At 38.4% G+C, this 57,443-nt stretch carries 61 protein-coding genes, 1 tRNA gene and 1 pseudogene (2 of these 63 cut by a window edge); 10 read left to right on the top strand and 53 right to left on the bottom strand.

Features of this window, described 5'->3' with window-relative positions; all coding sequences use genetic code 11:
- The 15 genes and pseudogenes from MKX39_RS21990 to MKX39_RS21920 form a co-directional block, all read right to left on the bottom strand.
- Positions 1–144, bottom strand: partial view of a hypothetical protein gene (locus MKX39_RS21990; protein WP_340771992.1) — the 5' portion only. It extends 114 nt beyond the left edge of the window; only the first 144 of its 258 coding nucleotides appear in the window; the start codon lies at positions 142–144; the stop codon falls past the left edge of the window.
- Between the two features lie 15 nt (positions 145–159).
- Entirely contained in the window at positions 160–441 is a 282-nt protein-coding gene (locus MKX39_RS21985) for a hypothetical protein (protein WP_340771990.1), read from the bottom strand.
- A 216-nt stretch (positions 442–657) separates the two neighbouring features.
- Positions 658–1,224, bottom strand: a complete 567-nt coding sequence (locus MKX39_RS21980; RefSeq protein ID WP_340771987.1) for an HD domain-containing protein — start codon at positions 1,222–1,224, stop codon at positions 658–660.
- Between the two features lie 44 nt (positions 1,225–1,268).
- Positions 1,269–1,568, bottom strand: a complete 300-nt coding sequence (locus MKX39_RS21975) for a hypothetical protein (protein ID WP_340765524.1) — start codon at positions 1,566–1,568, stop codon at positions 1,269–1,271.
- A gap of 219 nt (positions 1,569–1,787) precedes the next feature.
- Positions 1,788–2,111: a DUF7447 family protein gene (locus tag MKX39_RS21970; RefSeq protein ID WP_340765522.1), complete on the bottom strand. Its 324-nt coding sequence runs from the start codon at positions 2,109–2,111 to the stop codon at positions 1,788–1,790.
- A 121-nt stretch (positions 2,112–2,232) separates the two neighbouring features.
- Positions 2,233–2,577, bottom strand: a complete 345-nt coding sequence (locus MKX39_RS21965) for a hypothetical protein (RefSeq protein ID WP_340765520.1) — start codon at positions 2,575–2,577, stop codon at positions 2,233–2,235.
- A 31-nt stretch (positions 2,578–2,608) separates the two neighbouring features.
- Entirely contained in the window at positions 2,609–3,040 is a 432-nt protein-coding gene (locus MKX39_RS21960; protein ID WP_340765518.1) for a hypothetical protein, read from the bottom strand.
- 25 nt (positions 3,041–3,065) lie between these two features.
- Positions 3,066–3,425 carry a hypothetical protein gene (locus MKX39_RS21955; protein ID WP_340765517.1) on the bottom strand — a complete coding sequence of 120 codons (360 nt, stop codon included), beginning with the start codon at positions 3,423–3,425 and terminating at the stop codon, positions 3,066–3,068.
- Between the two features lie 50 nt (positions 3,426–3,475).
- A complete protein-coding gene (locus MKX39_RS21950; RefSeq protein WP_340765514.1) occupies positions 3,476–4,030 on the bottom strand; it encodes a guanylate kinase in 555 nt (184 codons plus the stop codon).
- A gap of 24 nt (positions 4,031–4,054) precedes the next feature.
- Positions 4,055–4,186, bottom strand: a complete 132-nt coding sequence (locus MKX39_RS21945; RefSeq protein ID WP_340765513.1) for a hypothetical protein — start codon at positions 4,184–4,186, stop codon at positions 4,055–4,057.
- Between the two features lie 104 nt (positions 4,187–4,290).
- On the bottom strand, positions 4,291–4,644 hold the full coding sequence (locus tag MKX39_RS21940; RefSeq protein ID WP_340765511.1) for a hypothetical protein: 354 nt from the start codon (positions 4,642–4,644) through the stop codon (positions 4,291–4,293).
- Positions 4,645–4,689: 45 nt separating this feature from the next.
- The gene (locus tag MKX39_RS21935) at positions 4,690–4,989 is read right to left on the bottom strand and encodes a hypothetical protein (protein ID WP_340765510.1); all 300 of its coding nucleotides are present in this window, start codon (positions 4,987–4,989) and stop codon (positions 4,690–4,692) included.
- Positions 4,990–5,204: 215 nt separating this feature from the next.
- Positions 5,205–5,369: pseudogene (locus MKX39_RS21930) on the bottom strand (DNA-directed RNA polymerase subunit alpha C-terminal domain-containing protein); the annotation flags it as partial.
- 74 nt (positions 5,370–5,443) lie between these two features.
- The gene (locus MKX39_RS21925; protein ID WP_340765509.1) at positions 5,444–5,746 is read right to left on the bottom strand and encodes a hypothetical protein; all 303 of its coding nucleotides are present in this window, start codon (positions 5,744–5,746) and stop codon (positions 5,444–5,446) included.
- Between the two features lie 178 nt (positions 5,747–5,924).
- Positions 5,925–6,007, bottom strand: a tRNA-Leu gene (locus MKX39_RS21920).
- Between the two features lie 1,086 nt (positions 6,008–7,093).
- Between MKX39_RS21920 and MKX39_RS21915 the strand changes: the two genes are divergently transcribed.
- The 3 genes from MKX39_RS21915 (at position 7,094) to MKX39_RS21905 (ending at position 10,566) form a co-directional block, all read left to right on the top strand.
- A complete protein-coding gene (locus MKX39_RS21915; protein WP_340765508.1) occupies positions 7,094–7,315 on the top strand; it encodes a hypothetical protein in 222 nt (73 codons plus the stop codon).
- Between the two features lie 76 nt (positions 7,316–7,391).
- Positions 7,392–7,598: a hypothetical protein gene (locus MKX39_RS21910; protein WP_340765506.1), complete on the top strand. Its 207-nt coding sequence runs from the start codon at positions 7,392–7,394 to the stop codon at positions 7,596–7,598.
- Between the two features lie 226 nt (positions 7,599–7,824).
- Positions 7,825–10,566, top strand: a complete 2,742-nt coding sequence (locus tag MKX39_RS21905; protein ID WP_340765503.1) for a hypothetical protein — start codon at positions 7,825–7,827, stop codon at positions 10,564–10,566.
- Between the two features lie 71 nt (positions 10,567–10,637).
- On the opposite strand, the gene MKX39_RS21900 is transcribed toward MKX39_RS21905, so the two are convergent.
- From MKX39_RS21900 to MKX39_RS21865, 8 genes are all read right to left on the bottom strand, one after another.
- Positions 10,638–11,018 carry a hypothetical protein gene (locus MKX39_RS21900; RefSeq protein ID WP_340771984.1) on the bottom strand — a complete coding sequence of 127 codons (381 nt, stop codon included), beginning with the start codon at positions 11,016–11,018 and terminating at the stop codon, positions 10,638–10,640.
- Positions 11,018–11,365: a hypothetical protein gene (locus MKX39_RS21895; RefSeq protein WP_340771981.1), complete on the bottom strand. Its 348-nt coding sequence runs from the start codon at positions 11,363–11,365 to the stop codon at positions 11,018–11,020. Before MKX39_RS21895 ends, MKX39_RS21900 begins: the two co-directional genes overlap by 1 nt.
- A 111-nt stretch (positions 11,366–11,476) precedes the next feature.
- Positions 11,477–11,968, bottom strand: coding sequence for a hypothetical protein (locus tag MKX39_RS21890; protein ID WP_340765497.1), 492 nt, complete (start codon positions 11,966–11,968; stop codon positions 11,477–11,479).
- A 97-nt stretch (positions 11,969–12,065) separates the two neighbouring features.
- Positions 12,066–12,308: a hypothetical protein gene (locus MKX39_RS21885; RefSeq protein WP_340771979.1), complete on the bottom strand. Its 243-nt coding sequence runs from the start codon at positions 12,306–12,308 to the stop codon at positions 12,066–12,068.
- A gap of 30 nt (positions 12,309–12,338) precedes the next feature.
- Entirely contained in the window at positions 12,339–12,749 is a 411-nt protein-coding gene (locus tag MKX39_RS21880; protein ID WP_340771976.1) for a hypothetical protein, read from the bottom strand.
- 2 nt (positions 12,750–12,751) lie between these two features.
- The gene (locus MKX39_RS21875; protein ID WP_340765493.1) at positions 12,752–13,009 is read right to left on the bottom strand and encodes a DUF7446 family protein; all 258 of its coding nucleotides are present in this window, start codon (positions 13,007–13,009) and stop codon (positions 12,752–12,754) included.
- Between the two features lie 2 nt (positions 13,010–13,011).
- Positions 13,012–13,284, bottom strand: a complete 273-nt coding sequence (locus MKX39_RS21870; protein ID WP_340765491.1) for a DUF6440 family protein — start codon at positions 13,282–13,284, stop codon at positions 13,012–13,014.
- Positions 13,285–13,288: 4 nt separating this feature from the next.
- Positions 13,289–13,567, bottom strand: a complete 279-nt coding sequence (locus MKX39_RS21865; RefSeq protein ID WP_340765489.1) for a DUF6440 family protein — start codon at positions 13,565–13,567, stop codon at positions 13,289–13,291.
- A gap of 232 nt (positions 13,568–13,799) precedes the next feature.
- Here MKX39_RS21865 and MKX39_RS21860 point away from each other — a divergent pair, with 232 nt between their 5' ends.
- Positions 13,800–14,369, top strand: a complete 570-nt coding sequence (locus MKX39_RS21860; RefSeq protein WP_340771974.1) for a hypothetical protein — start codon at positions 13,800–13,802, stop codon at positions 14,367–14,369.
- 17 nt (positions 14,370–14,386) lie between these two features.
- Entirely contained in the window at positions 14,387–14,626 is a 240-nt protein-coding gene (locus tag MKX39_RS21855) for a hypothetical protein (protein ID WP_340765485.1), read from the top strand.
- A 252-nt stretch (positions 14,627–14,878) separates the two neighbouring features.
- Here the strand turns inward: MKX39_RS21855 and MKX39_RS21850 are convergent, their stop codons facing one another.
- Positions 14,879–16,840: a M28 family metallopeptidase gene (locus MKX39_RS21850; protein WP_340771972.1), complete on the bottom strand. Its 1,962-nt coding sequence runs from the start codon at positions 16,838–16,840 to the stop codon at positions 14,879–14,881.
- A gap of 129 nt (positions 16,841–16,969) precedes the next feature.
- Between MKX39_RS21850 and MKX39_RS21845 the strand changes: the two genes are divergently transcribed.
- Positions 16,970–17,335 carry a hypothetical protein gene (locus MKX39_RS21845; protein WP_340771971.1) on the top strand — a complete coding sequence of 122 codons (366 nt, stop codon included), beginning with the start codon at positions 16,970–16,972 and terminating at the stop codon, positions 17,333–17,335.
- Between the two features lie 292 nt (positions 17,336–17,627).
- Here MKX39_RS21845 and MKX39_RS21840 read toward each other — a convergent pair whose 3' ends face one another.
- The 8 genes from MKX39_RS21840 to MKX39_RS21805 all read right to left on the bottom strand — a co-directional run bounded on the left by MKX39_RS21840 (position 17,628) and on the right by MKX39_RS21805 (position 30,093).
- Positions 17,628–18,362 (bottom strand): serine/threonine protein kinase, encoded by a 735-nt coding sequence (locus tag MKX39_RS21840; protein ID WP_340771969.1) that lies wholly within the window; start codon positions 18,360–18,362, stop codon positions 17,628–17,630.
- Between the two features lie 51 nt (positions 18,363–18,413).
- Positions 18,414–19,337, bottom strand: coding sequence for a hypothetical protein (locus MKX39_RS21835; protein WP_340771967.1), 924 nt, complete (start codon positions 19,335–19,337; stop codon positions 18,414–18,416).
- Positions 19,338–19,656: 319 nt separating this feature from the next.
- Positions 19,657–20,631, bottom strand: coding sequence for a DHH family phosphoesterase (locus MKX39_RS21830; RefSeq protein WP_340771965.1), 975 nt, complete (start codon positions 20,629–20,631; stop codon positions 19,657–19,659).
- On the bottom strand, positions 20,631–21,380 hold the full coding sequence (locus MKX39_RS21825; RefSeq protein WP_340765474.1) for a metallophosphoesterase family protein: 750 nt from the start codon (positions 21,378–21,380) through the stop codon (positions 20,631–20,633). The genes MKX39_RS21830 and MKX39_RS21825 overlap by 1 nt, the downstream gene beginning before the upstream one ends.
- A 127-nt stretch (positions 21,381–21,507) precedes the next feature.
- On the bottom strand, positions 21,508–23,109 hold the full coding sequence (locus MKX39_RS21820; RefSeq protein WP_340771962.1) for an ATP-binding protein: 1,602 nt from the start codon (positions 23,107–23,109) through the stop codon (positions 21,508–21,510).
- A gap of 157 nt (positions 23,110–23,266) precedes the next feature.
- The gene (locus tag MKX39_RS21815; protein ID WP_340771959.1) at positions 23,267–26,569 is read right to left on the bottom strand and encodes a leucine-rich repeat protein; all 3,303 of its coding nucleotides are present in this window, start codon (positions 26,567–26,569) and stop codon (positions 23,267–23,269) included.
- Between the two features lie 142 nt (positions 26,570–26,711).
- A complete protein-coding gene (gene recD2 / locus MKX39_RS21810; RefSeq protein ID WP_340765470.1) occupies positions 26,712–29,153 on the bottom strand; it encodes an SF1B family DNA helicase RecD2 in 2,442 nt (813 codons plus the stop codon).
- 28 nt (positions 29,154–29,181) lie between these two features.
- Entirely contained in the window at positions 29,182–30,093 is a 912-nt protein-coding gene (locus MKX39_RS21805) for a hypothetical protein (RefSeq protein ID WP_340765467.1), read from the bottom strand.
- A 154-nt stretch (positions 30,094–30,247) separates the two neighbouring features.
- Between MKX39_RS21805 and MKX39_RS21800 the strand changes: the two genes are divergently transcribed.
- Positions 30,248–30,865 (top strand): hypothetical protein, encoded by a 618-nt coding sequence (locus MKX39_RS21800; RefSeq protein ID WP_340765466.1) that lies wholly within the window; start codon positions 30,248–30,250, stop codon positions 30,863–30,865.
- Positions 30,866–30,934: 69 nt separating this feature from the next.
- On the opposite strand, the gene MKX39_RS21795 is transcribed toward MKX39_RS21800, so the two are convergent.
- Together MKX39_RS21795 and MKX39_RS21790 are read right to left on the bottom strand one after the other, a co-directional pair.
- Positions 30,935–32,194, bottom strand: coding sequence for a hypothetical protein (locus MKX39_RS21795; RefSeq protein WP_340765464.1), 1,260 nt, complete (start codon positions 32,192–32,194; stop codon positions 30,935–30,937).
- A gap of 430 nt (positions 32,195–32,624) precedes the next feature.
- Positions 32,625–32,783 carry a hypothetical protein gene (locus tag MKX39_RS21790; RefSeq protein ID WP_340765462.1) on the bottom strand — a complete coding sequence of 53 codons (159 nt, stop codon included), beginning with the start codon at positions 32,781–32,783 and terminating at the stop codon, positions 32,625–32,627.
- 106 nt (positions 32,784–32,889) lie between these two features.
- Between MKX39_RS21790 and MKX39_RS21785 the strand changes: the two genes are divergently transcribed.
- Both MKX39_RS21785 and MKX39_RS21780 read left to right on the top strand, forming a co-directional pair.
- Positions 32,890–33,741 carry a helix-turn-helix transcriptional regulator gene (locus MKX39_RS21785; protein ID WP_340765461.1) on the top strand — a complete coding sequence of 284 codons (852 nt, stop codon included), beginning with the start codon at positions 32,890–32,892 and terminating at the stop codon, positions 33,739–33,741.
- 691 nt (positions 33,742–34,432) lie between these two features.
- Entirely contained in the window at positions 34,433–35,476 is a 1,044-nt protein-coding gene (locus tag MKX39_RS21780; protein WP_340765459.1) for a hypothetical protein, read from the top strand.
- Positions 35,477–35,744: 268 nt separating this feature from the next.
- On the opposite strand, the gene MKX39_RS21775 is transcribed toward MKX39_RS21780, so the two are convergent.
- Positions 35,745–36,326: a hypothetical protein gene (locus MKX39_RS21775; protein ID WP_340765457.1), complete on the bottom strand. Its 582-nt coding sequence runs from the start codon at positions 36,324–36,326 to the stop codon at positions 35,745–35,747.
- A gap of 136 nt (positions 36,327–36,462) precedes the next feature.
- Between MKX39_RS21775 and MKX39_RS21770 the strand changes: the two genes are divergently transcribed.
- Positions 36,463–36,906: a hypothetical protein gene (locus MKX39_RS21770; protein WP_340771956.1), complete on the top strand. Its 444-nt coding sequence runs from the start codon at positions 36,463–36,465 to the stop codon at positions 36,904–36,906.
- A 42-nt stretch (positions 36,907–36,948) separates the two neighbouring features.
- Here MKX39_RS21770 and MKX39_RS21765 read toward each other — a convergent pair whose 3' ends face one another.
- The 18 genes from MKX39_RS21765 to MKX39_RS21680 all read right to left on the bottom strand — a co-directional run.
- Positions 36,949–37,401 (bottom strand): hypothetical protein, encoded by a 453-nt coding sequence (locus MKX39_RS21765; protein WP_340771954.1) that lies wholly within the window; start codon positions 37,399–37,401, stop codon positions 36,949–36,951.
- Positions 37,402–37,467: 66 nt separating this feature from the next.
- Positions 37,468–40,329 (bottom strand): M23 family metallopeptidase, encoded by a 2,862-nt coding sequence (locus MKX39_RS21760; protein ID WP_340771951.1) that lies wholly within the window; start codon positions 40,327–40,329, stop codon positions 37,468–37,470.
- A 73-nt stretch (positions 40,330–40,402) separates the two neighbouring features.
- On the bottom strand, positions 40,403–43,168 hold the full coding sequence (locus tag MKX39_RS21755) for a hypothetical protein (protein WP_340765449.1): 2,766 nt from the start codon (positions 43,166–43,168) through the stop codon (positions 40,403–40,405).
- A gap of 21 nt (positions 43,169–43,189) precedes the next feature.
- Positions 43,190–45,088, bottom strand: coding sequence for a VirB4 family type IV secretion system protein (locus tag MKX39_RS21750; RefSeq protein WP_340765448.1), 1,899 nt, complete (start codon positions 45,086–45,088; stop codon positions 43,190–43,192).
- Entirely contained in the window at positions 45,081–46,088 is a 1,008-nt protein-coding gene (locus MKX39_RS21745) for a hypothetical protein (RefSeq protein ID WP_340765445.1), read from the bottom strand. Before MKX39_RS21745 ends, MKX39_RS21750 begins: the two co-directional genes overlap by 8 nt.
- On the bottom strand, positions 46,089–46,442 hold the full coding sequence (locus MKX39_RS21740; RefSeq protein ID WP_340771948.1) for a PrgI family protein: 354 nt from the start codon (positions 46,440–46,442) through the stop codon (positions 46,089–46,091).
- Between the two features lie 103 nt (positions 46,443–46,545).
- Positions 46,546–46,899, bottom strand: coding sequence for a hypothetical protein (locus MKX39_RS21735; protein ID WP_340771946.1), 354 nt, complete (start codon positions 46,897–46,899; stop codon positions 46,546–46,548).
- Positions 46,900–47,105: 206 nt separating this feature from the next.
- Positions 47,106–48,056: a C40 family peptidase gene (locus MKX39_RS21730; protein WP_340765440.1), complete on the bottom strand. Its 951-nt coding sequence runs from the start codon at positions 48,054–48,056 to the stop codon at positions 47,106–47,108.
- 101 nt (positions 48,057–48,157) lie between these two features.
- Positions 48,158–49,294: an ATP-dependent Clp protease ATP-binding subunit ClpX gene (gene clpX, locus MKX39_RS21725; protein WP_340771944.1), complete on the bottom strand. Its 1,137-nt coding sequence runs from the start codon at positions 49,292–49,294 to the stop codon at positions 48,158–48,160.
- Between the two features lie 14 nt (positions 49,295–49,308).
- The gene (locus MKX39_RS21720; protein ID WP_340765436.1) at positions 49,309–49,905 is read right to left on the bottom strand and encodes a sigma-70 family RNA polymerase sigma factor; all 597 of its coding nucleotides are present in this window, start codon (positions 49,903–49,905) and stop codon (positions 49,309–49,311) included.
- Positions 49,906–49,934: 29 nt separating this feature from the next.
- The gene (locus MKX39_RS21715; protein ID WP_340765434.1) at positions 49,935–50,180 is read right to left on the bottom strand and encodes a hypothetical protein; all 246 of its coding nucleotides are present in this window, start codon (positions 50,178–50,180) and stop codon (positions 49,935–49,937) included.
- Positions 50,181–50,308: 128 nt separating this feature from the next.
- Positions 50,309–50,773 carry an A24 family peptidase gene (locus MKX39_RS21710; protein ID WP_340771942.1) on the bottom strand — a complete coding sequence of 155 codons (465 nt, stop codon included), beginning with the start codon at positions 50,771–50,773 and terminating at the stop codon, positions 50,309–50,311.
- A 14-nt stretch (positions 50,774–50,787) separates the two neighbouring features.
- Entirely contained in the window at positions 50,788–51,396 is a 609-nt protein-coding gene (locus MKX39_RS21705) for a hypothetical protein (protein ID WP_340765430.1), read from the bottom strand.
- Between the two features lie 12 nt (positions 51,397–51,408).
- Positions 51,409–51,921 (bottom strand): hypothetical protein, encoded by a 513-nt coding sequence (locus MKX39_RS21700; RefSeq protein WP_340765428.1) that lies wholly within the window; start codon positions 51,919–51,921, stop codon positions 51,409–51,411.
- Positions 51,922–52,045: 124 nt separating this feature from the next.
- Positions 52,046–55,696, bottom strand: a complete 3,651-nt coding sequence (locus MKX39_RS21695) for an RCC1 domain-containing protein (RefSeq protein WP_340771940.1) — start codon at positions 55,694–55,696, stop codon at positions 52,046–52,048.
- A gap of 130 nt (positions 55,697–55,826) precedes the next feature.
- The gene (locus MKX39_RS21690) at positions 55,827–56,030 is read right to left on the bottom strand and encodes a hypothetical protein (protein ID WP_340771938.1); all 204 of its coding nucleotides are present in this window, start codon (positions 56,028–56,030) and stop codon (positions 55,827–55,829) included.
- A gap of 98 nt (positions 56,031–56,128) precedes the next feature.
- Entirely contained in the window at positions 56,129–57,010 is an 882-nt protein-coding gene (locus MKX39_RS21685) for a type II secretion system F family protein (RefSeq protein WP_340765421.1), read from the bottom strand.
- Between the two features lie 12 nt (positions 57,011–57,022).
- Positions 57,023–57,443: the final stretch of a type II secretion system F family protein gene (locus MKX39_RS21680; protein WP_340771937.1), read on the bottom strand. It continues 512 nt past the right edge of the window; the window shows 421 of its 933 coding nt (coding positions 513–933); the start codon falls outside the window, past its right edge; the stop codon is at positions 57,023–57,025.

The raw sequence follows: 57,443 nt of genomic DNA, 5'->3' as shown, positions 1-57,443 counted from the left end.
TGTATCAATAACGATGCTATAGTTGGAATTTCCGCCCTCTATAAAACTAATTTCATCCGCCTTAGTCTTTGGTGTAGCTGTGCTACAGGATACCAACAGAACAACTACAAGGAACACGAAAACTATACTACCTATCTTTTTCATTTAAGCACCCCTTTCTTATTCTTCTGATTCAAAGTCGTATCTTTCTTTCAACTTTAGGATTTCTTGTTCATGAAATTCTAATTGTTTTTTTGCATTATCTTTTTCCTCTTCTACTATATGTTCGTAGCAACTTTCACAGTAGATATTGTCATCGTATATGGCCCAAGAACTTCTAACTTCGTGACCGCAACCATCCATTTCGCAATGTTGATTTTGAAAATGTCTCTTATAGAATTTCAATTGTTCTTCGACGCTGAATCGCTCTACATTTTGTCTACGAATGTTCTTTATGCTCACTTAAAACCCGCTCCCCCCAAATCTTGATCAACAGTATCCATACTTTCATGTGCTTTCACCATTTATTTTTTTGCTAACAGAAGGTATTTTGTCCATACTGAATAACAAAAAGGCGTGCTTATCATGAACAGTGCATTGGCTGTCCTGCCCATAATTATCTGCTACACATTAATTATCTATCTTGTTTTTATAAAACAATGGCACGAGTAATTATTTCTAGCTTTTCATTCGTTCCATATTGAAAAATAATTCAACAGTTGCTTCGTATTCATGAAAAAAGGAAGGTATTTCTTCTGGGAAAAGATTTACCTTCCCACTTTTTGCTACTCCAGCAAAGTACCAGTACTGTTGTTTCTTCCCTCTTTTGAAACATTTCCAAATTTCATCTCCTAGTTTCTCATAATTACGCATAAGTTCTAAAAGATTAGCGTATTTATCAGCTACAACAAGAGCTTTCTTATTTAATATCGCCCCTTTAAGCTGTTTAATGGTGTGTTCCTTTCGTTCTTCCCAAGTACCTTCTTTATCTTCGGTATTGAAGGCAACTAACTCGGCAATAACGTTACCAAATTCTCTTCGAATATCTTCTATTTTAATATCTGTATCTTCTACAATGTCATGAAGAAAACCAGAAACGACAACTTCTGCAGAAAAGCCTGCGTCTTGAAGGATTTTTGCAACATGTAATGGATGTACTATATAAGGAGCACCGGAAGTTTTTCTCGTTTGCCCATCATGTGCTTTAAAAGCAAATTCTTTTCCTTTTTGAATTAGTTCATTCATGATTTTCCTCCCTCTATTATTTCCATATTAATAATGCCCACTAATTAATCAGCGAGATACTCTTCTAGTTCTTCTTTTCCAATAAACCCTATCCGGTAATAAAGCATTGCCGTTTCCTTACACATTCGTTGAGGATTATCCCTGTTCATCAGAGTGGTTTTTCCATAATCGAACTGAGATTTGTGCATCAAGATAAAAGGCATTTTTCTACTTTTCATTAAGCTTTCTTCTGTTAATACTTCCTCATTATTTAATTCTGTTTTGCTAAAATCGGCATGCAGTTTGTATATCTTGTGATCATCTAATGTAATGAGTATTTTGTGCGTCTCAAATGGCATTTTCATGTTTCTATCTCCCTTAATATTTCTCAATTTACTTTGGATTTCTCTTTTAATGGTGAATCCGACCATGATTTCTTAAAATACCTCGCTCTAAGTACAAGAAGAACTCAACTTAAATCTTATCGATAAAAGAAACTTTACGAAACTATTTATATACTGTAGTATACATAAATATTTTAATGTAGTCAACATTGAAATAAAAAGACGTCCATCTGGACGTCTCTAGGCAGGCATGCTATCTTTTGTAATCGAATCCCTTATAACCATTTCTTTTCGTGCTCTTTTTGCATCACTTAGATAATGATACTGTTGAAAATTTCCAAGGGTCACTACTTCGCTAGTTGAGGTATCAAACCATCTTAATGTATATTTTCTAGTCTCATTATTAAAATTTGACCACTCTGAAGTAATAAAAATGTTTTTTGCATTCGGAGGAGCCTCAATTCTCGTGCCAAAAAAGTTAATTGCTCCTTTATCAAACCAACTTTGACCAGTTTCCTTGTTCTTTCTTTTCATTTCACTAATAGATAGTTTCAAGTCATTCACTTTCTCATTCTCCTTTTTGTATTTTATTGATATTCTATCGTATGCATTTTTAACTATCCTTATCATCAAGTAAGACGTGCATGACGCAAAAAAAAGACGCCCTATAGGACGTCTCTAAGACTTAAATTTGTTCAATATAGAGAAGAATTACTTCTTTCCACTCTATTTTTTCCATACGATTACTCAACATCAGTTCAAAATTTACTTCTTTCACTCCCGGTGCCTTACCAAATTCCTCATAATCCTGCTCTAGCAATTCGGACATGTATTCCTCAAGTTCCTCTTCATCTTTACTTCTAATGTAAATTCTTTCATCGGTCGAATAGTATTGTTCCAATGATACCTTTCCCAATTTTCCTTGATAAGAAGAATAATCTTCCCCAATTACATCCTCATATACCATCGGAATGACTTCCATTTGCGGATTTTCTTGCATGAGTCTAAAGAGCTCTTTTTGATTGTCCATATACAACTCTCCTTTTATATTATTCACCTATTTATTGCACGTATACAAGTATCTCTATATCTGTATCCTTGAAAATATCAAGGATTAGTTCTCTGGATACATCCCAATCTAAACGTTCTGAACCAGCACCAATCTGCGGCATAGCAATTTTTTGCAAACCCTTTTCGATGGCTATGTCTCTCATATGAGCAAGAGCATCGTTAAGCGTTGTATAAGTCGGCTTTGACCAGGAAAGCTTTTTGGTGATCAGATTCATCACCCTTCCCGACTGTACGCATGTACCCACTCGAAACGGCTTAATCCTAGCCTTTTCTGTTAAGTGAAACAGGTTAAAGTGTTTTTTTAACGCTTTCTCATTACCTTCTTCCATCCTCGCGTCCCCACTTATAGAATGAACGACTGTATAATCATCCTTAATCTCCATCAAATCTTGGATACCTGCTGTAATCTCTTCATATTTCATCTTCTATACCCCCTAATTATTCTTATTAAATATATGCACCTATATGATGTCCCGACAGTATTCCTCTCTCCTGTAAAAAGCCCATCCACTCTTCCACCTTTTCATTAATAGCTAATGCAATAGAATGAGTTGAATCTCTTTCTAGTATGCTTTGATAGTCATAAGGCTGCAGGAAATTCTCGTCTAAGACTTCAATTGCTAAATCTTTTGGGTTCTTTTTTGGGATAGTTACATTGAGAGTCACATTTTTATGAACTCCTCTGCAAAAATACCATGTCGGGTTCTGGTAATCAGTGAATCCTGCTGCTCTCATTTCTTTTTCTGGCAACAGGTGTGCCTGTATTGCTAAGTTGGTCCCGTTTTTACGCGTCTGTATCTTCTCCATCGAAAACACACTCCTCCTTTTTGGTACTGTTCGCTTCTGAACTATATGTGTCACGCGTGTTGCATGACACCTGCAATAGACAGAAGCTCTTCTTTTGATTTTTCTAAGTCTATATTTACAATAATGGCATCGGCCAAGTAGGCTTGGTCAAATTCTTTTCCTTTAATTGACTGTTGGATACGTGCTTGGATATTCGCCTCGCTCTCTCCCCGTCCTCTTAATCTTGTTTCTATTAATTCTGGTGGCATAGTGATATAAACACAAACAAGCATATCTCCATAGCGTTCCTTCAATTGCATCATGCCGTTCTTTTCCACAACAGCAAAGATTATTTCGGACTCCCTGAATCGCTTGTCTATTTCTTCGATAGATATGCCATATAAATTCAATCCGTTGGATGAAGGATATTCATTTTGTTCAGCAAGTGAAATTTCTTTGATTTCCTCTTTTGAACGAAAATAATAGTCCACTCCTTCTAATTCTCCCTCCCTTGGATTCCTACTTGTTACGGAAATCGCTTCAGGTACCCCTAAGGATTTAAGAAATTTTGCTAAAGTTGATTTCCCAACTCCAGATGGTCCATAAAGTACAATCATCTTTTTCATGTTCATTCTCCTTTTTAAATAGTTTTATTTGTATTTAGCGTTTTTTCGCGTGTAGGATCCTTTGCCCTTTAGATTTTTCTTTACTTTTGTGACAGGAGAAATAGTCCATTCTGTTCGTCCCCACCCTAACGTTCCAATTGTTTTTCTTTTTTTCATTTCAGACACCTCTTCACAGAAGCAATCGCTTCTCCTATTTGATTTTCATCTATATATAATACGCAGGAGCAGTCCTTATCATTCGAGCATAAAAAAAAGACCAACTAAGAGGCCTTTTTAATATGTGTTGCAAATAATCGATAAGCTTCATCGCTGTCCAGGATAGACTTGGCCAGAATTGCTAAAGCTTGTGTTCTTGGATCCACCGTTTGACTGATATCGGTTAACAGTGTTGTGACCTTGGGTTTTTGGTCTAACTGATTGCCAACAATGTCACGAACCGATTGACTAGCTAAATGTCGGAAAAAGGGTTCGTTTCCGATCAGTAAGTCATTAAAGATAACAATAAAGCGAGTTGCCATAGCCATATTCGCTATTCGTACAGAGCGGAGCTCCTCTCTTTCTTCTTTTTCTGTTACCTCTCTCATTCTTCCAATAATATTGATTGTTTTACTCATTGAATATTCTCCTTTTTTTATAGTTCATCTTGGAAACTAAAAATATTAACTCCCACACCCTTTTACTTCTCCGTTAATATCATAGTAAGGCGTTAGAAAAGCATTTTCAGATACCTTAGAAAGATATTGACATTTAGTAACCGTGTCTTCCAAAAGATCTGAATAGATATGTCCGAAAGAAGAAGGTATTTTTACTTGACCGATTATCTTAAACTGACTATCTTTTTCCCGTTCCTTTATTAATTCTTCTATTTTAGTATCATTGATATATTCTTTATATTCCCCTGTATATCCACAGCCAGAGATTAATAAGACTAGAAAGAATAAAATTACAAGCTTCTTCACAAGACAACACCTCCCATGAAAAATTACGATTTCTTCAGTACAATTTCCACAGATTCAAATGTCCAATCTCCCAATGCATTCGTATTTTGCTGGATAAATTCTTGTATCTTAGTCAAATTAACCACGCTACCTCTCTTTATGGCATCTTGTAGAACTTCTAAAACTAAAATGGATTCGTTTCTTTCTAGCATAATATCTTCACTCGTAGAAACCTGTTCCGCTAATTTAACCCTAATTTCTTCTACCGATTTTCTTCCAAGGTTCCGAATACGCATCATGTCATCTTCCGATAAGTTCTCGATTTCTTTCAGCGTATTTATTCCTGCTCGTTTCAAACAATTGTATGTGCGAACTGAAAATCGCAAATCCTCTAACGTCACTGTAGTCCCAAGGTTTTTCATTATAAAATCTCCTATTCTTTATATGTTTTTATCTGTATACAAGACAAGTTGGATCACCCTAATGCAAAGCTGCAGAATTTCGTTTCCACTACTTCTGTTTCCGTAAAACCTTTTTCTTCTGGGTTGTAGGCAAACCACTGTATCGTTTCTGTATGTGGGAAAACCCCTTCTTCAACGGATTCAATTACCACATATGGATACATAGATTCTTGAATATTTCCCCAGTTATTTTTGACAGATTCGAACGCTTCGTCTTTATCTGAGTAATAACCAAAGCTATGAGAATCTAATTGTTTTAACTCATTCATATTCGTTTGTTCTTTAATTAACATATTCATTCCAGTAATAAAATACATGGGGAACACTCCTCTTTGTCATGGACCTTTATTCGGTCCTGCTGTTTCGTTTCTTGTAAACAATATAACACCAATGTATACTGTAGTCAACAAAACATTGTCGAATAAAGCTTTACACTTTTATATAAATTCAATTAAAAAAGCCCACAAATTAATGTGAGCTTTACTACAGATTATATGCGGACAGAGGGAGTCGAACCCTCACGCCTTTTACAGCACTGGCTCCTCGGGCCAGCGTGTCTACCGTTCCACCACATCCGCTTTGTTCTAAAATGATTTAGAACGAAGAGAAAGCGAAGATTACCAATTCGAAAAAGGCATCTCTCTTCCTCGCTCGATCAAGTATACATGCGAAGATTCCACTTCGAACCTCCCCATAAAGCATCACTTTCAGCCACTGAGCATCCATTGCTCTCGAAGAGGAGCTACCTCTTTCTCCACAATGTCTGGATCTATCTCAGGAGGGACTGCTTACCCTCAAAACCCGCATCGCATGGTAGATTTGTATTTTTTCTGGGATTTCCTCCCTAGAAATATCTCATTCTGTTTGATGGCAGAATTATGCAGGTTTGCATCCGACTTCATTTATACGTGTGTTGCCACACTTCAACTGCCAACCGATTTAAACGTTCGGGCGTGGAATTACGTATTAACCACTCTACATCATCCCGTATCTCGGCATTGTCTCGGACCGCTTTTGACTTCTCTATGGCTTGGCACCGCCACACACGACTCGTGACTCACTGTCACTATATAAGGTTTGTTCCGCCATTACAGACGACTGTTTACATCCCTGCGTGTCACGCGTGCGTTACCGGTTGCGACACCAGTATTTCCGCCACATGTTCTACTTGATCCAACGAGGATCATCTTGCCTTATTGTATGGTTTTGGCAACTTATTATTCCGGTTAGTAGTCGAACGAATGTCGAACATAAGTCGGAGAGATAATGCAAACCCTGAGTTTAACGATCAGATGTCGAACAAAAGTCGAGAGATTGTCGAACAGATGTCGAGAGTAAAGTGTGGGACCACTCGCAAGTTGTCCCCACATTTCCCATGCTTTTTGGACGCATCCGCTGAGTTGGGCAATGATCGCTGCTTATTTGCCACGCGTCATCTTTTCTATGATTCATCATATACAAATAAAATCCTATTGATTCCTCGTTTTTTGTCGAATACTAAAATGGAGCTTGTCAACATCTGAATTTTAGTAGGCAACAAGATACCTACCGTTATTCTGCACATGGAATAATTCAATCCGTTTATTACTACTATATAGCAGAACAAAAATATCTGGTGAACCGTGAGTTTGTGTAAAAAGGATAACGCAATAGGAGGAAACGCTATGAATAAACCAAAATGGATAAAGTCCAAAATCTTAGGGCATGTATTTGTCTTAATTATTCTACTAAGAGGACTGATGATAGGAATAGAGTTAGCATTCGATAGCAACGATGTAGAAAATGGTGTGATATTAATCATTATGATGGTAATAGTTATGATGATTGAAATTTACCGCATGGAGAAAGCAATAAAAAAAGGAAAACACACTCACCCATCTGATTGAGGAAGACAATCTTGTCCTCTCTATGGGCAACGAACGCAACCTCCCTTTGTTCTGAATTCGGAAGGAGGAATGCAAAATGAAAGGCTTGCTTTATACTGTATTAATTAGTTTTGTTGTATTTTATGTTGGGGTGTTTATTTTTGACATCAAACAGATGAAAGAATTACTGGAACACCTAAATGGTGCGTTCGGTATGGTATCTGGTATTTGTGGTGTTCTTGCTTTTATAGAAGAACGTAACGATGACGATGATGAAGACGAAAACGACAATAATCCTATCTAATAGGAAACAAGAAAAGCCCGCCCATTATCGGCAGGCTTTTTTTTTCATTTTTTTAGTAGATTTTTCTCGATCCCCTTTCTCTCCCTTGGCTTATTCGAACTTGTAAAGCTTTCCAAACGGAATAAATAAGAATGCTTTCTACTATATTAGAGAGCTACCAGGATTTCTATGGATTTCTTTTAGAAACGCATTGGAGCCAATAAAAATCAAAGGGAGATTTAACATTATGATGAAACAAAAGAAAAAAGCATTAAAAATTGGAATTTCTACTGCTATCGCAGCATCCGCATTTGTTGCAGTTGCACCTACACCACTACAAGCAGATGCAGCTTCAAATATGGATACACTTTTAAAAAATGCGAACAATGCAAGTACAGTATTGAAATGGGCTATTTCAGTTGAAGGTTCGGCTGATTTCAAAACGAGACCTTATGATGAATACAACACAGCAAAGAAAGCGATTGAAGTTGCAGAGAAGGCAATGACCAAGTTGTCTAATTCTGAAAAGTTAAGTGCCCAATCGAAACTTGTAGATCCGAAAATTCAAGTAACGCGAGCACAGAACTATATCGATGCAATTACATCTAGCGAGAAAATTATGGAACTTACAAAAAATTTAAACACAGCCATTGCTTCTGGAAAATTAGCAGATGTTGAAACTAGTTACCATAAAGCTACCGCTGAGTTCCGCAAACAAAGTGTTTTACTAGATCGGGTGTATGGACAAACAACAAGAGATGGCATTCGAAATGCAGTGAAGCCTCAATTAGAAAAGACCGTAGATTCTGTGAAGTATGACGTCACGCTAAAAATGTATGCAGATAAAGCTGCAGGTCATATCAAAAAGAAAGAGTATTCATTAGCAGCAAAAGAAATTGAAAAAGCACAATACATCATGACTTTGAAGGGTGTTAAGTTCACTTTCCAAAAAGAAGTGCAAAAGTTATTCGAAGATGTATATGCATCCCTACCGATCATGATTAGCGAACTCAAAGCAGATGGCAAGGATACTTTAACACTGTCATTGAATAAGCCATTCGAAGGCAAAGACTTACCCGCTATCACAGCTGATGCATTCAAGATAAAAGACTTAGATGTTAAATCTGCTAAATTATCAGTAGATAAGAAAAGCATTGTGATTAAAACAGAGAACCAAAAGTCCAACTATGAGTACGCTTTGACATGGAATAAGACTACCTACAAATTCGTTACTCCTAAAGGGGAACAGAAGGCTACTATTTCATTTAACAAATCTGGCGTAACTTTCTTAGAATCTACAGATTCCAATTCCCTAACGGCAACCTTCAAGAATAAAGATGGAACGCCGTATGTAGGCGAAGTGTCAATCAATTTAACGAAAGACAAGAAAGGCAAATCGACAGCAGTGATTTCTTCTGTTAATGGCGAAGCGGTGAAGTCCCCTTCTTCAACTTGGAAAGGATTTGCGAACCAACAGGGCTCAGTTGTATTTACGTATGCTGCAGCGAAAACAACAGATGAAACAACTCGTTCCGCTACACATGTCGTTCCGGAATTTAAAACACTAGATGGTGACGGAGTGACAGAATATGGCCCAATGACTCATTTCATGCAAGCTCAGTATAAAAATGCGAAGAAAGATATAGTTATTCCAGACTTCCATTTAGATACCGCACGTGACTATGTGTTCGCAGATGATGTGAAATGGTCTTGGGATTCAAATGACTTATTCTTTATTCGTGGTTCAGAAGTGAACCAAGAAACATTTGAGAAATCGATATCCAAAGGAGATAAATTATCTGTTATCTATGAAGCAAATACCAAAAATGTATCTAGCTGGACATTGCAGACAGATGGAACTGTATCAGCAGAATTAACATTTACAAATCCTTCTTCTGATAGCGTGACACTAGATGTATCTCAGTTTAAATTAGAAGGGACTGGAGAGCCCGGCAATATGATTCGTCTTTATCGTAATGGTTCATTCCTCGCTTCTGTGACGGTAGATAAAAACGGCCATTGGTCAACATCAACCAATTTAGAGGGTAACAAGGTTAACACATTTACCGCTTATCAATATTTACCTGGCACAGACGGGGAAAATGGAAAAAACTCGGTAGGAAAAGCAGAAGTTAAACTATTAGTTGGTGCATTTGCTGCTGAATCTATTAAGTTGAATGATCCTAATTTAGATGGATTGTCTATCGGGGATAGCCTGCACTTTACTTTCCTAAATAACGACAAGGGATTCGGACACGCTTTTGAAGACGGTTCTGCTGGAACGGTAACTCTCAAGGATGGCCAAGGCAAACAAGCAACAATCTCCATCAAGGAAGAAAAAGATGGAAAATCAAGTGAGATAGTCAAAATAGTTGATTTTGTTTATCTAGAGGAAGGGTTCTCACATAAGTCTTCACCATTTAACATCATTGCAGTGGAAGGTATGCAAAACAGAGACAAATTAGAATTCTCAGTTGATAAGTCTTCCAAGACGATTGCAGGAACAGAAGCTCCAGTTCCAGTTCCGGATGTAAAACCTGAACTGGAACCAAATCCAGCACCAGATCCAGAATTAGAAACTACCCCTGAGCAAGCTCCCTCTCTAGAGAGGATTGCTCTAGCTCAAGGGTTAATTGATGCATTACCGATGCTAGTAACCGAAGAAACTTTTCCCGAAGCAGAAATGAAATTAGGGGAGGCAAAAGCAGAACTTAACAAATTGTCAGAACATGAAAAAGATAAAGTGACCCAAACAAAATTAGGTGCACTTGAAAAACAAATCTCAGAACTTCGTTCGGCAATGCTGTTCACTTCTGTACAAAAGATGATCGATGAACTACCTTTAGAAGTTAATGAGGAAACATTATCTAGTATACAAGAAAAACTAGACGCTATTGAAAAAGACGTAAGTAAACTGTCATCTCTACAACAAGCGAAATTAGATTTCACTAAATTCGATGACTTGCAAATCATGATTATGGATTTATAATCATAACAACCAAAAAAACCTCATCCATTAACGGTGAGGTTTTTCTAATTGAGCTTATTAACAAGGGCCGTTTAGCGAAGAATTGCCTTGATTTGAGAAAGCTTTTCAGCATTTTCATCACTAAGAACTTCATTATTCACTATGAAACTGGCGTTTTGATATCCGTTTTCTAGATATATAGCAAAGCGTCCCTTATCATTTTTCCCCGAAACTCTAATTCCTTCAATCTCGCCATCCGATATGCCTTTTTTTATAATCCTTTCTTCAAACAATTCATCCCACTTTTTGAGAATAAATGCCTTCATATAGTTTTGCAAATCCTCTCCACAACTAAACGGCAATGCTACTTCAAATGTCTCTCCGTCTCGATCCATTAGATTGAATACTAATTCAGACTCCAGTTCTTTTGGTTTTTCTCGATCTCGTTTAAAAAGTACTTGTTGTTCGACCATTAAGCAACCTCTTTCTCAGTAATATTCTTTAATCTCCATTTTTCGCCATCGTGTACGACCATAGCCGCTCCACCTTCTATAAAAGCAGGAGCAGATTCCACCGAAATTTTTTCATTATATTGACGGTAGTTTATTTCAAAACGCACATTCAAATACTCTCTTGTTCTGGATGTAGGTGGTAACAATAAAATCATATACGTCTCTGTCACTTTACTTACGTTTAAGATCATCGCCACTCCTTCTATTTCAGTCAATGGTCTTTTATTATCATGGAGCATTCCATTTTGATACATAATACAGAAGGAAAAACCAAATCCTGCTAGCAGACTTAGGAAGTACCACGCCATTCTGCCCTCTCCTTTACCTTACTTCTATTTGACTACCGCAAAACGTTTCATTCCAACACCTGTAACCGATATACCCAAATAGATTATTCGCTTATCACGAATAGCTTTTACTCATTTATTGCTTTGTTTCGTTGTTGACTTTGTTGTTTTTTTCGTTGGCTTTACATGCTTCGGTTTTTCTTTGACTGATGTTGATGTATGCTTTTCTTTATTGATTTTTTTTGGTGTGCTTACTTTTACGCTCTTTTCTAGATTCACTTGTTTAGATTTGCTTGTTGCTTGTTGTTTTTTTGTATCAACTTGTTTATTGGTAGTAGTTGAAGTTTTAGACTGATTCGTATTCTTTTTAGCTGATTGTTTTACTTTGTTTGAAGGATCTACTGCGATAGGTTTTTTTTTCGTCTTAGACTCGTTGCCTTCAAATTCAATATCTCCTTCACAATCTCCGTCTAAGTCAATTTCCCAATCTGGGTCTTCATCATTGTCTAAGATTATTTCTCCCTTTTCACAATTCGTAGCTACAGCTTGCTTCGTTTCGACTGTTGGTTGTGTGCATCCAGACAGTAATAATATAAAGGATATTAGCAACATTATTTTTTTCATGACTAGTTGTCCTCCTATAATTTTTTCCTCGGATTCTATTTCCCTTTGCATAGTACGTTGTACTCCATCTTCTTCCTCGTAGTGATCCCCTAGAGCATTAGTCTGGTTCAATCTCTACTAAGAAGTGAAGAAACTCTGCCTCATTACTCGTTATCTTCTTGAGCCAACGCTTTGTACAGACATCCTTATTCCCATCACTATCAAGCAAAACAATTGTTTTACCACTACAAAACACAAAGGTCTGGCTATAGGAACAACCTCTCCACCCCATCCAGTACGTTTTCCCTATTTCTAACTTTTGTTCAAATGACCCATACCTGTGGCGTTTATTTCTAATCATGAATTTCTTCATCTATTAATCAAACCTTTCTCAGTTGTCTTGAGAGACACTTAACTCTTCCTCAATTTTAAGCGTTTCTTTATACGTCTCCGCATACTTTTTGCTAACTGTTTTCATGTCTTTTTCGCTCAGGAAGACAGTTGCAAACACTTTGTCCCCATTCATCATTACTTTCCACTTAGAGTAAACTGTTGTTTCCGTATTTTTTACTCGAATAAAATCTGTATGAAGTCTTCGAGCAACCATTGTTCCTTCGACTGTTTCGATATAAACGTTATAATCTTTATCAAAACGAATCTCGTCCACTAATACGGCTTCTTCCTTTTGTTTCGCTTCTTCTTTTGCCTCTTTTTCTTTCAACTTCTCTTCTGAATTACAACCCGATATAAATGAGAGGGAAAATAGAAGAAGGAGTCCTAAGCTCATCATTCTTTTCTTCATGTCTACGCATCTCCCTTTTGTATTGGCTCCCAAGTAAGTTTCCCGAGAGTACTGGAGTAAGAACATTCTGTTTGTCCTTCTTCAAGCGAACCATTCATATGTTGCATTACTGCTAACAAACATTCTTTTGTGCGGTCTTCACTCTTATCAACAAAAAAAGTTAATCCTTTCACTTCCTGCTTTTTATTTACCTTGCCAATAACAATCTGATTCCCCAAAGCTGTAGAAGCTATTTTGTAATTTTCCCATTTGATCGGCATACTTACTCCTCCTCATTTTCATCTATTACGCCACAGACCTGTTCACCATTAGGTAGCATAAGTGGGGTTATCCCGCTTTGCCCAGATGTTCCTGCGTAAATGATATATTGACATCCAGTCAATTTATCCGTGGTGATTTTCAGGCGTTCACCTAACACATCAAACCTGTTTTCTCCGTTATCTTTCAGCTTTATGGTAGCAGCACCGCCTGATTGATTAGCACAACCACCAAGAAGAGAAATTATCAAAAGTAAACTCAGCACTATTTTACCCATGTTGTTATTCAACCTCTTTTTCTTTTTTACTATTCGTTAAATCCTCGCAGTCAGCTGTTCCGTCAGCCTTCATTAATACAGTTAAAGCAACTGTCGAGCCATAACCATTACCGGTTGATTCTCGAATATATTTGCAGCCTGTTTCATTATCTTTCACTATTCGAACCGTACCTTCCAAACCAGCAAATCGCACTTCGTAGTTATTTACTTCTATAACACGTTGCTCTTCATTACATCCGCTTAATAGGAAAATTATTGAACTAACTAGAAATACCTTTTTCATTAAACTTCTCCTTTTCTTTCTGTTTTTTTACATTTAATATTTGCGTTTATTCTCCGTTAGATATAGACAAGGTTAGTTTTTTCTACGATACTCAAAATCTTTTTATATACTATAGTATACGTCATATTATATTTGTCGTCAATAAATAGTTGTTAGTCAACGTTCGTTTGCTTATAAGGAATACTCCTACTGGGATTCCATATAATGCAAAAACGATGACGGAGGCAACAACATGAAAAATTTTAAAGATGTCTATACGGAAGCTCTAGCTAAATCCAATCGACCACGCATCAAAATCGATGATGAGATGAGAAGCAAAGTGGATGCATATATCGGTGCTATTATCGAACGTAAGAAAGAAGAAAAAGAATATCAATTAGATGGTGGGAAACTCCGTAAACGCTATGAAACTGGGCTTTTTGGGGAATTAGCAGTAGAAAAACTTTTAGGTATGTCTTTCGTTGACCTAACTGCCGGAGCGACAGAAAACTACCGAAAATCAGATTTAAAAGATATCGGATATGCGATTGGCGTAAAAACAGTCGAACATGGGAAGTTCCCAATCATATATCGAAACAACTTCGGGCCAGAGATCATTGCTGTGCGAGAAGGAGAGGAAATTGTCATTCTGGGCGTTGCTACTCGTTCGGTTCTGAACAATATGCAGAATGATGATTTGGTCCTGGACCCGAACATTAAAAAAGCTAAAACGGGCTTTTATGGACTTGTCGAAACTGTCAGCTTCAAAAATAAGAGCGAACTAGACTTGGTATCCGAGTGTATGGATCTGTTTGCAGCATGATAAAGGGAGAGATTAGGATGGGAGAAATCATTTATTTAGAAATATGGAAAATGCAGCAAGGTCTTCGCAAATTGGAAGAAGAGGTAGAGTTCTGCGTATCACAATACCACCAACACCTAGAGCAATCAGATGATGGTGAAAATCAGTTGCTCGTAGAAACAGCAAAGAAACGTTTAGAAAAGGCTATCCAGTATGCAGAGGAAGAGCGTAAGAAGATTGACTTAATAAAGAAAAAGATTAAAAAAAGCGGTCTTTAAATAGTTGCCGTCTTTTTAAAAGAAAAACACACTCTACTATAAATAGTGGAGTGTGTTTCTAGGATTTGGTTTGTCGACGCGATACCTCGCTTCTTTATTGTAAAATATTTTTAAATTATTTGCAATAGTTTGAACAAATAATGCTTTTTACGAGTTTCGTCGATACATATAAATATTCCAAACAATTGATAGACGGATTGTTCCACGCTTATCTTTTAAAGGAAGGTAGTGCCTATATCATTGAAATATTTACTAATTCATAGAACTAGCTGTACTGGATAGAATTTCTTTCAACTCAAAATCTTCGATAATTTTTTCTACATCAGCTTCAGTTAAGCTTGTTTTTACCCCCGTAGCAGTCTGTCCTTCAATTTCTGAAGTTATCTCTTCCCCTTTATTAATTGACATTGTATATGCTTGACCATTGATATTTTCTGTAAAAGCAAAGTTAAATAAATGTTTCTCACTTTCATCATAAGCTAAATAATACTTAGTATTATTCATTATTTCTTCCTTTACTATAGTTCCATCTAACTGTTCATATTCCTTTTTTTCAATATTGATTTGCAATAGTTGATTTTCCGTATTGTCCGTATAATATTTGAACGATATAGTGTCTAAATCAGATGGACTTATGGTTCTCTTATATACTTTATTAACTTCCAAACTACCCTTGTCTATTTCCTCTTTAAAAGTATTAAATACTTCAATTTTCTTCAAACTATAATCCTTCAGTCTCTCTTTATAAATGAAATTAGGATAATATTTCTTAAAAGCTCCTAAATCATCAAATAGATAATGCTGATGATCTAGAAATAGATTATTGTTTTCATATTCAAATATTTCGTATTCATCAAATTGCAACTTTTCTTTTTCTTCTTCGGTCGCTATTCTTGTTTCCATTCCTTCTTCACTATTCGGTTCATGATTATGCCCGTCGCCTTCTTCATGTTCATGCGTATCTTCATGCTCATGTTTATACATTTTATTATCAAAATCAATAATAAATTTAGTTATGGTATCTCTAACTTTAACTAAGTATGGAAAATTAATTTCTTCGATTGTATCCTCTGGTATATGAATTTTACTTAATACATCCTGACTAATAATACTAAGAGAATTCATATGATTATATAGAAAAGAAGAATGATCACTAGTTGCTGAACCTGTAGCATTCGTAATTGATGTTAAATCATTATCCTTCAGATGCTTACTGAAGTCATTAATTAAATCTTTTAATGGTTCTTCATCTCCAGTCAAGATTTCTAATGGGCCATCATAAATGGAATCAATATTAATATTGTATACATGCTCATATTCCTCTTTTATAAACTCTGTAAAAAAGTAACTTCCTTGAAGACCGGATTCTTCTCCATTAAAGGCTACAAAAATAATATCCTTCTCAAATTCTTTATCGCTTAGTTTTAACTTCTTGGCTATATCCAGTAATAAAACCGTCCCAGATGCATTGTCTATTGCACCTCTATAGATTGTTTCTCCTAATGAACCAACATGATCAAAATGAGCAGATAAAACTACAGCTTCCTTTTGATTTTTCCCTGGTATCTTACCAACTACGTTAAATGCCTCGATGCTCTCTTCTTTAGCAATACTTTCTATTTCTAAAGTTGCTTTTTTTGATTTTTTGAGTTTTTTATATGTATCATCCGTTATCTGGACAATTGGGAACTTCAGATTGTCTACCAATAATGTTCTTCCTAATTCTTCAACAATTAATACGCCCTTTGCTTTCCCAAATACTTTTTGAAAGTCTTTACTGTCTTTCAAGACAATAAAAGAGTTTTCTAATTCTGGATCATTTAAGTCAAAAGTATAAGGAAGTTCTTCTTTGTACTCTGAAAATCCTGACCTTTCTAAGTAATCTATTCCTCTTTTAAATTCAATCGTCTCTCCCTCAACTGTATTCGCAATCATTCTAAAAATTATTTTTTCTGGATTATAAAATTTATGTGGATAGCTCATTAAATAGCTACTGCTATTCATCATGGCCAAATCGATTTCTTTGAATTTGCCCTCTAAGTATTTTACGGTTAGATCATTTCCTTCTGTACCAGTAAGTCTCCCGTCCATCTTTTCTGAGGTTAAATATTCCATTCCCTCCTTCATTTCTTTATATTCATCAACTGACACCTCTTCTTCGCATCCGCTTATAAATATTAAAAGCAATAAGAACACAACTAATTTCTTTAACATTTCGTTCCTCCTAAAAGTTTTTATATTTTTATATTTACAAATATTCAAATTATTAGTATTATAAATCTGGGAGAGATGTTAGTCAATGGAAATTATTCAATAAATTTACATTAGAAAAGGGGAATAGAAATGAAGAGAAAATTATTCTTAACCGTTTTAATGGCTGTATTTTTACTACTCGTTCCAACTATTGGTTTTGCTCAAAGCAATGAAGGAGCACCTCTTGAAACTCTAACAAAGGATACTTCCTATGAAGATGTTGTGAGCCCAATGGTAATTCCTTGCGACTACTGGAGTAATGGTAATCATCAAATGCAATCAGGACAGACATATACTGACGAAGTATATTCTTCCACTCACAGCCATGTAATTAGTGGTGTAACATTCACAAACTGTAAGATTTACAATAAATACACTGTTTCAGAAAGATATTGTGCTTGCGGTTATAAAACTCAAAACAGAGTTAGTGCTGGAACTGCACATTATTACTATTAATACTTAATTTCTCTAGTTTCATGTAGTAAGATTGGCATTATAGTATTTGTAATCGTAATTGGAATATGATATCTTTCCCAAAGACAAAGGAGAGTGACTTAAATAGTCGCTCTTTTTTGGTTGTCTTAATTAAGCGTATTCCTTAATTATAGGAATGTATTTAATTGCATTCTATAGGATGTTATGCAAGAAAATATCCCATTGAGTCTAAAAAATACTATAGAAAAATGCTTTACCCCTATTGAAGTAAAGCATCCCTTTTGAAGTTCATAATATACAAATTAATTAAAGCCTACTCACTAAGGCTTCTACTAGACAGTTCCTCCACTATTTCTTTTATAAGTTTCTCAAACTGCTCACCGGAAACCCAGCTGTGTTGGCCAGCGTAAGTACCAGAAGATTGATTGTATTTTGAGTACTTAGCAAAAATAACAAAATCCCCACCGTTAGTTCTTCTTGTTACCACACTGGCATGTTTAGGAAGAGGTATTTCATCACCATTTATATTATGTCCTATATAACCTCTCTCATAAAAAGAGTAATCTTTATATACTCCAGGTGCTACTTCCAGCACATCCTCACCGGAATATTTCATATTTCTTTCTATTTCTGTTAGTGAGTTAAACGGCTTATCCTTTTCTTTTTCTTGAGTTTCATAGACGCCACTGTCATGGAATGGTAATGCATTCAATCTGAAATACCACCACTCTGGATTTTCGCCAATCGGATGAAAAGTAAGTGACTCCAAATTTAATATTTCTCTTGATGTCCCAAAGGTTAATTCAATCAAACCGGATTCATTAGAATAAAGAGCACTTGAGAGATCCGAGCCTCCACCAGAAGGAACAAACGTATGATTAAGTGCCTTACTTTTCCCTATCGTATTCAATATTTGAATGATTTGGCTAGAATCTGTAATCCTTACCGTTTCATTTACCTTTATTGGAAACAGGTTGTTTGTCATCTGCTCCCAAAGAATTAATTGTTCCCGTTTTTCCTCATTGTAGATTTCTTCATAATTTGACATAAAATATCCCCTTTTAATTTATTAGAAAAAGACGGTTTCCCGTCTCTTATCTTAAGCATTTGCAGTTGTATTCGCTGAAAATGTACTTTCTATTACCCATACGCCATTTTTCTTCACTAAAACGTGAGGCTTCTCAGCTATAAGCACATATGCCACATCGTTATAACTTGCTAACAACAGAATTTCATTACCGCTATACTCGTTTTGTATTGATTCAAGTACCTCTGCATTTACTCGTTTATATGTGTTGCTCTCTGCCACCACAATTAAGTAGTTCACATGCAATGTTTGATAAGCAGTATCGTTTCCAACTAAAGCCAAACGGTCTAATACCTGTTTACTCATTTCATCTACATCAGTATCATTCATTTTTTTAGCAATGCGAATCTGTAATTCGTCAATAGAATCCTTTGTTACCACTTCCTTTGTTGAAATCGCGAGGACTTTTTTCGCTGGGTCTCGATGTTTCGAGAAAAACGCTTTGCGAGTCGATTGTCCATATGTGCGGTTGACAATTATCTCTAACTTCTTTAACTCTTTCTCTAATGCTTTGTGAGCTTTTTGAGTGCCTGAAGTAGCTAGTCCTTTCTGTTGTTCAGCGGCAAGCGACAATTGTAAGTTGTTCACCTTTACACTTGCTGTATGAGCATCAATAAACGTTAACGCTTGATTTTGGATGACGTCTACGTTTTTGCGTCTGTTTTCGAGTTTGCTTTTTAGAGCCTTGTCTTTAACTTTGTTTATTTCAGCTTTGGCAGTTGCATTAAATTTCTTAGTGTCGTTAAATACTTTCATATTTGGTTTTGCTAATTCTTTATTCAACTCATAAGAAACCTGCCATCTTAATGCCTTTGCTGATTTCTCCGCTGATACTAGTGACTGCTCTGCCTTTGTTATCGTTGCGGCTGACACATCCCCTACATTAAGTGAAAGAATAAGACTTGCAGATAACAACATTAAACCTATTTTTTTCATCTTATAACCCCTACTTTCTTACCTTAATTATAACCACAGATACCCATTTTGTCAATTATTTTTTACATGATTATTCGACAAAGAATTTAGATTGTCAATTATTTTTGCTTTTTAGTAAAATATATTTTACATATGATTTCGACAAGTTTCTACACGGCGTCAAATATAATTTACTGAACATTTAAAATTAACAGAATAAAAAGGCTTTTCAGGGTAAAGGCAGATGACATGTACCTACATCTGATTGAATTAAATTCTCCTCAACGCGTTTTTTGGGAGCTCCCCTTAACATAAAAAAAAGAAGGGTTTCCCCCTTCTCTTAAGCTGCTAGAATCCTATTCAGGTAAGGACTCACGTATTTTTCAATGGTTTCTTCTTTAAATCCACATCCCGACGCATTGGGATGCCCACCGCCACCATAAGTTTTTGCAATCGTCTGCACATCTCGTCCTCCATCTGACGAACGTAAGGATATGGTGCGTTTCTCCAAGTTGATTAACACAACGTAATCTAAATGAGCTCGCTTGTCTAGAATATAATGACCAACTTCCGAATGGTAATTCTCACAATGTACAATTCCAACCATTTCTCCGTCAATCTCAAATTCCCTAGTAATTTTCTCCCGTTTGCTCATTTCTAGCTCAATCTTCTTTTCCTCTAACTTTAATACTTGTTCGTATTCCTTCCCAAATGAGCACGTCCCGGTTTCCACTCGTTCCATTACAAACGCAATGTACTCCTTGATTCCAATCAGGTAGAATAACGTATTTAGTTTTTTAGCTTCAAGGTTTCCAGTTCTGCTCCAGTCCCATGTATCCCAGGAACGGACTAGTTCCACATAAGTCTCAACCGCAGCTTCCGAATAGTCGGAAAGACAATTGCTTCTAGTTAGGAAATCTGCGTATAAGGATGTTCCACAAGCTAGAATGCTGTTTTGCTCTACCACAATCTCCGTCCAGGTAGGATTTTGAATGGGCATAGCTGATTTGTGATGATCAAACAGGATGATTTTATACCCTTCCTCTATCTTCTCTTCAATCAGACCAGCTACTTCTAAACTCGGAGATAAATCCGTTAACACTAGCAAATCCTCTTTACCCATAACATCCATATACTCTTTTGTCGCTATGTCCACTGGACCTCCGTTAGCAACCACTTTAGTGCGAATGTTCGGAAAGGCTAGCTTCGTTAAAACTATTGGTGATACCCCGTCCAAATCGTTATGAGATACGTGATAAACCCGACTGAAGCCATTCATTAACTCTTGTATAAAACTTTCTTGTAATTTAAGCATTATTCAATTTCCCCCTTAGCATAATAGATGACCTGTTCACTACCAAACGGAACTGCATAGGCAGCCCGTATGTCGCCTTTTTCATTCAAAGCAATACCATTCAGCTGTCCCCCGAATACGCACCCGCCGTCTATCCCTATCTTATCTCCCATGTAATTTACCCATACTTTGTTGGAGCGATCATCATTCAGGTATTTGGTTGGTGTATGTCCAAACAGAATTCGTTTGTCGATTGTCCCTTCCGACTCGAAGAAAGCATTGCGTATCCATAGAAATGTACCTTCTCCTGCTTTACGCCAATCAGGTATGGTGAAGTCAATTCCAGCGTGTACAAACAGTACATGCTCTGTCTCGTAAAACAGACGCATCGATTTCATAAAGCGTATTTCTTTGCGATAATTACGCAAAATATATTCAGCACGCTGTTGTCTTGTATCTCGAGTCATGTCACGGTTCACATAGAAACTCTTAATCGTTTCTTCCTGTGATGTACTATAAAATATCCCTGCCATTTCTCCAGAGCCTAACCATGCAAGAAATTCTGCATCATGATTCCCTCGCATTACAATTACTTTTTCCCCGTATTTTTCCTCTAATTCCATAAGATATTGTATAACTCCTAGAGAATCAATTCCGCGATCAATCGCATCCCCTAGAAATATCAATGTTTCTTTTTTTGGATCCCATTGTCTCAGCAAGATTTTCAATTCTCGCAGACAACCATGAGGATCGGATACTACAAAATACATACCATTCCCTCCTAACTATTTGACACTGCATGTCTACAAGTTGATATGTTCTATCTATCCTATGCAAATTAGGGACCTATCATCATTCGAAGGAAGACGAACAAAAAGAGCCCCCATATAGAGGCTCTTAGTGTTTTTGGTGTAATTCTAGTGCTCGTTCTTTATAGTCTCCTGTTAAAAACTCTAAGTCGTTTGTATCTTTTAAAGCAAGATCCGTCATTTCTTGAATACGGCTATTTGAAGCTGGTAACATATACCCGATTGCTTCATCCATGACTGCTCTCGTCATTCCGCTTAAACCTCTTCGGTGAATCAGTTCATTAGCCTTTACTACGATGTTTTCAATCTCCGCAGGTGTAAAACCATCCATTCCCTCAGCAAGCTCTTCCAAGTCGGCCTCTATTAGCGTAGACGCAAATCCAGAAGCCTTAACATGATGTCTCAGCACGCTTATACGATCATTCGAGTCTGGGGCAAAGAATGGAATTTTTTTATCGAAACGACCTGCACGTTTAAGAGCTTCGTCGATTTTGTTTGGATAATTAGTTGCTCCCACCCATAAAATCTTCCCTCGGTTCTCCGGTTTAGAAAGAAACGCAAGAAACATCCCGAATATATTTTGTCGTACTGGATTTGAGTCGTTATCTCCGCCTCTAGAAAGAACTTGGTCCATCTCATCGATGAATACTCCAACAGGAGCCATAGACAAGAAACAGTTGAACGCTTTTTCTAAATTTCTTTCGCTTGTTCCTACCCATTTATCAACGATCTTCGACATCTTGAACTCTACAAAGTTAATGCCTGCATCTCCCGCAAGGCATCTAGCGAAATAAGTTTTTCCTGTTCCTGGAGGTCCCATATATAGAAGTCCTTTTGGAACATAAGCAGTATTTCCATTCTTAAATGGTTCGATCACAGCTTCTTCATGATATTTCTTTATATGTTCCTGACCAGAAAACTGGGACAAGCCAAACCCTTCCGTATCAAAAAATTCAATAAGCTCTCCAAATTCTTTTCGGATGAGCTCTTCCTTCCGGTCAATGACCATATTACGAGTCATTTTCCCACTAGATTCTGCTAGAAGATGCAAGTCTTCCATTTGCATGCGAGAAAGACCTGCAGTTAAATTGGCCAATACCCCATCACTCAGTTCAGAATCGAACGGCTTCTTACTAGTTGCACGCAAGTAAGCTATCATGTCCATCCGTTCTTCTCTGTCCGGATAGTCCACCGGCACAATAATCGTCCGAGAATTAGCGTTTAAGAACATCTCATGAATGCCACTTTTCGTTTCAGACACAAGGAGCAGCATGTTGTTGGAGTTGATGAATGCTGTATCGTTCATTAATTGATGCAGACCAATTAATCGGTTCGATGTTTCTTTATCTACTTGCCCGTTCACGTTATGTCCTAGTACAAACTCTGGGTATTCTATCAGATAGATGATGCGACCCTCTTCTCTTACTGTTCGTAAGTCAATCAGCATTTCTTCCCAGTCATTTCTCCCGTGTGTTTGCTTTTCCAAAAAGGGTCCGTGAATGATAGTTGTTCCTGTTGCAATCGAGTAACTACACATCTGTATTGTATTTTCTTGATAGTGATTTACCAAGAAATTGCGTAGCGATACGCCAGGTGCAACGTAGTCGTGAACTGTACCAGTCAACAAAAAGACGTTGGATACTCCTGATTTATAATTCTCATCGATGATGTTGCTCCATTTCGTCTCCATGTTGATCACATTCCCTTTCTGTACTACATCTTGTGTTTAATTATAGCACGGCACACTATATGTGTCAATTATATTTTACAAATTACCAGTTTGGAAGAGAACCTCCTTATCCTTTCCAATAAAAAAACCACCCCTAAAGGAGTGGCCTGTGTCATGTTTAGCTCTTAGCTGCATCAAGTCTTGCTTGCAGGTCGGCTTTCGCTTTCCCTTTTGACAAACCATCAATAGCAGCTTGGGCTTTCGTGTAGTACGTCGCACGTTGATATTTTTCTGATAGCTCTACCGCTTTATCTGCAGCAGTTATCAGTTTTTGCATTTCGATTTCTTCTTGCATGTTTGTGAAGAACGTTGCTAGTTTTTCGATGACTTCGCTGTGCGTTTCTTCGTATTGGCTTAAAGCTTTGATATTTGTCGAAGCTTTCGTCATATAGGTAGTTGTTTGGCGATCTTTTGCCACTCCAACTGCTGTATAGGCTTCTTGAAGGACTTTCTTGATTGTTGCATCTGTAACGGCATCGATTTCGACTTTCAAGTCATAGGCAAACTGCATCGATTCGGTTACTTCGATCGTATCTAAGCGGTCCACTAGTGCTTGCTTCGCTTCGCCGTCTTTTAGTCCGTTCACAAGAGAACGAGCTTCTTCGATGACAACTAGGTCACTTGCTGTTTCTGCTTTCGCAACAGAGTCTGTCGCTGTTTTTAGCTTAGTTGCTTCGATTTGTTCACTTGCTCCACTGAAAATGACATTCAGTCTTTCTTCAAGAGCGGTTTTCACTTCGCTTGTAGGAAGTTTATCCACAGCTTCCTGTGCACGTGTTAGATACGGGTCACGCTTGTAGCGTTCTGCGTAAGAAACTTGTGTCTCCGCAGCTTTTAGAAGAGCTGGGTCCACCTCTGGTGCTTCTGGTGCTACAGGAGCAGCATCTTGTATCGCTTTCAAACGTGCTTCTAAAGCTGTTTTGTCTGTTCCATCTATTAGTTTTGATACGAGGTCCTTCGCACTTGTTAGGTACGGATCTCGTTTATGTTGTTCAGCTAGAACGACATGCGTTGTCGCTTCTTCTAGGAGTGCTGTTTCAGCTTCAGTTGCTAGTGTATCTTGGATGACGTTCATACGGTTAGTAAGCTCTGTTTTCTTTGGAGACTCATTTAGCTTGTTGATGCTATCCATAGCGTCCGTGATGTACGGGTCACGCTTCGTCAGCTCCGCCGATTTCACTTTGTTTTCAGCATCCAAATTTAGCTTGAGTTGATCGATACGTTCCGTGAGTTCCGTTTTAAGCGGACCCTCTCGTAACGCTTGAACGGCTTTTTCTGCAAGAGAGATGTTGTAATTGGTCTGTCTGTTCTCTGCTTGAGCTACTGCATTAGTTGCTTTTTGGTTGGCCTCGATTCTCGAAATGCGGTCGTTTAGCTCTGTTTTCGTGGAGCTATCTGGCAATTTCGCAACTAGTTCTTTTGCAGTGGTGATTTGCTCTTTTGTTGACTGGTCATTCAGCATGCCTACTGCGTCTTGAGCTTCTTGAAGGAGTTCTGCACCTTCTGGCGACACTGCGATAGAATCGAGTCGCTCTGTGAGAGTTGTTTTCTCCGAACCGTTAGGCAATGCTTCTACTAAAGGTCGAGCAGCGTCTATATCTGCTTGTAGCTTAGTGCCTTCTGCTTTCGTTACAGATGCGGTTGCTTTGGCGATTTGTTCTGCCAACGCTTTGGCATCATCGATACCTTTTTGAACAGCATCTAAGCGTTCTATTAGGCTTGCTTTCTCTGAACCATCTGATAGACCGTTCACAAGAGAACGAGAAGCATCCACGTCTTCTTGAAGTTTGGATTGTTCTGCTTTTTCAACAGACGCTACAGCTTCTACTAGAGTGTTGTCGATTTCTGGTTCCTTCGCAGCCTCTACTTCTTGCTGCGTATTGTCTTTTAGCTCCGATTCTGGCAGTTGCGATATTAATTCATCCATTCCCGCTAGTTCGCCACTTGCAATCTTTTCCCAAATGACCTCCAGTAAGCCAATGATGTCCAGTACATCCTGTGCATAATGAGCTACTTCTGTTCGGTGAGACTCGTTTGCTAAAGTTAAAGAATCGGCTAAAATGACATTTAACGCATCTTTCATGGCTAACACATCTGCTCGTGTACCTTCACCAGTGAGCAAGTACGCTTTCATGTCGATAAGTTCCGCCATCATTTCTTCATGAGAGGTTTTGGATGCGTCGATTACTGTTTGAACTGCGTTCAGTCGTTCTGTCAAGGCTGTTTTATTGGCACTTTCAGGCAAAGCGTTCACTAGGGAACGAGAAGCATCTATATCTGCTTGCGACTTAGAACCTTCCGCTTTTTCAACAGATGCGGTTGCTGTTAAGATTTGTAGTTCAGAGTCTACTCCGTTGAATGTATGACTATAGTTATTTGCATACACTTCGGATGTTGAACCAATTGCAGCATTGATTGTTACGTCTTTTGGATTAAAAACAGTACTTTTTGTAGGATTATACTGCAAGACATTTGATCCATAATTTACATTTTGGCTTTTGACTATTATTTTATTTATTTTATTATATCCAAATGCAGATTCCTTAATACTAACCACGTTATTTGGTATCACCACACTTGTTAGTTGGTTATCATGAAACGCCTGCTTTCCAATACTATTCACGCTTTCACCTATAATCACTTCTGTTAGTTGGTTGCTAACAAATGCAGTGTCTTCAATAGTGGTCACGCTATCTGGTATCACTATGTTTGTTATTTGATTGCGAGCAAAAGCACCGTTTCCAATAGTTATAAGACCCTTACCTAAAATAACCTCTGTTAGTTGGTTGCCAACAAAAGCACCACCTTCAATACTAGTCACGCTATCCGGTATAACTATGTTTGTTATTTGATTGAGAGCAAAAGCACTTTTCCCGATAATAGTCACGCTATCTGATAAAAATATGTTTTTTAGTTGATTGTTTGCGAATGCATTTAACCCAATTTTAGTCACACTGTCTGGTATAACTACGCTTGTTAGGTTGTTATATTCAAATGCGATATCCTCGATATTTGTTACACTATCTGGTATCACTACACTTGTTAGGTTGTGATGACGAAAAGAATTATACCCAATATTTGTAACGGGTTTTCCATCAATTAATTTTGGAATCACAACATCTTTACTGGAACCTAAATATTTGACAATCGTTACACTAGAACCATTTACTGTATAGCTGAAATCACTCGCAGGATTCTCTTTCATATTATCTCCTGTACTTGCCGCCTCTAGAACATTCGAGACTTGTTGCTGGCTAGCAGCCTCGGCCACCTGCACAACCGAAAAGTCCGAAATGGCCCCCGTCGTACCCACTGCCCCTGCAAATCCAGACAATAGTAAGGATGCCGCTAGTGTAGATTTCAATAAAGACTTAGATAATACATGTCGTGCTTTATATTGCTTGTTTTTCATTTCGTTCATTTGATATTCCTCCTAAGATTATTTTATTTAACCCTCTATCATATGCAAATAGTACTATTAGATTCGACTAAAAACTAACCACTAGGCTCTCTGTAGAACGACAAAAAACCACCCCCGAAGGAGTGGTTTCTCTCAAGATGTCCTATATAGATGCCTGCAGTTGTGCTGCGAGAGTCGTTCTTCTCTTTTTGCTCGTGAAATTTCGTGCTGCCCGGTCAAAAGCTTCTTCGTTCCCGATTGCTAGGACGAGATCCTTCGCTCTAGTGTATCCAGTGTAGAGAATGCTGTTTTGCAACATTGGATAATGATCATTGGTGAGTCCGAGTATAACAAATGGCCACTGAGAACCTTGAGATTTATGAATAGTCATCGCATACGCATGGTCTAACTCTCGAAGGTCCCCTTCATAGAACACCAATCCTTCCTGGAAACGAACAGTTGTCACGAAAGCATGTCCGATAGCAGTTGATTTCTTTTCTATTTTTTCGATGAACCCGATTTCTCCGTTCATAACTCCCTTGAGACGAAGCTTTTCGAGGCGACCGCTCTTATTTTCGAACCATTCCATTCCATAGTTATTCTTCATCTGAATAACCTTATCACCTTCTTGAAAATAAAGAGATACAGAATCTGCATTTTCTCGGTCCACAATACGATTTAGTATTCGCTCTCCTTCTTTATGAGGATTTAATGCTTGTTGAAGCATGAAATTAATTACATATGTCCCTGATTCTCCACGCTTCATCGGCAACAAAACCTGCATATCGTCGAGGGAGTAAGTCCCTACCATGCGAAGAACAGATTCGACAATTCCTTTCTGGAACGTTTCTTTTGTGTTTCGACGCACAAAATGAGCATCCGCAGAAGATTCTCTTTCAATCGTTTCTCCTCTAATAATTCGGTTTGCATTACGAATAATAGCAGAGTCTAAAGCTTGTCTCTTCACGACATCTAGTGTGACGTGATCCAACACACCAGAAGCGATTAAATCTAGCAGGACTGCTCCTGGCCCTACGGACTCTAATTGCTTTCCATCTCCCATGAAAATTACCTTGGCACCGTTAGGGATTGCGTCTAGTAAGGAAGCAATTAAATGAATGTCAATCATGGATGTTTCATCAATCACATAGCACGTTGCGGACAATGGATTGTTAGAATGATGTTCGAACTTGCCATCAGAATACCCTAATGCTCGGTGGATAGTCTGGGCTGGTCGCCCTGTCGACTGACTAGCAACCTTTGCAGCACGGCCAGTAGGTGCAAGAATCATATATTCAAAAGGTAGACGAGTTCTTCTAAATTTCTCTTCGATTACTTTCAAGATAATATTCAAGGTAAATGTCTTTCCGCAACCCGCCGAACCATCGAGCAAGTGCATTCCGCCTTGTTCGGAAGTAAACCGTTCCACCGCTTCCATTTGTTTATTTTCTAGTGACACTTTCTCCCGCAGAAGCATCTCTCTTGCCACAGGCTCTAGGATTTGTGAAAACGGCACACGTTCTCTTTTTAGAGCTCCAACTGCTATAGCACTTTTAACTTCTGCATCATAGGTTTCTGGAAGGTAAATACGACTTTCTTCTACAACAATCTTATTTGCGATTTTTAAAATCTCTATAGATTCATCAATCAGCTTATCCGAAACACGAACAATGGGAAATCTTCTTGCATGTTTTTCTAACGTTTCTCTCGCCACTTTATATCGCTTACTTCTATAAGAAATGAGTAAGCTTGGTCCTTCTTGACGCTTAAGTATATCCTTGACTTCTTGATAAGTTAACGTCAATTCTAATAACTTTTTGAGTTCTTCTTTTAATTGAGTGTCACTCGTATAACAATGTCCGCTCCATTCAAATCGCTCAAGAACAAACAATATTCCTCCTTCTATTCGCTCGGGAGCATCACCTGGAAAATCCATAGTGGCAGCCACTTTGTCACATGCTTTAAAACTATATCCTTTGAGGTGTATTTGTAACCAGTAGGGATTCTGCTCAATGGATTCTGCTGCTGATTCGCCAAACCTTTTAAACAAATATTCAGCATCTCGCATAGAAAGCCCAAGACCCATGAGCCTCATTAACGAATGGTAATCGTCTTGTAGGACCACGAGCTGTTCTTGCCACGCCTTCACACTTTTCGCACCAATCCCTCGTACTTCCTCAGCTATTCGTTCCGGCTCTTTCATAAGAATGTTAATTACATCCATCCCGTACGTTTCATACAAAAGATTCGCTCGTATATTCAACCCATGGAGCGTCTGGAGGAAGGCAACGATTCCTTCTTTTGTCGATGGTCGCTCTGGATAAACGGCATCCGCTTTTAGTTGCAACTCCTCTTTGTATTCGTAAACCTTCCCTCTTATCTGATACGTTTGCCCAACCTTTAATTGATACGGAAACTCTCCTGACACTTTCGTACGCATGTCATCCAATTCGATGCTATATACACCAAATCGATTGATGTTGTCGTAATAAAATTCGTCTCTTACTATACCAGTTATGGTCAGACGCTCTCCGATTTCTTTTCCGGCCAAGTATCCCTCATTTAGGTCATTTAAGTCATTAAATACATTAAACATACCAGTCATCGTTCCACCTCCTCCTCTTTTCTTGTTTTTATTTTTTTTCTGTCTCTTTTTCTATTGCTTCTTCATCGTATGTTTGACTTTCCACTAATCCTGCTTCTGATAGATAGATCAGCACATCCGGTGCGTCATACTTTAAGCCGTTCTCTTTCAATAGTTGAACGTATCCCTTGAGTGTTTCTTGAATAGATAAGTCTTCTTTCATCGTTTTTTCATAATGAGACATTGCGTACCCTGACACTTTATCCCCTTCTAGAAGAGCATTGCTGTTTTGTCCAAAGTAGAGCGTCGCATAGAAAGATCTGCTTATATGGAGAGATTCCTCCATTTGTGTACCTTTGTGTTTCTCGAGTAATCGGTCAAGCTTCTTAATGCGTTCTGCGACGATATCTAAGTCAAGGACATTGGATTCTGCATTAAAATAGTGCTTTGTCTGTTCTTCACCAGTAAATAGCATAAATTCATACATACTGACATCCATCCCGGATTTGTATTCTTCTGCTACTCCAACAAAATCAGGGCTAAACATAGTCAAGCTTTCTGTTCGGAAGAGAACGAGAGAGTGTTCACTAGCTTCTTTCAATAGAGCCGATAGTCCATCGCTAGCATCTTCTACACCGGTTTTCCATTCGTTCGATAGACTAACAATGCCTAGCTTATTTAGTTCATCCACGTAAGGTTTTACCTTTTCATTTAACTCCATAGCTTTTTCATTTAAGCCGTACAAATAAGCATCTACACCATGCATGACACCCGTTTTGCTCATTTGTGTAATTTTTGCATCTAATTTTTCTTTCGTTTCTACTGGATTAGTAGCTGTCTCTGCCATTTCTGTCAGATATTTTTCTTCTGTATCGGCATCCCATTTTTCTGTTTTTTTCTCACATGCTGTCAAAAGCAATCCGACTGTCAGAACTACTGCCACCCTTTGTTTCCATTTCATATAAATCCCTCCTATTTATTCGTTGAAGTATTCTATTCAAAAAAGGACATTGCTACTACGCATTGCCATATGAACCTGGTAGAACAATAGGAATAAATACGTTTGTCATCGCATATGATGTAGCAGATTCAAAAACGAAAGGGGAATTTTCATTATGAAAATCAAGAATAAAAAAGGTGTAACAATCGAGGAGTTCGCAAATCAATTAGTTTCTATTAAGCAACAAACGAATGAGGATATCGTCGGACTATTTAATGTTCTACCTGATTTCACAGTGCTTGTAGAGATAGACAATTCAACAACTCCAATGGAAATTGCAGATGAAATTCGCTCAGAGATCGAAGATTACTTTGGTGTAACGGAAGAAGATCATGAGGTTGTTGCAGATTTTCTAAACGAAGAAATAGCGAGTGACACATCTGGTCAAAACCCGTTCCAGAAAGTATTAATGGAAGCTGCTCTCGGTAAAATTCCTTTTGGTGGGGCTGTTCACTTCTTCCAAGAAGCAGAACTGGAAGCTGAAATGGAGCAACAAAAATTAGACGAGGAGCCAGAAGAAGAATACACACCTGAGCCCGTTCTACTTGGTGCAGGTATTTCTGTCAATGGACTCTCTCCTAAAGATGACTTAATCGTTCAGCAAGCATTCCAGCAAATTGTAATGAAGGCTGCTCGAGGACAAATCAGTCATAATGACTGCCTTTTCTTAATGCAAGAAGAAGTTAAGAAATATCCTGGTGCAACAATGATCGTGAACACGCAATACGTATAAAACGAAAGGACGCTTCGGCGTCTTTTTTTTTGCACATAAAAAAAGACCCTCGATTAGAAGGTCTCCGTCTTACTTTCGAATAGCTCGCTTTGGCAATGCATGAAATTCGTTCGAACTTAATTGATATTTCTCAACCTCATGTTTTTTAGGACGCCGATATTCCAGACCAAAATCCTGAATCCATGTCATCCACTCTCTCTCTACCACTCGCTTGACTTCCTTCGCTGTAAAACCCACCACTGTTATATCTATTAGGGATTGTTTCCGAACGGGTCCATTTTTCATCAATTGTCCAAAAATACCTCTTAATGTAGGTGCTAGGTGTCTTGTTTTCTTCGTATTATCTACTAATTGTGGAAAAGCTTTATTTGCTGATTCTTCTCCCATCACAGCACGAATTTTTTCTTTCGTCGATTTTCCATATGATAATTTCTGTAGATTTAACTTGCGAAGGTTAGATTCTATTAGTTCCAACGTTTCCTTATAAGAAGGAATGGAAAAGTAGGAAAGATGGAACCCATAACCTAGTTTCGATTGTCTGTGTAGTGTTAAATTGCGTAAATTATCAGGTACATCATCTATAGGAACCTTACGAATAATTCCAAGAGAAGCTAGAGTGTTTATCTTTTTAGTGAAAGTGGTCCTTCCCTCTCCAGCACGTTCTGCTAAGTATCTATGAGAGGCGAAAAACACCGGATTTCCTTCATGTGACCAATGGCTCTTAACCAAAAACGACTCTCCCGATTGAATGAGTTCTTCCAAAACGTGTATTAGTGGCTTCATCACCTTATGATTACGCAGTCCGCTCTTCTGCCAACATTTCATTAACTCTCGGTAATGTTGGTGACCAGATGCTGGCCATTGTTCCTTTACTACATCTGGGGATAGGTGCTTACTGATAAGGTCACAGGCCTCGATATTGCTTAATCCAAATCCAAGTTCAACTAGATCCGTTATGTCCAGTGACACAGTATGGTACATTTTATCTTTTGAACGTTTTGCTCGAGTAAAATAACGAGAGTGTCCTTGTTCATCAATATAAACCCAAGCAAAATGTTGGGGAAATAAGAGACAGGGAAAATATTCTCCTTCTGGCAGATTTGGTCGAAAACATTTATGTACAGGAATTTCTGCAATTATAGAATAAAGAGTTTTTCCTTTTGCGGCAGATAAATCCATTTCTTTTATCGCTGTCAAGTCGAGCATATTAGCCCAACCATTATTTTTAAGGAGGGATGCACGCTTCTCTTTTCGATTAATTCTTCGTATACGTTCCTTTTTTTCATCCAGTTCCCGTTCAATAGCTACGAAGTCTTGCGTTGCATACATGTCAAAACTCCTCCTTTTTACTTGCCTATACTTGTATACTACAGTATACACTTAATATAATTAGTTGTCAATGTAATCCCGAATAAAAATAGAACACCGCAGTACACATGAAAGTGTCTGCGGTAGTTTTTAAGAAAAAAAGAGGGACTTATTAACCTTATTGATTAAAAGAACACTCTTTCTCTTTGTACGCCACTGGGATGTCTTTTTAGTAATTATTCGTCTCTGATTTTTAGCCGCCCAAAAAGCCCTGCTTCTTGGTTTGTTATGCGACTATAAAATCAGACCACTTGAAAGTTTATACATCCGGTTGCGTTTGTTTTATTCTATGCTTTCCAAAATATTTCATTCCAAATTATAGACGAATGACTGCATAAATAAAAAAAAGATTGACTCTGGCGTGCAGGAGTCAACCCTTTTCTTAAATCTATTAATGCTTCCCATCAATCGTTTCATCTGAGTTTTGTACATACTCTGTAGTCGATTGTTTCTCTAAGTTTGTATCCTTACCGCTTGATACATTAGTAAATAGTCCAATAGACATTAAAAATGCTACGATTATTTTACCGAATCTATTTTTATTATTCATTATAACTTCCCCCCTTACTATCTCTCTATCAATTAATATAATATAATAGGATTAGTAAAGATATAGGATGTTATGCAAGAATGTGTAAATTAAGGGGGTAATATTAATGGAAGGTTTCGGTAAAAAAGTAGCTTATTTCAGGAAAACAAAAGGAATATCCATAAAGAAGCTAGCAGAAGGTTTATGTGACGAATCTACTATTTATAGACTAGAACAAGGAAAACAATTACCAAGACTAGAAATTGTTAATGATATCTGTCTGAAATTAGAGATTCCATTTAAAGCATTATTCCCGTTTAATGAAGAGGTTGAGGAACTAAAAAAAAGATGCAGGGAATTTACATATGCGGAGGATTTTATCTCATTAGAACTTGTTTTAGAAGAGTCTAAGCAAATATTACAAGAATTAAACTCTCCTTATTCCAAACTAGAATTCGGAAAATTTATTGGGTGGCATCGAGCAATTCTTTTACATAAAAAAGAAAACAGAATAGATGAAGCGTTATCCGTTTTGAATAGCCTCGTTAATTTAAAGAAATATGGTTCAGAACTAGATACTAGCATCGTTAATTCTATTGGGTTAATTTACTTAGCAAAAAAGAAATACCATGAGGCCATACATATTTACGAAATTCTTTATGCAAAAATTATAAACCGACCTATCATAGAAGATTCTACCCTTCTTCCTAGAATTGGATACAACTATTCAAACTCTTTGTTTAAAATCGGGAATTATGAAAAAGCCTTAATCGTAGCTAAAGAAGTCCTGTCTAACATTGAAACACATCATTTGATGTATTTATTAGGTGAAACCTATCATCTTATTGGTGTCCTTTCTAAAAAAAACGGAAATCTTATTGATGCTGAAGAAGCCTTCAATAAGGCCTTGTTAGTTTTTATTCTTACTGCAAACGATACGAATGCCAATAGGACCAAGGAAGACCTCAAAAATCTATAAAATTAGCTATGTATAAAGGTAATTTAGATTGTGTTTTTGCTCTTCTTTCATTGTTTCACACTCCTCATGCTCAAAAAAATCAACACTATATTATACAAGCAAAACACACTGCCAATGCTTCATTTATGGCAGTGTGTTTATACATTAGCTTTATTTCATTTTGGATTTGTAATAAAAGTGTTTCATCAGCACACTTGTGTATACTTTTTACATTTTATATAGCCAATAGCAAACTTTCTACGTTCTTATTAACAACAATATTAGTTTCCTGCATTCACTAGTACACTTATTAATTCAGTTAATGTTTTTAAATAACTTACCAAAAAGAAACTATTTATCGCTAAAACTATTAATGAAATAGTAATTATTGATTTCATTATTTTTTCCAAAAAAATCACCTCATTTCTTCAATAATATATCATATTATTCAGAAATATATATATTAATAACAAATTCTTGCATAACATCCTATTTCTTATCAAAAGATTCTTCAGTACTATTGAAATTAGATATACAGTTAAAGGAGGACACGAATGGATAATTTAAGTATTACTTTTTATGGCACTTGATTGTCAGTCTCGTGAATCCCCTACGAAACTGGGACTGATGCCTAGTAAAACAACAGCATTTCAATATTTTTTCACTAATTCACTAGTTTCAAACAAAAAATCATAAAGGAGAGATGGTTAATTTGAGTAAATTTAATTTTTTTTCAAAAAGAAAGTTTGCTAGTTCTTTAATGGGTGTGGGTGTATTAATTGCAGGTTTAACAATAGGTAGCCCAGATGCGTTTGCTAAAGACGTGAAGATTAATAAGTGGGAAGAATACAAGGATACATCCACTAAAAACATTATTGAGGATAATATTAAATCGGTTCAGCCCGGATCTTCTAAAGAAACGTATTTGTGGTTGCACAACAATGGTGAACCAATTGATACAAATATCATTTCAGGCGATACAGATTTTTATCTTGAGGCAATTTCAAAAGACGTAGTAAACGGACAAGAAGTGATTGATTATTATTTTAATCAGGTTGAAAATGAAGAACGTACATTAGATGATATTAAGGAAACAGTCCTTGAACGCAAAGCAGAAAACAAAAATGAGCTTTCTGTTAAAATGGGATCTTCTGAAAAAACAAATCTTAAAAATGACAATACTGTTTCTATTGCAGCGGTACAGCCTGTAGCAAATCCTGTTATCAGAAATTTTAACTGGTCTTTCAATAGTTCTGCTCACTATTTAACAACTAGTGTGGAAATGAGCAGAAAATCTAGTACTGCATCTATTAACGGTGTGGCTGGATCAGTATGGGATGTTGTGACAAATACTCAATACGAACGTACGAGTGGTCTACGCTATTTAAATGATCTATATACTAGATTAGCTGTACCATATACTTATCAAACTCTTTTAGATTGGGGACCATCTACTACAAGCAGTAGTACTGTTGCGGTTTCTCTATCTGGTGCTGGAGTACCTGGGATTAGTTATAGTTTTAATACTGGGGTTCGCTATAACACAGTAGACCTGTCTTCTAAGAGTTCTAAATATGGACGTTGGAATTTTACTAGAGCTTTATATCCAATCTATTCAAACAAGTTAACTGCTCGTCCTGCAATTAGATCTTCAAACACAAGCGGTAATTTCGCACTTGAATTAAGTCATTCCCTTGAGTTCGATAACGTAACAAATAATACCGGAGTTATAACAATTACAACTCCAGATAGATAATTAACAAAAGCTCAAATCCACAAGGGTTTGAGTTTTTTTTACTGTTGCTTTATTTTTCGTTCAGTTCCAAACAGAGTAACTACACACAAAAAAACTGCCAACCGGCAGCTTTCCCATCCGTCCTGAGATATGATGAATCCCTAGAATTCAGTCACATGAACTAACCATAACTATTAACATTCGTTGTTCACAAGGAATGTTCTTAGTATAAGATAGCTATAAGGACGTCTATAAACCATCATATGCTTTAACCAATTTATCTATTCAGTTATCGTATACGAATAGTAATGCTTCTCATTTTTACACCTAGTCGTTCTGCTACATCCTCTTGGAGTTCAATCATAAACACATCTCCGCTTGTCACTTTCTCTTTCGCAAAGGTAATGACATGCTCCGTTTCCGTCTGACTAATTGTCTCCATTTCCATCTCTTGACCATTCATAACTACACTATGATTCAAGGCTTGAAAAATCTTTCCTTTTATACTCTCTTCCAATGGAAGGACAGAGAATGGGGCACGCTTTTCTGATACTGTTACGAGAAGTTCTTCAGCAGTTATTTCAAGCTCTCCACTTTCAGGGAATTTTACACCGTTTACGTCGATTTCATAGCTCCATTCTTGCTCAATCAGTTTTGCTTTCTCTTCCTCTGTCAATTTCTCAGTTAGCTCTCGTACGTAATCGCGATAATATTTGGCCTCTTCTTTAAACTGAGAAGCTTCAACCATCTTTTCTAGCTCCTTTTTGTCAATTTGAACCATTTCTTTTGTTTTCGTTTCTTCTTTATCCGAGCAACCCATCAGAACGAGTGTTGCCGCTAGTAATATTCCACTTATTTTTAATAGTTTCATCGGTAATCCTCCTTTCTATAATCTATTCATTTTACATGGATTCATTCATTTAAATCGTCGTACGACGCCGTAGAAAACTATTTACAGCATAGACTCTATTCGGAAGCATAAGATAGAAAAAAATGAGGTGTTGTATATGGTAAAAGACAAAAAAAAATGGCTACTTCCTTTGTTAATTCCTTTGGTAATTCTACTCATAGGTATAGCCTACTTCTACGCATGGCCTGAAGGTAATGAAAAAAATCTAGATAATTATTCCGTCGTTCCACTACCGGCAGAGGAGAACTTAGACGCCTTTGCATATAATGTGAGCAATGTCGAATTGGATAAAAAGCACGCTACTATCACCATTGAGGCGGACAGTCTGATGATATATGGTGTCGAATTTATCAAGCCTTTCGAGCGATATGTTAAAGAAGAAAACAAATCCGTACAATCTGTCACTTTGCTAATATATGAGACAAAAGATGGTGTCAGAGTAATAGATGACCCTATATATATATATGAGGAAGAAACGCTTCGTATGTTAAAGACGGATTTAGAATCGCACGTAGTAGACGAATCGGTATCTTATGAATAGACACACGAAAAAAGAGGTTCCCACTCGGGGACCTCTTCTTTGTTAACTTTTCAGCCATGCGTTTCCGAAATCCATTAGTTCTGGTCCGGATAGAACAGCTGCGTAAACTAGTATGGCAATGACCATTACGATGACGCCTTTTGCAGCACCACTCGATTTACCCATTGCACCAGCCCCCGTCAGGAATGCACCGAAGATAAAGAGAATAATAGCGAATGGTTGACCGAACGTTTGCATAAGCCCAACGACATCAAATCCTCTTCTCTCTACAAAATCCTTCGCTTGTTCAATTTGAACATTGGGTACGTTCACCGTTGGGACACCGCCATTTACATTCTCGTCCGATGTCACCGTTAAGCCTGTCAATGGGTCGGCATTGTTTTCGCCTAACCCTTTACTGGAGTAACTTGCTGCATCCGCGAATGCAGGAGCACTCATCCAAAGGAATACTGTCACCAGCAGGAATGCTGTTACAAATCCATTTATTTTTGACATATCTCTCTTCACCTCCTTCTGGTCTTTTGCTCTATCTTATGCAGATAGGCTCTCATTCATAAGAGCTTATTTGCATGCTGCTTGTGACTTTCCTGCTCCTACTACGATGAAATAAGGATCTACGTATTGACCACCCACGTTAAATTCAAAATGCATGTGAGGTGCTGTCGAAGACCCTGTCGTTCCTGTTAGTCCAATAGCCTGTCCTTGTTTGACTTGCTGACCAACTTGGACTAATCGCTGACTTAAATGGGCATATACGGCTGAGTTGCCGTCCGTAAAACGGACAGTGACATATTCTCCCCAACCAGTACCCATATTTCTGGACACTTCTACCACACCATCGGAAATGGCGTATTGTGGTGTTCCTGTAGGCACTCCTACATCTACCCCTCTGTGCAGTTTCATGACCTTTTCGATGGGGTGGAGACGCATTCCGTAACAGCTAGTCACAATTGGGTTCGGAATAGCTAAAGGCGTGATGTACCCGCTCGCATTCGGCACTAGATTAGTAAAGCTCTCGTAACTTCCGCCCGCTACAGGTGCTGCTGTAGCTGGATTAAATCCTTCTTCCCAGAATTGTTTAGAGTCTGCATCTCCTGTTTCTGAGAATAGTATTTTTTTGTCGAAGGTAGAGGCTTGTTTCATAACGTCGACAACTTCCCATTTATTCATAGAATGTTCAAATACTCTTCTTGGCTCATCTTCTTTGTATTCTTTTCCGATGATTGCTGCGATGATTTTTTTGATAGAATCAAATAATCCACCACTTTCTTTTTCAGGCTCTTTTTCAGGTTCGGACCCTTCCACTGGAGTTTCTGGCGTATTTGGTGCAAAACCTTCTAATTTGTCCCCTGCATAATAACGCATCACGTTTTCGATATAGCAAATATCGCCCCATCGACTTCCCCCAGATTTTTCAAGGTTTGGAGCACACCAATAACTAGCACTCTTTGAACCCGAATAACCCGCTGCTGTTGCTAGTGACATTCGTGCTTCTTCTCTGTATTGCATCCATGCATTACCACTATCCATCCATGCTTCTGGATAATTCTTTTTCATAAATCCACTAACATCAAAATTGTACGACTGGAGTGCTTTTAACGGATTGTTATCATGTGCTTGCATTTTACTAGCAAAATACATGACCCCCCACTTAATCGATTTCTCCGGGTCGTTCCGTTCATTACCACCTATATAGAAGGTTTGCGATTGACCACTATTATTTTTTGCTGTCACTGCTCTCGGATCATTTCCTAAATTGACAATTTGCATAAGACCATCTTTGATATGGGCTTTCCCTCCTGATTCTTGTGCGATAAGGGCAACAATTAAATTAGGGTCTACACCAAACTGCCCAGCATATTTTTCAATGATGTCGTAGTACTGCATGGAACGGGTATAATTGGCATTATTCGTGTGGGTACCTGTTTCGATATTGCCAAGGTCCATTGTGATTCCGCCCATTCGTTCTTCAAAATCGAATTTTTCCATTACGGACTTTGGAACCCATGAACGGTAAAAGAACCCGTAATCCATCAAATAATCTGTGCCGTGGTCTTCTTTTACGAAACGTTCTGGCATTGGCATTGGCTTATCTTCCATAATTTCTCCCTCTCGGAATCGATAGAGGTCGACAGTCTTCACGAATACTTCATATTCTTCTGCTACTTCTTTTTTTGGATCACTTGGATCTTGAATCATTCGTGTGCGAGTTTCATAGACATCATGTGTTTTATAGAAAATGCGGTTCGCATCGCTCGATGGATCTGTGTCTGTTGCGTCTCGAAGTGGTCCCACCGGCTCTTTAAAATTCTCATATGCGAGTTCGATATCCATGTTGAATGTTGTTGCATGCTCAATTAACCAGATTGTAATTGGATACCCTTTCATCATGTAGACATACTCTATACTAATGGGTTTTTGTTTCACGCAATCGCACCCTTTGTCATAGTAGTCTTCTTTTGTCCAAACTCCCTCTACCGTTCGAATAATTTTATCTGTTCGATATTCAAAGATCGTTGCTAATCCCCAGTCATGAACAGATTTCTCTGTCTTCTCAGTGAATTCGTTCTTCTCTTCATCAAACACACGAGATTCTGCTTCTAATTGTGGATCAGCTAGTTTCTTTTGCTTCACAGAAACACCCTTATCCGAAGTTGCTATATAGGGATCTTCTGGAGAACCTACTCCACGAGCTGGCTTTACCTTATCTTTACGTTCTTGCATTTCACCGTTTTCTAACTCCTCATAATAAACGGGCTTTAAAAACTGTTCTGGATAGCGGAATGCCTGTCTATGCAAATCTTCATCAAGAGAAAAAAGGAAGTTTGCGTTCATAGTGTATGTTTTCTCCTGTTTGTAGTAATCTTCCACAGAACCATCTGCCTTCGTAAGACCGTAAGGCACATCCCCTTTTATTCCGGGATTTTTATCTGTTAGCTTGTAAGGCATAACTGGCTTGATAAAGTTCCATGAAGGATCGTCTTCTTCATCAATTATTTGCCAGTACCCAAATCGCTCTTGATTACGATAAAAGTCGATGATCGCTGTGTTCTGTCCAGATACTTCTTTTACCGAATTGCCGTATTTGTCATCGACTTGCATTTCATTTTGATGTACATCTTTCTCGCTGTATTCCTGGTCTTTCCCTCTCATTTCGAACATTACATACCATGCTGATATGACGATAAATACAACAATTAAAAAGCCAATAAGTACTGGGGCTAAAAGTTTTAGGGTTGCTGCAAATCCTTGTGCCATAGCAAATGCTAACTTTTTCGCTGCCATTCCAGCCACTTTTTTCCCGATTCCTTTTGATGCCTTCCGAACAACAGCTTTCCCAGCCTGTTTCGCACCGCTCCCTGCTTTTCCTGCCATATCTTTCGCGAGGCCATCGCCTTGCGTTTGTTTGTCTTCATTACTCATGCTGTTCATCACCCCTTTTTGCCTTATATGCAATTAGAGGGCATTCGACAACCAAAAAAAGAGACCACGAGGTCTAAACCCTCGGGATCTCTTCGTTATTGGTAGTACTCTCTGGCTCTGTAGAAGAAGTCGCTTTTGGACCTGCGAAATATGCGGGTGGAGCAGCTTGTTGATCTGCTCTTCTTGTTTGTTCAAAGCGGACTCTACCATTTTCGTTAGATGAATTAAGTGATTGGAAGCCCATACGGTCTGTAGCTTTCTTACCATATAAAACTTCATAGTTTCCTTGTGCATTCACGCGAGCATTGGAAACACCTTGATGATACAGATTTAATCTTTCGCTGTTGTCTTCCGAACTATATGCGTCTACGTAGCTTTGAGCCTGAGAAGCATAAGGAGAGGAAGGCGTATACTCCATCCACTGGCTACCCGCGTCTGAACGTGCACTGACAATTCCTACGTCGGACAATTGATCTCCATCAAAAGCTGCTTCTTCAGTTCCGTCTGCTCCAATATAAGAAGAATCATAACGAACAGGTTGTTCCATTGTCATCCCTACAAACTCGTTACTTGCATCGATTTGTCCGCCTGATGATTGGGTTCCTGTTCCTTCTCCTGAAGATCCTTTCTTATTTGAACCTTTCTTGCCATTCTCTGGCTTTTCACTTCCGCTATGGAAACGATTGAAAGCAGCAGGTCCTTGTTCTCCACCTAATGCCATACCATATCCAGCAGAACCCGCTAATTTAGTAGCTACATATCCAGCACCAGCAGCCGTAACTAATGCAGATTTTAATCCGCTGTTATTAGAACCTGATGAATTCGCACTAGTTTGGGCTTCAGATTTTGTCATGCCGTCAGAACCTCCAACATATGGACCTTCTTCTGATAATGAACCTCCACCTAATCCACGTTCTTCAGTACTTCCTGCACCGCCTGAAGCACCTGCTGTCATAGAGGAATTATTCATATTTGCACGACTACCTGATGAAAATTCACTTCCAGAAGGATTTGACGAACCTCCCCCTGACGACTCCCCACTACCGGATTCACTGGATGAAGATTTACCTCCATCATTCGACTCTTTCCTATTGTTATGCTCTTTTCGCTTGTTTGTACCCGCTTTAATTGCAGATGCTCCAAGTGCAACAGCTCCTGCAGCTCCAGAAACACCCATCTTACTTGCAAGGTCTCCCCCGTTACCAAATACTAAACTACGGAAGAAGTTTGTGAGCGTGATGAGGGCAAATAAGGTTACTGCTGTTTCTACACCTCGACTCATTACTGATGTTTGCAACAAGAAAGCCAGAATGAAAGCATGGAACGACTGCATAAATACATGTCCTGTGAACTCACGAACTGCATTTCCGAAGATCATTTTCCATTTGCCACCCATTGCAATAGCGACCATAAACAATGGTGCCATCATCATCATTATTGCTATGATGATACCCCTGATAATATAAGTGAAATTAAGCCAAAGTTCTACAAAGAAATAGAAGAACTGTAAAATAACTCCGCCCAAGAATCCTGAATAGTTGTTCACTTCACTAAGTGTATTTCCATGCGTTTTTAATGCACCAAACAGATCTACTATCCGATAATTCATCATCAGGATAAAATCCATAAGAGGCATGAGAAATACGAGAGCAATAGAGGTAACAATCAAGTCTTGAATACCTTCCATCATCGAAACTCGCATCGCCGGGTTCACAATAGACAAGTTACGTTGTATCAACATTTTCGCAAAAGCGAACATAATAATAGAATATGCTACAGCTAGGAACACGTAATAATATTTCGACATGTTATCTTCCCATGCAGATGGCATTACCCCATGATGCCAGTAGCCAGAGTTACGTATACCCTCGTTGTAAACTAGATCATTCATAGGATAGAGTCCTAGTACGTCACGTAAGCCTCGAAGTGTATTCTCTGTCATCTCCACTACTGATTCTTCTAGCTTGCCAACTCGACGTATCTCATTGACATTCGTAGTTGTATGACCATTTACATCAAAGGAATACCATGCTTGGTAAGCAATATTCGACCAGTTCAGATATTTAGTATCGTCTGAATACTCATAACCGCGTTTCAGAGATTTAGCAAATTTGTACGTGCTTGAATCTGCATTATATCCCTTGATCATTTGGAAAGGAAATTCGAATTTTTGAGTCCCTTTGGAAATAGTGATCCAGTCGGCATCGCCAAGACCATCTTTTGCTAAGCCTTGATTCTTAATTCTCCCTTTCGAAACTTTCCATTCATTATTCGGACCTACACTTTTCCCTCCTTGAACAGCAGCGATTAATTTATTCGTACGCTCCCTTAATTCTTCAAGAGATTTCGTTGGTTCACCTGCATAAACAGTGGCAAGTGCACCATTCAATCCACCTACAAGCGTGTCACTAATTAGTTTAGCACGCTCATAGTCTGTTGCGGTTGCATGATTTGTTGCTTTCCAAAGTTCCTTGTTTGCTGCAAGGTGCCCGCCATCTTGTTTGGAAGGGAACGAGAAAATCATCGGAGGGTTACCATTTAACTGAAGGCTGGAAAACTCTTTCTTTTCAATCTTCGTTGGCACATCGCTAAGAGTACCTCCAGTGCTACTCAGGTCCGTAAAATCACCTAATGCATACTCTGTATGTTTCGACTCTCCAGACATTTTCGACACTTTATCATGCAGAATGAACGAGCTATACTCAAAACTTCCGTTATCAACCAAGACATTCATAAAGTAAGCGTCATGTGCTTCTGCTATGTTACTTGGTCTAAACATGCTGACAAGTACAACCAATATCATCAGCAACGCTGGCCATTTGCGTTTTGTTTTATTCAATTGGGTAACCCCCTCTCTTTTTTATACTTGTGTCGCATAGGCACTCGTTATCAAGTTTTTCTCATATTCAAAGGCATAAGCAAAACCAACCGAGCTTTCCTCTCTCATTTTTAATAAAAACTGACCTTTATTGGCTGTAAGCAAGAAATTCTTTTCTCCGTCCGATAACTTAAAGGTTGTTTGCAATGCATCGATATCGGTAGAATCTTGCTGTAGGAATATGTTCACTGACGCATTTGTTAAAACTGCTTTACCTTGTGGATTATCTGCGAACTCAATAAAGTTTTGGGATGCGACAAGTAATCCACCGTTACGTTTACGAATACGACGTGCGGCATTTTCTAGAAATTGAGATGTATACTCATTTCCTGGCATGTTTTTATTTACTAACATCCACGCCTCATCACAGATAACACGTTTTTTTATTTTTGGATCCTTCTTCACGAATTTCTCCCATGTCCAACTCATCGACACATACATACCGATAGGACGGAGAACGTTTTCTTCTAAAGCAGATATGTCGAATACAACTACAGGAGAACTCTTCAATTTTTTCAAGTCTTCAGATGTTTGTGTGTCAAACATGTCGTATACTCCACCCTTTTTGAACATTTTAAGTCCGTTCGCAAGAGTTTTGATATCGTGATTCTGCTCAGTTTTGGCATATTCCTCTAAGAGGATATGGAAATCTGAAAAAGTAGGCATATCTTTCTTTTGTCCAGCAAACGTGAATTCTCCTGTTTTCTCATCAAATTTCGGCTCAGTCACATACAAGCTAGACGGGCTATCCGTGAAACCAGCGTTCGTATAAACCTCTGCTATAATGTAGGAAACAATCGATAACTGCTCTTGCGTCATAGAACCTGCCATAACACCAATAAGGTTCAATACATCAGCTATTTTCGCTTTAAGATTGACGACTTTACGTCCATCTTCTTCTTCCTCTTCTTCAAGATCAAATGGATTTAGTTTTGTCTTAGAATCTGGAGCAATCTTTACATAAGAACCTTTTAGAGCGTATGCTAATGGCTTATATTCTCCCTCTGGATCGATTATGACCGAGCGAATTCCCTTGATCGCTGAACGGAGAGTAAGAAGATTTACCAAAAATGTCTTACCAGAACCTGCTTTACCAAAAACAGTTAGATTTGAATTTCCTAATAGGTCTCTGTCATAGAAATCAAGATACATCGGCGTTCTTGTCGACATGTTTACTCCGCTAAATACTCCAGTTGGATGTGAAATTTCCGAGTTGTAAAATGGGAAACACGCAGTAAGGGCTCCTGTACTAAAGTTTCGGAACTTGTCCGGAACATAACTGTTTGCATAGGGCAGGGCAGACTTGTAACCATCGTCCTGACGAAGATATACAGGCATGTGATGGATTTTACGACCTCTAAGGCGATTGTCGAGTTTTTTCGTTTCTTTATCCAACGATTCTACTGAATCTGTATATAGATTCGTAGCAATCTGAACATGGAATAAATTCTCGTAGTTTTGCTCGATACGTTCACGCTGTGCATAGAGCTGTCTAACAATATTTTGAAGGCGTGTAACGTTTCGTATTGAACCTTTTTCCGTCTCCGTAGATAGCTGTGCCTCGAACTGTGTGATCTTATGTGTCAATTCATCCAAAGCTGAACGGTCATCAGATGGTTGAATGTGGATTTGTGTATCCATATCTCCGTCGTAGCTATACAACTCGTCTAACCAACCAACGGATACGTTCGAAGGAAAACCATGCATGATAAAACTTCTAGCATACTTGTCTCCCACTTTCATATAATCCTCGAAACTTCTATCAAAAGAAGGAGGGGCAAACATATCTTTAATATCTTTTGAACCCCGTGCAAGAACGTTCTCTGCATTCTTTTTAGGAGTTACTTCGACTGTTTTTGATTTCTCTTTTCGTTTAAACATGTAAGCCACTCTCCTTTTCGTGTTGTTTTTTGAAGTTCGTCTCGAAGTTATCAAAATCTCCTTGTGCTACTTCATGGTCATCTTTTTGTTTATGGTAGCTACCCAGTCGATCGCGTAGTGAATCAATTGTTTCCAATGCTTCTTGTAATCGAGCGAGTTCTGGTTCGCTTAAATTTTCATTGTATAAGTCTGTCTGTATACTGTTTTGAGCTCTGTATAGAATCCAGTCCATACGCTCTTCGTCTTTCATTTTGTCTAAACGGTTTTCTCCTTCGGTCATGAGAGATAAATAATGACCTTCCATGATATTGTCGACATGCAGATAATTTTCTCTGTTATAGGTAGAGTAGATAAGCTCAGCTACATCACGAGTACGCATGATTCGTGTTTTTACTCCCATTGCAGAAAGTCCGTCAGCGACCATGTTTACACGAGTACTAACTTCTTTTAAGACGTAATCAAATTTCTCATCATCATCTAATTCACCCATATTCATGGCTTCGTCAAAAGGGATAATAATATATTTCTTCTTTTGTTTGTTATTTTGGATTTTTTCGTTCAAATGCTCCATGTCACTTAAATACTGATTTGTATATTCCGCAAGTTGTGGAAAGACTTCGAGCGTTTCCATCGCATCTTTCTCTGTTGCTTTTAACATTTTCGAATTATCAATGATTCTCGTTTGCAAGAAGATGGAAGTAGGAAAAGATAGAGAGTTGATAAATGCCTGAAAGGAAGATTCAACTGCGTCTTTTTCTTTATTCGTTCGCAAATGATAATTTAAAGAAGAACACTCGATATACGCACGGTAACGATGATTCGGCATTGCAACCATTCCCTCTTTGATGTCTTCAAAAGGAATAAAGTCCTGTGCAGTTGTTGCTTCTTCCATGTTTAAGTTGTCTTGATTTCTAGGGTCGGTCTTCTTTATTTGTTTATAAGCAAAGAACCCCATGCCCCCAATAATTAGAAGAAATCCTATGATTAAAATAGCTACCATTTACAACACGTCCTTTCGTCTGTTTGGTAATTTATGCACTTTCCGTTTGAATTTCTGTTTAAAAGTGATGTATTGAAACAATGTCAGCTCGTTTTTTTTATAAAGAGCAAACGGTAGACCGCTAGTAGCTCCAATCAATCCGAAAACTAACGCAGCTTTTCCGCCAATAAGATCGAATAGCAAGGTGAAAATTATCGCCCCTATTCCAAGTCCCCCTAACACCCAAAAAAATTGATTAATATTAAGGATTCCTCCAATTATTTTTTCTTTTTCCGACATATCTGGTGGCATTGTGTAATTATTCATATTTTCACGAACAAGGCTAATATGGTCCGTAGCATGTTCATTCCTCACCTCTCCATTTTGTATATTTGCTGACTGTCAGGACCTTGACTTAGTCAACTATGTATAAAGAGCCGACAACCAATGGGTTGCCGACTCCGATTGCCTCGAAGGGCTAGTTGATGGAGCGATAGAACAAACCAACGATTAACGATACTGCTCCGAGCCCGGCCGCGGCGATACCTGACCATAGCACGCCTGTTAAGGCTGCACTTCGTGCGTTAGGATTGCCTGCAGATGCTCCCAGTTTCAAGAACTGAAGGATGAACACCACAACCATCGTTACTGCAGCGATACCAGAGATCCCTACGATGAAGTTTCGGTATTTCGAAATCAGCGTGTTCCATGCAGAACCAGTACTTTCACTGAAACCTGCACCAGTAACCGTCATCTTGCCATCCGTTATAGTTACTCCTGGAATTTCACCATTGCCAGCAGCATCAGCTAAATGAGGCATACCTACTGCCATCAAGCCGAACATCACAGCCGCAGCAGTTACATATCCGAAGTTTCTTTGTGCGTTTTTTGTCATTTTGTATCACCTCCTATATGAAGTCACGGTCAACCCGCGACCATGCTGTTATCTTATATGCAGTTAGTCACCCGCTTAACACTATCGTTCGACCGTACAACGCCAAAAAAGTATGCAACAAAAAAAAGAAGGCGAATGCCTTCTTATAGAATCCTTTTTGCGAATAGAAACCTTTCCTTCCAATAGGGCTTATCTATTGGGGCAATGTGTACTTTTTTTCCAGCTGCATGAATCATCTTTCCATCACCAATATAGATGGCTACATGAGAAGCTCCAGGTTTATATGTTTCAAAGAACAACAGATCTCCAGGTACATATTCCGTTACTGTCTTGCCCAAAACAGATTGTGTTAGGGCAGTTCTCGGTAGTTCTATGCCCAATTTTTTAAACATTTCTGTCGTATATCCCGAACAATCAAAACCTACTTCCCCATTACCACCCCAAATATAAGGTTTCCCTAGCTCTTTGCTAGCATAATAATAGAGTTCATCAAACTGACTTGGAGCTTTGAATGATACATTTTCCTCCGAAATTAGATGAAGCTTGTCTTTTATATTAGCTTCGTATTCTTTTCCGTTAAATCCTGACAACTCCAGTTCTGTTCCGAACGGGAAGGCGTCTCCAATCGAATATGCTTTTGTAGAGATGGGGACTTCTGTTGTCACTTCAAACACGTTTTCACTTGAGATCCATCCGCTTTGACCAGATAATGTTTGAATCTCTACTAACCCGCCCTCAGCTTCTTTCATTACCTTTTCCAAACCAGTGGTCGTAAGCAAGGGCAATGATAGCAACCCACCTTCTGAATGAATAACAACCTCAGGCTCCACTTTCTTATCCACTAACTTCGTCTGATGTGTCTGCATGAAGGAGTCGAGCGGAACGGCATATTCTTGGCCGTTGACTGTAACCGTTGGGTCAGCTAATAATTCATTATTCCAAGTAAACGATTCTCCTTTTTTGATTGTTGTTTCTAGTGGAGCAGTTGGAATTGTTGTATCTTTCAAGAACACTCCTTGATCTGCGAATGCAACTTGCCCAAAAGCTAAACTAGCGATTAAAGTTAAGGTTATTGTTTTTGTTTTCATTTTCATTCTTTTTTACCTCTTTCTAATCTATTATTTGTCCTTTTTTACTTTACACCTCGAGTTTTCAGAGAAAAGCCCCCTAATCATTGGGATAAGGGGGCGAGGGTTTAGTTTGCTGTTTGCATTTCTTCTTCTACTAACATATCAAGTGTGACGAGAAGACTTTTATCTTCGCTCTTACCTGGTATTTCATACATCATTTCGAGCATTTTACTCTCTATGATACTTTTCAAACCACGAGCACCCGTTTTCTTTTGAAGAGCTTGCTCAGCAATATAATCAATTGCATTATCTTCAAATATAAGGGCAATGCCGTCCATTTCGAATAAGGCTTGATACTGTTTAACCACAGCATTTTTAGGTTTTGTCATGATATCGCGAAGATCTTCCTTCAGCAATGGGTTCAATTTAGCAATAATCGGGATACGCCCCATGAATTCTGGAATAAGCCCATATTTGATGAATTCCTCATGTCCGGGACTTTTCTTTTTCATAGTTGTTTTGTTTTCTCTTAAGAACCCGACCACCTTGTCCTCCTTATTACCTTTGCTGTCAATCATGTCAACGAAAGCCCCACCGAATATAAACAAAATGTTTTTGGTGTTAAGCGTGACTGTTTTTGGTTGAAGTTGCGAACCAATGGACAATTTGACATCACGGTCCTCCATCATTTTCAACAAAGCTTCTTGAACAGAACGACCGCCTGGATCTTTTCGGTCACCGTTAGACGCTAATTTATCTACCTCATCTATATAGATAATTCCTCGCTCTGCTTTTTTTATATCTCCATCCGCACGTTCTAGTAATAACTGGAGAACGGACTCGACATCTTCTCCTATATAACCCGCCTTTGTTAAGGTAGTTGCATCCGCAGTTACAAAAGGCACATCTAACAAGGTAGCAAGGGTCTGAATCAAATAAGTTTTCCCGGAACCAGACGGGCCCCAAATGAGCACATTCGACTTCGTAATTTCCACGAGTTCAGTCGCTTCTCTTCCTAATCGTTTGTAATGATTGTATGCAGCAACAGCTAGTGTTCGTTTTGCTTCTTCTTGTCCTATCACATAGCGGTCTAGTTCTGCTTTCATATCGGTAGGAACTAATAAACCAGTACGACTAATTTTCTTTCTTTCTCTTAAAATTTCATGAGCTCTTTCTGCACAGGTTTTGCAAATAGAAACCTTGTCCGCAGTGAGTTGTTTGTTTTTCGGTCCTTCTGGCATTTGACAAAATGAACAGTTCATTCGATTTCCTCCCTTTAAACGTTTTCGTGGATATGATACTGAGACTTCATTATTTTTCTGATCTTATCAATGATGTTTTTCTCAATCTTCGAAACATTAGCTTGGCTCATCTCGATAATCTCTGCTATCTCACGTTGGGTCTTGATAATGCCTCTATCTAAACCGAAACGGTATGTCAAAATGTATCGCTCTTTTTCAGGTAAATCGTTGATGATGGCGTGTAGCACATCTGCGTATTGGCCTAGTACTACTTGTTCCTCTAATGACTTTTCTCCGTCATATTGTGGTTCAAGCGTATCTTCTATCAAGAGGTCTTTCCCAAATTCATCTTTAGACAATGCATAGTTCATAGAAACTCCGTTGACGATATGCTTCTTTTCATTGCGTAAGAAGAACAAAATTTCATTATTCATAACATTGATTGCGTACGTAGAGAACTTAACGCCTCTGTCTTTGTCGAAACGATCAATAGCTTTCGCATATCCTAAGAAAGCTACGCTTTGTAATTCATCTAGCGAGATGCCAGATGTTAAGAATCTGTTGGCTACGTAGTACACTAATCTTTTGTGTTCAATTGCATACTCGTCTTTTTCTATCTCTGTTAACATCATCTTTGGTTTTCCCCCTGATATTTCTGTTTTTATAGTTTCAATAGCTCTATGAGCTCATTTTTAGCTGTTCTGATCTCGTTCAGTAATTCTTGAATGCTTGTTGCCTCGCTTGTCATCATTTTATGATCAAGCACTCCGACGATTGCTCTGTCTAGAGTCCCGTAATATCCTATTACTTTTGCTTTCTTTTCGGATTCTCGATATTTTTTCACGACAAAGCTTTTATCAATCGTCTCTAAGAAAAGTCGTTCATTCTGATCTAAACAAATTTTCATTTTGCATACCTCCTCGCTTATTTTCCTTAAGTGTTTCCTGTAGGCGACTTGTGTACTACAGTAAATATATCATCATTACTGTTGACTAACAAGCCTTTTGTTGTCGAACGCCCGTCAATCCGTTGGTATCATTGTAGTATCGTGAAGTTTAATGAACTCATGAAGAGAAAGGCTCCAAGAAAAAACGGCCCCATAGGCAACAATTGAAGCTGTTTTCCAAATAATCTCATCACTAGCACATACACAATAAATGTCGCTGCTGTCATCAAGAAGAAGGGGAAAATTCCGGGGACTCCCATATACAAGCCGATGACTCCAGCTGCTTTGATGTCTCCACCCATCTTTTGGTTTTTCACCATTGCCGGTATAAGCATGAGGACGAATCCGAGGATTGCCCCAATAATATTCATCCATGAAAATCCATGAATGGGGATAGTTATGAACCATAGAATGAAAAAGGTTACATTCAACCAGTTGTAGATCTTTCGATATTTGATATCTGTATAAGTGGCAATAAGCAAAAATGCCATAAACAGAATCGGAATATAGGGAGAATCGAATATCTCCCCCATCAAATTGCTGATGTTCTCCATCTTCTAGTCCCTCCTTAGCCTTCTGAAAACTCTCTATTATAGATAATTCTAGTTACGCTTCGAATGGAAAGTTCTACTTCCCCGTCTTCGTTTTCTCCGATGTAGCTGATCATAAAGTTCTCACTCGAACGAGATTCGTAGTACCATTTGTTCAAGTTTGCAATTTTGTCAAAAAGTCCATGAGCATCGACCGTGACAATCATCACCGAGTCAATCTCAACTTGTGGACGTGGCAAAGTGGATGTACCTAAACCATGAGTATCCTCATAAGAAGAAACGGTCAGTTTGGCATCGTCCGTGTCCCGAATAAAAGTGATATGAGCGGTGTCGTCTTCGACTATCTTCTTATATAGATGTTTTGTACCTTCTTTACTCACTAAATCATTAATATCCGGCTTGTAATTACCAGTCCGGTAATACCTCTCCCATTTCTCTATTTCTTCTTCTTTAACATTTTTCGACAAAGCCGTTACACCCGCAGTATCCATAACAGAGTTGATCTCTTGCAAAGCGAATGAACGTTGCATGATTTCTACAAGTCCTGTGAATACCACGACTGCTACGAGCAGAACAATAACCATCCAAAGGCTCATGGCTCCTTCTTTATTTCTTATTTTCCTCATTGGGTTTCCTCCTTACCATGAGTCGTAACGATATCTAAACTCAGAAACCGTTGAGCGATTATTTGTTAAATAGAAGTCAAATTCACCGGGCAACATCATCGAGAGCATTTCCCACTTGTAATTCACTCTCATCGTTACGTCGATGTCGTCCATATAGTCATATGCAACACCCGAAGTAATTGGTGAACCACCTACTTTAATGGAGTAATCGCCTTCTTTAATGCCTGCTTTGGATAACATATTGGTTACTTGGTTGTCTACCTGACTGCCAGTGTTATACGAAGTTGCTCCTCCTGGATAACCGGTTGGGGCACTGGAGAGCATTCCTCCTTGAACTCCCACAATCCTTGTTACATGTTGAACTGCCTGTGTTGAAGCACCAAATTTCACGCCAATTACGACGATATCAATAAAAGCTGCGAATAAAAGCATGAAAATCAAAATGCTGATTACAAACTCTAAACTCGATAAGCCCTTTTTCTTTTTAGCAATATTTCCTGCCTTTTTTCTTGCGAATAGCCACATCGCATATTCCTCCCTTATCATTCGTTTTTGTATGATATGGGGACGGATTACTTTCTAATCGAAAAATGAGTCCGACGGATTTCAATAAAAAAAACCACCCCAGAAGGAGTGGTTCATGTCTTGTTTAGTTCATAACTGGAAATAATCTCGCTAGGAGCTTGTTATATTCGTTTTCGTCAGACAACATGCTAATTGCGATTTGTGCTATTTGTTGATTGGTGCCTGCCAGAAGCATATCCAATCTCTTTTGAAGTGCTAATCTTTCTTCACTAGATGGAAGTTTATCTATTGCCTCTTGTGCACGTGTGAAGTACGGTTCTCGTTTGTAGCGTTCTGCGAAAGTAACTTGTTGCTCTGCAGCTTTTAGAAGTGCCGGATCCACTTTTACTGGCGGCCCTTCTGTTGGTGGGATTACTGCTGAGATAGCTTCCAATCTATCCTCAAGAGTGGATTTATCAGGGCCATCTTTTAATTTCTCCACAGCTAACTTTGCATTTTCTAGAAACGGCTCGCGTTTTTCTAGTTCCGCGATATATACCTTCTCCATCGCGTCTTTTAGCAATGCTGCCTGTTCTTCTTCTAAAATTACATCGAGAATAGCTTGAATACGCTTATTCAGTGCTGTTTTCACTAAACCTTCTTTTAGTTTATTTACGCTGTCGATTGCATCGGCCAAGTCCAATTCACTTCTAGAAATCTCGGCAGTCTTCACTTTGCTTTCCGCAAGGATTGAACGTTTAAGTTCTTCAATTCGCTCCGTGAGGTTAGCTTTGAGTTGCTCATCGGTTAACTGCTGAATGGCTCTTTCTGCTAGCAAGATGTTGTAATTTGTCTGCATTTTTTCTGCATGAAGAACTGCTTTGGTAGCGTTTTGTCTCAATTCAATATCTTGTATACGTTCTGATAAGGCGGTTTTGTCTTGTCCATCCGGCAATTTCGACACTAGACCTTTTGCTTCGGCTAACTTCTCGCTTGTTGGGTTTTCTCCTAGATTATCCACAGCACCTTTTGCATCTTTTAATAGCCCTTCAATGCTGATTGCTAACTCAAGAGCATCTAATCGGTCCGAAAGATTCATTTTTTCTGTACTTTCATGCAGACCATTCACTAGTTTTCGAGCTTCTTCGATATCAGCATTCGATTTAGAACCTTCCGCTTTCACTACTGCATCTATTGCTTTTGAAATAGCCATTTCCTTCTCCGTTACCTTTGCTCCTTCCACTTCTTGTTCTGTATTTTCTTTGAGTTGGGACTCTGGTAATTGTGTAACTAACTCGTCTAAACCAGCAAGTTCACCACCTTCAATTTTACCCCAAATATTTTCCAATAATTTAATAATGTCGAGGACATCTTGAACGTGGAGTACAACATCTGTTCTGTGAGATTCACTTAATAAAGCTCTAGAACTTTCCAATATCTCGTTCAAAGCATCTTTCATTGCGAGCACATCTGCACGTGTTCCTTCTCCTGTTACCAGATAATTCTTCATATCTAAAATCTCCGTTAACATTTCTTGATACTTGGTATTGGATGAGTCGATTGCACTTTGAATTTTATCCAAACGTGCAGTTAAGATTGTTCTTTCTTCACTTTTTGGTAATGCGTTGACAAGCTTGCGAGACGAGTCGACATCTGTTTGATATTTAGACGCTTCTGCCACAATTACAGAGGTTGTTGCTTTGACTATTTGTTCTGCTAATGCTTTCTCCTCGTCGATTGCTTCTTGGACCTTATCTAAACGAGTAGTTAAACTTATTTTTTCTGTTCCGTCTAGCAGTTGGTTCACTAGTGAACGAGATGAATCTACGTCAATTTGGAGTTTAGAACCCTCTGCTTTCACAACCGATGTTGTTGCAGTTGCAATCTGTTCTGCAAGTGCTTTGGCATCTTCAATTGCTTTTTGTACGACATTCAATCGATTCGTTAAGTTTGTTTTCTCCGTTCCAGTTGGAAGTGCTTCAACTAACGTGCGAGCTACTGTTACGTCGCCTTGTAACTTAGATCCTTCGGATTTGACAACAGAAGCTGTTGCTGTTTCAATTTGAGTCGCTAAATCAATTGCTGTTTGTACCTTTTCTAAGCGATTATTTAAGTTAGTCTTTTCAGTTCCATTTGGTAGTGCCGTAACCAATGACCGAGCTGCCGTTACATCACCTTGGAGCTTAGAACCCTCCGCTTTTAAGACTGCTGTTGTTGCGGTCGCAATCTGTTCTGCAAGTGCTTTGGCATCATCAATTTCTTTCTGTACGACATTTAATCGATTCGTTAAGCTTGTTTTCTCTGTGCCAGATGGAAGATTATTCACAAGTAGACGAGATGCATCCACATCAGCTTGTTGTCTAGAACCTTCAGCTTTTACGACGGACGTTGTAGATGTCGCTATCTGTGCAGCTAAATTGATAGCAGTTTGAACCGTATCTAAGCGAGATGTCAAGTTCGTTTTTTCTGTTCCCGTTGGTAAAGCATTAACTAGCGTTCTTGCTTCTGTCACGTCGGCTTGCAACTTGGATTGTTCAGCTATTATGACTGCTGCTGTCGCACCTAGTATTCCCTCCGTGGGACTTGCATTTACTTTGAACCCTGAAAGTAATGCAGGGATAATTTTATAGGTATTTGTGGTTCCTCCCCATTCGTATACACTGCCGTCCGATGTTATAGCGGCAGCTCCATTAGACCCAGAAGAAATTTCAACTATATCGGAAAGGTATGTTGATTTTACCGGTGTACGACTTTCCTTTTGTGTTCCAAGTCCTAACTGTCCCATATTATTTACTCCCCAACCAGAAAGGGTTTTGTCGGAATTTATAGCAATACTAAAGCCAGCTCCGCCTTCTGTTTCAATTGAATTGCTAATTTTAGGTAGTAATACGGGTAGCAATCTATCTGTTGTCGAACTGTCTCCAATCTGATTCTTGTTGTTTGCACCCCATCCATAAACTTTACCATCTTCTGTAATAGCAAAAGAAGTGGCATTAGAAGACTTAATCTTTTTTATATTAGACAAACCAGCAATTTTCTTAGGGAATCCATTGGAAATTGTTGAATTGTTACCAACTCGTCCGTTTGAACCATGCCCCCACGCCCAAACACTTCCATCACTTGTTAACGCAACGCCAAAATCGCCTCCTGCAGTCGCTTCAACTACATTTGAAACATTTATTTTTACGGGCATTAGGTAGTTCTTTACCCTACTATTAAGACCTAGTTGGTCATAGGTGTTTAGGCCCCAGCCATACAAACTTCCATTCTCTGCAACAGCTAACGAGAAGTAATCTCCTGCACTTACACTTACTATTTTGGGCAAACCTTCTATTTTAGAAGGGGTATATATTATCTGTGTACTCGTGTTTAGACCCAATTGTCCTTGATTATTATACCCCCAACTATATACTTCCCCTTCAGAGGTTAATGCTAAAGAATGATAAGATCCAGTTGTTACTTCAACAATTCCCTCCAGACCATTAATTTTCCAGGGAGTGTGATTTGCGGGATTAGCAACGTCACCTAATTGCCCATAGGTATTCCCCCCCCACGCATAGACATATCCATCGTCCCTTATTGCTAAAGTGTGATTATTCCCAATTGAAATACGCTCAGTGTCTCTGTGAGAAACACTAGCCTCAGCAATTTGTAAAATACTCTTTATGTCTCCATTCCCTGCGTTTACGAGGGTGTATCCCCCCGAAAATAAAATAGCACTAGTCATGATTAGTTTAATAGCTTTTTTACTTAATACATTTTTTACATTGTATTCTTTAAGATTTTTATTTTTCATCTTCTTTACTCTCCTCTTTCTTTTTTGTGTGTAACTCTTCATCATATGTGGGTATTTATTATTGATTCAACATTTGATTTTTTTATAAAAATTCACACATAAAAAAAGACCCCGAAGGGCCTCTCGTTTCTTACTTGTCGCTTCCTGTACCACCATCAGTCCAGTTGGCAACACGACTAGTTGCTTTCTCGATGAATCCTGTGATTGCGTCACGGAACACGAATAAAATTGTCGCGATTACAAGAACCACAGAGAACCATACGATAATCTCTAGGTTCGATGCTCCGTCTTCACCAGACACAGCGTACTTCGCACGATTGATTAGGTTCGTCATTGTCCACTTCTCCTCCTTTTCGTTTGCTCTATCATATTCGGATGCTTCCTTATTCATTCCGAGTATTTTAGGGAGGATTATAGAAATTCGTCGAACCCTTACAAGTTCATGTTCATCATGGCATCAATTGTTGGTAAACCGATTACCATAATTAGACATATCAACATTGGAGCTTGAATCATAATGCCCATCGTTGTTCGTTTTTGGATTTTCATTTCGATATTGAGTTGGCTTAACTCTTTAATACGTTCCGCTTGTGATTCGAATCCTTCTCTTGGATCTCCACCTTGTTCCAGTGTTAATTTTAAGAGAGATACAAACTCGCGAACCTCAAACAGGTCTACTTCGAACTTGAAGGCTTCTAACGCATCGTCTACCCCCATTAGTTCAATATCTACCGCTAATTTTTGAAGAATTGGCTTCCATTCGTCCCCTACATAGCGAATACTCTCTTGCACTGAGGTCGAGAACGTAAGACCTGCTGTTAGATACCCTTCCATAATACGAATGAACTCTGGAAACTCGGAAATCAAACGTTGGACTCGGTTCGATGTGGAGTTGTAGAACAAATAAGCCGGCAATAAGATTAGAGCCCCTCCCCACATACTGGCGAAAAAAGGGGAAGCAGACCAGAGTATTACGGCAAAGAACACCCCTACTACACGGAGTAACCAAAGAAAAACTATAAAGGAAAGTGGTGATTTGAATACTTTATCCCACTTTGCCAATTTGATTTTTCTCCAAGTTACTTCCAGACGATCTACCGAATATCTTTGCGAGAAGAATTGCTCAAAAGGATTTGTTACCTTGCCAATAATCTCACTTATATCGGCATCGTCTTTTCGTTGGAAATTTAATTGTTTCAGTCGTTTTTTATGGATCTTATAGTTTTCTAATGAAAATACAAGAACGAGAATATTTCGAGCAAACATCCATAAAAATACCACCATGAATAGTAATACGAGCCACTTCATTTCCATTTCTTATCCTCCTTAATCGAGTGGTGCCCCGATTTTATTATTGATGAACCACAGAAGAATAACGAACACTCCTGCGATAGATGCTGTTCCTATTTGACCCATCGTTGTTTCTGTCATGAAACGGATGTAATCATCATTAGTAAATACTTGATAGATGGCAAAAATCGGAATGAACGCAAGCATGATGTAGTTCTCTCTCTTCACATTTGCAATTTCACGTTTCAACAAAATTTTTCCTTTACGGTTTTCTTCATATTGTTCATATGCTTGACCGAGTAACTTTAATCGACTAGCTGTATTCCCTGCATCTCCTGCCATCTCATAGTAATCCGCAAGGCGTTCTACGTATCTATTCCCCATGCTTCTAGCCATGTCTCGGAGTGCTTCGTGAATCGGACGACCAAGGGTAACGGCATAAGACAAACGTTTAAGC

The sequence above is a fragment of the Psychrobacillus sp. FSL K6-1464 genome (assembly GCF_038003145.1).
In the GTDB taxonomy this organism is placed as follows: Bacteria; Bacillota; Bacilli; order Bacillales_A; family Planococcaceae; genus Psychrobacillus; species Psychrobacillus psychrotolerans.
The sequence above is the reverse complement of the archived record's forward strand: the minus strand, read 5'-3'. Positions and strand labels throughout refer to the sequence as shown.

What these genes read in the sequence shown, in the direction of transcription:
- MKX39_RS21980 (WP_340771987.1), bottom strand. Translation starts at nt 1,224, where the DNA reads ATGAATGAACTAATTCAAAAAGGAAAAGAATTTGCTTTTAAAGCACAT.
- MKX39_RS21975 (WP_340765524.1), bottom strand. Translation starts at nt 1,568, where the DNA reads ATGAAAATGCCATTTGAGACGCACAAAATACTCATTACATTAGATGAT.
- MKX39_RS21965 (WP_340765520.1), bottom strand. Translation starts at nt 2,577, where the DNA reads ATGGACAATCAAAAAGAGCTCTTTAGACTCATGCAAGAAAATCCGCAA.
- MKX39_RS21960 (WP_340765518.1), bottom strand. Translation starts at nt 3,040, where the DNA reads ATGAAATATGAAGAGATTACAGCAGGTATCCAAGATTTGATGGAGATT.
- MKX39_RS21955 (WP_340765517.1), bottom strand. Translation starts at nt 3,425, where the DNA reads ATGGAGAAGATACAGACGCGTAAAAACGGGACCAACTTAGCAATACAG.
- MKX39_RS21950 (WP_340765514.1), bottom strand. Translation starts at nt 4,030, where the DNA reads ATGAAAAAGATGATTGTACTTTATGGACCATCTGGAGTTGGGAAATCA.
- MKX39_RS21945 (WP_340765513.1), bottom strand. Translation starts at nt 4,186, where the DNA reads ATGAAAAAAAGAAAAACAATTGGAACGTTAGGGTGGGGACGAACAGAA.
- MKX39_RS21940 (WP_340765511.1), bottom strand. Translation starts at nt 4,644, where the DNA reads ATGAGTAAAACAATCAATATTATTGGAAGAATGAGAGAGGTAACAGAA.
- MKX39_RS21925 (WP_340765509.1), bottom strand. Translation starts at nt 5,746, where the DNA reads ATGTATTTTATTACTGGAATGAATATGTTAATTAAAGAACAAACGAAT.
- MKX39_RS21915 (WP_340765508.1), top strand. Translation starts at nt 7,094, where the DNA reads ATGAATAAACCAAAATGGATAAAGTCCAAAATCTTAGGGCATGTATTT.
- MKX39_RS21910 (WP_340765506.1), top strand. Translation starts at nt 7,392, where the DNA reads ATGAAAGGCTTGCTTTATACTGTATTAATTAGTTTTGTTGTATTTTAT.
- MKX39_RS21905 (WP_340765503.1), top strand. Translation starts at nt 7,825, where the DNA reads ATGATGAAACAAAAGAAAAAAGCATTAAAAATTGGAATTTCTACTGCT.
- MKX39_RS21900 (WP_340771984.1), bottom strand. Translation starts at nt 11,018, where the DNA reads ATGGTCGAACAACAAGTACTTTTTAAACGAGATCGAGAAAAACCAAAA.
- MKX39_RS21895 (WP_340771981.1), bottom strand. Translation starts at nt 11,365, where the DNA reads ATGGCGTGGTACTTCCTAAGTCTGCTAGCAGGATTTGGTTTTTCCTTC.
- MKX39_RS21890 (WP_340765497.1), bottom strand. Translation starts at nt 11,968, where the DNA reads ATGAAAAAAATAATGTTGCTAATATCCTTTATATTATTACTGTCTGGA.
- MKX39_RS21885 (WP_340771979.1), bottom strand. Translation starts at nt 12,308, where the DNA reads ATGATTAGAAATAAACGCCACAGGTATGGGTCATTTGAACAAAAGTTA.
- MKX39_RS21880 (WP_340771976.1), bottom strand. Translation starts at nt 12,749, where the DNA reads ATGAAGAAAAGAATGATGAGCTTAGGACTCCTTCTTCTATTTTCCCTC.
- MKX39_RS21875 (WP_340765493.1), bottom strand. Translation starts at nt 13,009, where the DNA reads ATGCCGATCAAATGGGAAAATTACAAAATAGCTTCTACAGCTTTGGGG.
- MKX39_RS21870 (WP_340765491.1), bottom strand. Translation starts at nt 13,284, where the DNA reads ATGGGTAAAATAGTGCTGAGTTTACTTTTGATAATTTCTCTTCTTGGT.
- MKX39_RS21865 (WP_340765489.1), bottom strand. Translation starts at nt 13,567, where the DNA reads ATGAAAAAGGTATTTCTAGTTAGTTCAATAATTTTCCTATTAAGCGGA.
- MKX39_RS21860 (WP_340771974.1), top strand. Translation starts at nt 13,800, where the DNA reads ATGAAAAATTTTAAAGATGTCTATACGGAAGCTCTAGCTAAATCCAAT.
- MKX39_RS21855 (WP_340765485.1), top strand. Translation starts at nt 14,387, where the DNA reads ATGGGAGAAATCATTTATTTAGAAATATGGAAAATGCAGCAAGGTCTT.
- MKX39_RS21850 (WP_340771972.1), bottom strand. Translation starts at nt 16,840, where the DNA reads ATGTTAAAGAAATTAGTTGTGTTCTTATTGCTTTTAATATTTATAAGC.
- MKX39_RS21845 (WP_340771971.1), top strand. Translation starts at nt 16,970, where the DNA reads ATGAAGAGAAAATTATTCTTAACCGTTTTAATGGCTGTATTTTTACTA.
- MKX39_RS21840 (WP_340771969.1), bottom strand. Translation starts at nt 18,362, where the DNA reads ATGTCAAATTATGAAGAAATCTACAATGAGGAAAAACGGGAACAATTA.
- MKX39_RS21835 (WP_340771967.1), bottom strand. Translation starts at nt 19,337, where the DNA reads ATGAAAAAAATAGGTTTAATGTTGTTATCTGCAAGTCTTATTCTTTCA.
- MKX39_RS21830 (WP_340771965.1), bottom strand. Translation starts at nt 20,631, where the DNA reads ATGCTTAAATTACAAGAAAGTTTTATACAAGAGTTAATGAATGGCTTC.
- MKX39_RS21825 (WP_340765474.1), bottom strand. Translation starts at nt 21,380, where the DNA reads ATGTATTTTGTAGTATCCGATCCTCATGGTTGTCTGCGAGAATTGAAA.
- MKX39_RS21820 (WP_340771962.1), bottom strand. Translation starts at nt 23,109, where the DNA reads ATGGAGACGAAATGGAGCAACATCATCGATGAGAATTATAAATCAGGA.
- MKX39_RS21815 (WP_340771959.1), bottom strand. Translation starts at nt 26,569, where the DNA reads ATGAACGAAATGAAAAACAAGCAATATAAAGCACGACATGTATTATCT.
- recD2 (WP_340765470.1), bottom strand. Translation starts at nt 29,153, where the DNA reads ATGACTGGTATGTTTAATGTATTTAATGACTTAAATGACCTAAATGAG.
- MKX39_RS21805 (WP_340765467.1), bottom strand. Translation starts at nt 30,093, where the DNA reads ATGAAATGGAAACAAAGGGTGGCAGTAGTTCTGACAGTCGGATTGCTT.
- MKX39_RS21800 (WP_340765466.1), top strand. Translation starts at nt 30,248, where the DNA reads ATGAAAATCAAGAATAAAAAAGGTGTAACAATCGAGGAGTTCGCAAAT.
- MKX39_RS21795 (WP_340765464.1), bottom strand. Translation starts at nt 32,194, where the DNA reads ATGTATGCAACGCAAGACTTCGTAGCTATTGAACGGGAACTGGATGAA.
- MKX39_RS21790 (WP_340765462.1), bottom strand. Translation starts at nt 32,783, where the DNA reads ATGAATAATAAAAATAGATTCGGTAAAATAATCGTAGCATTTTTAATG.
- MKX39_RS21785 (WP_340765461.1), top strand. Translation starts at nt 32,890, where the DNA reads ATGGAAGGTTTCGGTAAAAAAGTAGCTTATTTCAGGAAAACAAAAGGA.
- MKX39_RS21775 (WP_340765457.1), bottom strand. Translation starts at nt 36,326, where the DNA reads ATGAAACTATTAAAAATAAGTGGAATATTACTAGCGGCAACACTCGTT.
- MKX39_RS21770 (WP_340771956.1), top strand. Translation starts at nt 36,463, where the DNA reads ATGGTAAAAGACAAAAAAAAATGGCTACTTCCTTTGTTAATTCCTTTG.
- MKX39_RS21765 (WP_340771954.1), bottom strand. Translation starts at nt 37,401, where the DNA reads ATGTCAAAAATAAATGGATTTGTAACAGCATTCCTGCTGGTGACAGTA.
- MKX39_RS21760 (WP_340771951.1), bottom strand. Translation starts at nt 40,329, where the DNA reads ATGAGTAATGAAGACAAACAAACGCAAGGCGATGGCCTCGCGAAAGAT.
- MKX39_RS21750 (WP_340765448.1), bottom strand. Translation starts at nt 45,088, where the DNA reads ATGTTTAAACGAAAAGAGAAATCAAAAACAGTCGAAGTAACTCCTAAA.
- MKX39_RS21745 (WP_340765445.1), bottom strand. Translation starts at nt 46,088, where the DNA reads ATGGTAGCTATTTTAATCATAGGATTTCTTCTAATTATTGGGGGCATG.
- MKX39_RS21735 (WP_340771946.1), bottom strand. Translation starts at nt 46,899, where the DNA reads ATGGCAGTAGGTATGCCTCATTTAGCTGATGCTGCTGGCAATGGTGAA.
- MKX39_RS21730 (WP_340765440.1), bottom strand. Translation starts at nt 48,056, where the DNA reads ATGAAAATGAAAACAAAAACAATAACCTTAACTTTAATCGCTAGTTTA.
- clpX (WP_340771944.1), bottom strand. Translation starts at nt 49,294, where the DNA reads ATGAACTGTTCATTTTGTCAAATGCCAGAAGGACCGAAAAACAAACAA.
- MKX39_RS21720 (WP_340765436.1), bottom strand. Translation starts at nt 49,905, where the DNA reads ATGATGTTAACAGAGATAGAAAAAGACGAGTATGCAATTGAACACAAA.
- MKX39_RS21715 (WP_340765434.1), bottom strand. Translation starts at nt 50,180, where the DNA reads ATGAAAATTTGTTTAGATCAGAATGAACGACTTTTCTTAGAGACGATT.
- MKX39_RS21710 (WP_340771942.1), bottom strand. Translation starts at nt 50,773, where the DNA reads ATGGAGAACATCAGCAATTTGATGGGGGAGATATTCGATTCTCCCTAT.
- MKX39_RS21705 (WP_340765430.1), bottom strand. Translation starts at nt 51,396, where the DNA reads ATGAGGAAAATAAGAAATAAAGAAGGAGCCATGAGCCTTTGGATGGTT.
- MKX39_RS21700 (WP_340765428.1), bottom strand. Translation starts at nt 51,921, where the DNA reads ATGTGGCTATTCGCAAGAAAAAAGGCAGGAAATATTGCTAAAAAGAAA.
- MKX39_RS21695 (WP_340771940.1), bottom strand. Translation starts at nt 55,696, where the DNA reads ATGAAAAATAAAAATCTTAAAGAATACAATGTAAAAAATGTATTAAGT.
- MKX39_RS21690 (WP_340771938.1), bottom strand. Translation starts at nt 56,030, where the DNA reads ATGACGAACCTAATCAATCGTGCGAAGTACGCTGTGTCTGGTGAAGAC.
- MKX39_RS21685 (WP_340765421.1), bottom strand. Translation starts at nt 57,010, where the DNA reads ATGGAAATGAAGTGGCTCGTATTACTATTCATGGTGGTATTTTTATGG.